This window comes from Nitrospira sp., from assembly GCA_016873435.1.
In the GTDB taxonomy this organism is placed as follows: domain Bacteria; phylum Nitrospirota; class Nitrospiria; order Nitrospirales; family Nitrospiraceae; genus VGXF01.
On record VGXF01000007.1, the window covers coordinates 1 to 57671 of the forward strand.

The following is a 57671-nucleotide window of genomic DNA, read 5'->3' on the forward strand; positions in this document are numbered from 1 at the left end:
GGTGTGATGTTCGTGTCGGACGTGTCCGTTACCCGGCGCGAACGGTTTTAATCCGCCGCCACGTCCTCTTCATTGCAATTGTGCTCAGGCCTCACTTAGGATGGGGTCTGCGGGGACGATCTGTGCATATCGAATCACAACGGTGCCAGCAGGGGTGAAGTGGAAACGGCCATCCGCAACGCGGTCATCAAGTTCGAGCAGGAATTCATGGGGCGCGGGCCGGAGGACGTCCGCGCCTTCATCTTAAAAGACATCGTGCTCGTGCGGCTCAAGGGCGTGCTGACGCCAGCCGAACGGCAGTTGGCCAAGACTGCGGAAGGGGTTGAGATGGTCCGCCGGCTCCGCCAGACGCTAATTGCCCAGGGGCGGGAGCGGCTATGCCAGCAGATGGAAGAGATTACGGGCGCCAAGCCGACAGGGTTATTCACGGACATTGATACGCAATTGGGCGAGCGCATTATCGTGCTGACTCTCGACCGCGATCTGGAAGGCCTGCAGGCAAAGCGCGAGACATCCGGGGAGTTGAACGGAATTCGCAAGAGCGCATCATAAGGTTCACGCCTGTATGCAACTGGGACATCATTATAGAAGGTCCACGTGTGTCTTGGTGGTCGTTTTCCTGGCAGGTCTCTGCTGGGATGGGCTGGCGGCGGCCGCGCCGGCCGATCCGAATGGACGGCTGGCTGTGCAATATGCCGAGGCGATGGCGAGCAGCCGCATCCAGCCATGGGCTGAACGGGATTTAGGCTGTCTCACGAAACGGCGGGCGACGAAAGCCACCACGGCTGAGGCTTGCTGGAAAGAGACGCTGGCAGCTCACACGCGTGAATTGGCGGACGACCCCGAAACGGGCATCTTCAACGCGCAAGGCCGCGGCGTGGGATTCGGCCTCTTACACGAATCGCACCGCAAGGCTGACCTCTGGCGCGACTACGCGCCGGCCGCGTTTGTCTCGCCAGCCGTCTGGCAGCAGGGTGGCGGAAAATCTCCGCAGATCAAATTGCTCAAAACGCTTCCGGTCCGCCTGACGGGCCTGCAGGCAGCGGGATCCTCCGCGTCCGTGCGGGTGCACGTGACACTGGTCGAACTGGTCGTGACCTATCCCGATCCATTGACAGCCCCCATGGCGCTCCGGCCGGGTGAAGCCTGGTGGGCGAGCGGCGTCGTCCGGAATTATGGTCCGGTGCGCGAGCTCATCGTGCGCGTGCCGGTGCTGTCGGGCCTTAAGGCGGCGGGGTATCCCGTCGATCAGGCTGTACTTAGCGCGGGGCTTGCTGAAGCGCCGATGCTGCTCGGCACCGCCAGCGGTGGTATTGACGACATCGGTCGGGCAACCGAATCGGGCAGTAAGGATCTAGCTGGCGGTCTGCTGTTGGGCTCCGCCCGCTGGTGGGATCGGACGTCGGCAGGAAAAATTTTTGACGCTGAGATGAAGGACATTCGAAAACTGGCGCCATCGCCGGAACGGCTGACGCGCCTGTTTCGCCTGATGCGGCTGGATAAGACCGATCCCGGATTGAACCGAATCTTGGGCGACGACCTCTACGCCAATTTGTTGAAATCCGGACTGACGCTCAGTGGGATTTCGGCCGGCGATGACGAGCTGCGCCGCCGCCTGGCTGAACTCTATTGGACGATCCAGGCGCCGACGTGGCGGCAGGAACTGACAGAAGTGGCTATGGGTCATTCAGAAGTGGCGGAGGCGCTCTATCGCGCGGCAGACGCCTATGACATCGTCGCCAGGAGCGGCCAGGCCGACGCCGATCTGTTGCGCCGCATCGGCACGTTACAGCGGTGGAACAACGATTCGGAAGCCGCGCTTGACATCCACGAAAGTCTGCTGCGGAAGCTTGACCCGAAGGCGTCGCGCGCGCGTGGCGAACTGCTCTCGGAAATCGCCTGGGACCGCCTCCAATGGCTCTTCTGGACGCGCCGCTATGAGCATCCGTGGCTTGCGCAGGCTAAGCAGGAGGCCGAGCAGGCAAAGTCACTGGCGGACCTACCGGTGCACAAGGTGGTCGCTGAGGAAGCGTTGCTGGTTGCAGAGGCGCTGACCGTCCCCAGACAATCCGACCGCGTGCAGACGTCGGTCGAATCGTTGCGCCAGCACCATGCGCAACTGGCGAACGTTAGCGGCCTGTGGAGCTATCTGGTCGGCAACGACATGGTGAAGGCGCTGGTGGCCGAGGGCAAATCGGTCGGCCCACCCAAGATCATTAAATCACCGGAAGTACTCGACGTGCGCGTGCATGCCACACCGCCACCGCAAGACCTCTGGCGGACCTGGGATTTCGACAAGGATCAGGTGGGCGTCGTGCCGCAGGGATTTTCGGCGGTCCCTGATGGAGCCTCGCCCTGGTCCGTCAAGGCGGACACCGATGCGCCGACCGCACCGCACGTGCTGGCCCATGCCGCCGGCTGCAAGGCTGCCGCCGGCGAATGTTTTGAGCTGTTGCTGGCCGAGGCAACGGGCTATGCCTATCCGGACGTGACCGTGCACGTGCGTACGGACGCGGCATCGTCAGGGAGTGGAGCAGGCATCGTCATGACGACCTCGGAGAGGCGCCTCTCCTACGTGGTCACGCTGGATCAGACTTCTTCGACTGTGGCCATCCATCGGATCGCGGACGGACAAACGGAATTGCTGGACCGGCAGCCTGTGCAACTGATCAAGCGTCCCTGGCACGTGGTCCGCGTACAGCGCATCAACTTTGCCCACGTGAGCCGGCCCCGCCTGTCCATCTTCGTGGACGGTCGCGAGATTGCCGCCGTGACCGACGATGCGATTCCAAAACTGGACCGCATCGGCCTCGCCACGCGGGGAACTGTGACTGCTTCGTTCGACGCATTGCACGTGTTGGATTTGGTTACGAACCAGCCGCTCTCAGCTCCCGCCGCTTACTAAAATTATTCATAAGACCGTGAGAACATTGGCTCACGGAAGCCATTTGCTTGACGTTCCGAGAGGGCAAGATTTATAGTGAAGGTTCCGTTTTCGTTTAAGTGTGATGCGAGAGAAGTAATGGCGGAAGCACGGCTGCTTGAAAAATCGACCGGCGATCCCTGGGACCTCGAGGCCTATGCCTGCACGGGGGGCTACGAGGCCTGGAAGCAGTGCGTTAAGGGCGGCAACCGTGAAGAAATCGTCAATGTGCTCAAGAAGTCCGGCCTGCGTGGGCGCGGCGGCGCCGGCTTTCCGACCGGCATTAAGTGGGACAAGGTGCTCCACCACCGTATTTCAGAACATTACTTCGTCTGCAACGCGGGCGAACACGAACCGGGGACATTCAAAGACCGGTTTCTCCTCAAGAACCATCCGCATCAGTTGCTCGAAGGCTGCCTGATCGCTGCCTTCACGGCACAGGCGAAGGCTTCCTTCATCTACATCAACCACGATTACACCGATGAGCGAACGCATCTCGAGAAGGCGCTCGCGCAAGCCAAGGCCAAGGGGCTAATGGGCAAGAACATCCTCGGCACCGGCGTTGATTTAGAGATCGAGCTCTTCACTGGCATGGGCAGCTACGTGGCCGGCGAGGAGACGGCAATGTTGGAATCCATGCAGGGCCGGCCGGCGATGCCGCGGCAGAAGCCGCCCTTCTATCCGACGGACTTCGGTCTCTACGGCAAGCCGACGCTCGTGAACAATGTCGAGACGCTTTGCAACATTCCGCGCATTCTGCTTAAGGGCGCCGAGTGGTTCGTGCAGGTGGGGACGGAAAAATGCCCTGGCACGATGCTGTTCTCGCTGAGCGGCTCAGTGAACAAACCGGGCGTCTACGAACTGCCGATGGGGACGTCGCTGCGCACGCTGATCGAGCAGTGCGGAGGGGGCGTGCCGGGTGGCCGCAAGGTCAAGGCGGTGTTTCCGGGCGGCCCATCGTTCTCGATGGTGACGGCGGAGCAACTGGACCTGCCGATGGATTTCGACGCGCTCAAGAAGGCTGGCACGGGGCTGGGCTCGGCCGGCGTGATCGTCGTGGACGATGCGACCTGCATGGTGGCCCAGACACTGAAATTCTCCAATTTTTTTAAGAGTGAGAGCTGCGGCCAGTGCCCGCCCTGTCGGATGGGCACGAACAATCTGGCGACGCTCATGACGAAGATCGAGAACGGCGAGGGGACGCAGAAGGATCTCGACAGCCTGCTGCAGCTCTGCGGCTTCGTGAAAGGCACCGGCTACTGCACGCTGGTGACCGGCGCGGCCGTGCTCGTGCAGAGCAGCCTGAAATTGTTTCGCCACGAGTTCGACGAGCATATTGCGCAGCAGCGCTGTCCCTTCGGCAACCGGCCGGCCGCTGCCGCCACCGCCGCGCATTGACCAGCAACCCGTTCAGGAAGTCTGTCCCATGCCCAAGGTCACGTTCCTGCATCCCGACGGCAAAAGCGGAGAGGTACCGGAGCAGTGCTCGCTGCTAGAGGCGGCGGAGCGGCTGGGCTTTCCGCTCAATCACGACTGCGGTGGAAACGCGTCCTGCACGACCTGCCGCGTGGAGGTGCAGAGCGGCCCTGAGCATTTGTCCGAGATTGAGTTCGACGAACAGGACCTGCTGGACCGCGAGGCGCTGACCGAGTCCTGGCACCGGCTGGGCTGCCAAGCGAAGATTCATGGCGACGTGGTTGTGCGGGTACCCGAAAAGAAGTGGGAGGCGCCGATGCCCGCCAAGGAGGCGCAGGACGCAAAGCGATGACGACCGCGACCACCGACCTCACGCGCCGCTATACGTTCGCCGCCATGCACCGGCTGCACACGGACCATCTGTCCGAGGCTGACAACCGGAAGGTGTTCGGCAAGTGCAACAATCCGAACGGCCATGGGCACAACTACGCGGTGCTGGTGACAGTGCGGGAAGCCATCGACGAGCGGACGGGACTGGCGGCTGACGTGGCCGCGCTCGACCGGGTAGTGCAGGAGACGGTCGTGAGCCGGTTTGACCATCGGGATCTGAACGGGGATCCCGCCTTTGCCGACAAGACGACGACGGGCGAAAATCTGGCCATTTTCATTTGGGACCTGCTCGTGGATAAGCTGGAGACAGGACAACTAGTCAAGGTTGTGCTGGTGGAGACGCGCGACAACTGGTTCGAATACGCCGGGCCGGCGGTGGCAGGAACGAGGTAATCATGCCGACGAATAAACCGACTTTGTCAAAAGCGCGCGTGCAGGGCAATGGCCGGCCGCCCGACATCACCGATATGGAATCCCTGGTGACGCAGATGCTGGTCACGCTGGGCGAAGACCCCACACGCGACGGTCTCCGCAACACACCGTCGCGCGTGGCTAAGGCATGGCAGTTCATGACAAGGGGCTACCGGCAGGACGTGGACCATCTGCTCAACGGCGCGCTGTTCCCGATTGATTACGACGAGATGGTGATCGTCAAGGACATCGACTTTTTTTCTCTCTGCGAACATCACCTCCTGCCGTTCTTCGGTAAGTGCCACGTCGGCTACATCCCCAACAAGAAGGTCGTGGGCCTCAGCAAAATCCCTCGCATCGTGGATACCTTCAGTCGCCGCTTGCAGGTGCAGGAGCATCTGACCGTGCAGATTGCCGAAACGCTCATGAAGAAGCTTAACGCGCAGGGCGTTGGTGTCGTCATCGAGGCGCAACACCTTTGCATGATGATGCGCGGGGTCGAAAAACAGAACACGGTGGCGGTTACCAGCCATATGATGGGCGATTTCCGAACCCAGCAGCAGACCCGCTCAGAATTTTTAAAATTGATCAACCGCGGACGGATTCGAGAGTAACAACCGCGGTCTCGCCTCACTTCAGTTTTTGGAGAAAATTCAGCAGTGCGGTGTTGAACGCTTCCGGCTGTTCGAGGTTGGAGAGGTGGCCGGCCTGCGGAATGATCGTCAGTCGCGCGCCGGGGATCGCCTCGACCATCAGCTTCCCTTCTGACGGGGGGGTCGGTCCGTCCAGTTCACCCATAAGAATGAGCGTCGGGCAGGTAATCTGCGGCAGTAGCGGCACCGAGTCGGGCCGTGCGGCCATGGCCATCTGAGCGCCGGCGATGCCGTTCGGGTGTGTCTGCTCGATGCGCGCCCGTACGGAGCGGATCAGTTCCGGTTTGGTTTCTCGCGCGACGGAGGACAGTAGCTTTGGCAGCATGATCTCGGCGACCCGCCCTGCGCCTGTTTTCTGAGCCGTCGCCGCGATCGCCAGCCGTCCCGCTTTTCCTTCTTCAGTGTCAGCTCCCGCCCGTGTATCTGCCAGCACCAGTGCCTTCACGTGTGAGGCATACTTTCGATAAAACACAAAAAGCGTGTAGCCGCCCATCGACAGGCCGACAAAGACGGCTGGCTTGATCAAGAGATGGTCCAGCAGGCCCTTGACGTCGTCAGCATATTGTTCCAGCGTATAGGCCCCAGCCGGTGCATCCGATTCGCCGAAGCCACGGCAGTCCGGCGCGATCACGCGATAGGTTTTCGACAGGGCCGCCACTTGCGACGCCCACATCATCCGGTCCTGCGGAAATGCATGGAGCATCACGACGGGCATACCCTGTCCCTGATCCGTGTAGGCGAGGGTGATACCGTTGATCTTTGCGGTGCCCATGCGGCTGCGGTTTTTTTCTCGCCTGCGGCCTAGCATCTGGCCGCGTCCCTGCGCGGAATTCTCCTGACGGTCGATCGAGCTAGCCCTCTTTCAGCTTCTGCTTCACCAACTCCAGCTCCTGCGACAGATCGCTCCACCGGGCCGTCAACCGGTCCAGATCTTTCTTCCACGCCTCCTGTTCCTTATGCAAACCGTTCCAGCGGGAAAAATCCTGGTAGAGCGCCGGGTCAGCCAGTTCCTGGTCGCGTGATTTGATCCTGGCTTCGAAGGCGGCGATCTCGGATTCCGACCGCGCGATCTGTTTCTCCAGCCGGTCCTTTGATTTCACCATTTCGCGCCGCTGGGCCTGATTCTGCGCAGGCTGCGCCGGAGCCTGCTTGGCGGAGTTCTCGTTTCGCTGCTGCACCGCTGTCGGCTTCAATTCCTCGCTGGTTTCCTTGATAGACTCTAGCTCCTGCGCCCGCTTCCAGAGATAGTATTCGTAGTCGCCGTGGAAATCACGGGCCTTGCCTTCCTCGATTTCCACCACGCGCGTGGAGACACGCATAAGGAAGGTCGGGTCGTGCGAGATGAACACGATTGTCCCGGGAAAATCAGTCAGCGCATCAGTCAGCACGTCCACCGACGCTGGATCGAGATGGTTCGTCGGCTCGTCAAGCAACAACGTGTTCGCCGGCTCCACCAGCATGCGGGCCAGCGCCACGCGGTTGCGCTCGCCTCCGCTGAGGGCCTTGATCGGTTTCTTCTGATCGGCGCCAGAGAACAAAAACGCGCCGGCCAGCCCACGCAGGAAATTCCGCTCGGCCGTGGTCGAGATCTCTTCCAGCGATTCGAGCACCGTATGTTCAGGATTGAGCGACTCGGCCTGGTGCTGGGCGAAGTATTGCACGGTCACAGCGTGCCCCAGCCTTCGCGTGCCCTTGTCGGGTTCCAGCACACCGGCTAGCATTTTGAGCAGCGTGCTCTTGCCCGCGCCGTTCTCGCCAACCAGCGCGACCCGCTGGCCGCGCTCAAGCGAAAAATTCAAATCCGCATAGACTACGTTTGCGCCGTAGCTTTTGGCGATGTGCCCCATCTCGATCACCTGTCGGCCGCTGGGCGAGGGCAGGGGGAATTTGAACCGCACGCGCTTTGTGTCGCGCCGGACCTCGAGCAGCTTGACCTTCTCCATCTGCTTAATCCGGGACTGGACTTGGCTGGCCTTATTGGCTTGGTAGCGGAACCGGTCGATGAATTTCTGGACGCGGGCGACCTCCTTCTGCTGCCGGGTGGCGGCCGCTTGTTCGTGACTGTCCCGCTCGGCTCGCTGCTCCGTGAACTTTGTATAATTACCCCGGTACTCCTGAATCTGATGATGGCGCAGGTCCCAAACGTGGGTGGCGATCTTGTCGAGGAATTTCGTGTCATGGCTGATCATGAGGATCGTCATTTGCGACTTGAGCAGGAAATCCTCGAACCAGGTTTGCGTTGGCTTGTCGAGGTGGTTTGTCGGCTCGTCGAGCATCAGCACGTCGGGATTCGATAGGAGCAAATGCGCTAGCGCCACCCGCATCCGGTAGCCGCCGGAAAGCGTCTCGATCGGCCGATCGAAATCCTGCTGCGCGAAGCCCAAGCCAGCCAGAATGCGCTTGGCCTCGTGCTCCGCATACTGATTGCGATGGGCCGCGTCCAGCACCGTCTTCCCGCCGAGCGTTTCCAACTCTTGTGGAAGGTAGCCGATCCGGAGTCGCGGGTGCTTGCGGATCGTGCCTTTGTCCGGCGATTCCTCGCTGAGGATCATGCGCAGGAGCGTCGTCTTGCCGGCGCCGTTGGGGCCAACCAGCGCGGTGCGCGTGTGCGGACGCAGGTGGGCGGACGCGTCCGTCAGGAGGATGCGGGAGGCAAACTGTTTCGAGACGTGCTCAATTTGGAGCATGGCACACTACCCCGTTCTCTAATGTGTGATCGTCAGACGACTGGAAACAAACGGAACGGTCCGCTCAGAGGAGGAGGACGAAGTAGAGAGATGAACGCATCGTCAAGCTAACCGAAACAGAAGGTCCGTCGCGTAGCAACACCTGCGTCAGCAATCCCATGCCATGGCCCATTAGCGCTGCCTGCAGGGATTCAGCCAGGGTGCTTCAGTCGCGCACCAGCGCGGGCAGAGGGTAACAAGAGCCGTCTGACCACAGACCGCGCTGGTTTGGTGGAGCTGGCCGGGATTGAACCGGCGACCTCCTGCATGCCATGCAGGCGCGCTCCCAACTGCGCCACAGCCCCACTTCAACCACGCATCATACCGAAAAACAAGGCGATGCTAGCACGGGGTCGCCTTGCTTGACAAGCTTGGCGGTGCATCCTACTATTGAGCGCACCAGGCTCTGATTGGTGCTCGCAAGCTCCGGTCAGGGCTCTTCTTTTGTGAGGAGAAGCGAACAGATGGCACCTAATGGATGGTAGCCAAAGGACAAGATTTCGGTTCTTCGCTATTCGCTAAGCAACGACATGGCTAATGTAGTGATCGTCGGCGTGCAGTGGGGCGACGAGGGCAAGGGAAAGATCGTGGACATCCTTGCCCGCGATGCGGATCTCATCGTCCGCTATCAAGGCGGCTCCAACGCCGGCCATACGGTCATCAATCATCACGGCACCTTTGTGTTTCATCTCGTGCCCTCCGGCGTGCTCTATCCCGGGAAGGTTTGCATCATTGGCAACGGCGTCGTGATCGATCCGGCCGCACTGATCGAGGAAATGGATGGTCTGCAAACCAAGGGCGTGAAGTTCGGGCGCAACTTTGTGATCAGCGAGCGGGCCCACGTGATTCTGCCCTATCACAAGGCGATCGAGAAGGCGTCCGAGCAGTCCAAGGGGTCGCGCAAGATCGGCACAACCGGCCGCGGCATCGGTCCCTGCTATTCCGACAAGATGGCTCGGATCGGCATCCGCATGGGCGATCTGCTCAATCCGCATCTCTTCCGGCGCAAGCTGGAGGAGAATCTGGCCGAGATGAACACCTTCCTCGACCGTCTGTACAAGGCGGAAGGGTTCCAAGTGGAGAAAATTTTTCAGCAGTACATGGGCTATGCCGACCGGCTGAAGAATTCCATCGTGGATACAACCGTATTGCTCAATCAGGCGGTGGACCGCGGCAAGTGCGTGCTGTTTGAAGGTGCGCAGGGCACACACCTGGACGTAGACGGAGGGACCTATCCCTTTGTCACGTCCTCCAGCTCGGCGGCCGGTGGTGCCTGCACCGGCACGGGCGTGGGGCCGACGAAGATCGATGGCGTCCTGGGTATCGCCAAGGCCTACGCGACGCGCGTGGGCGGGGGGCCGTTCCCGACAGAATTGAAGGACGACATTGGGGGCGGACTACAAGAAAGGGGAAAGGAGTTTGGTGCGACCACCGGGCGGCCCCGGCGCTGCGGATGGTTTGACGGCGTTGTCGCGCGCTACGCCACGCGCGTCAACGGGCTGACCGCGCTCGCTGTCACCAAGCTCGACGTGCTCGACGGCTGTAAGGAGATCAAGCTCTGTAAGGGCTATCGGTACGGCGGCAAGGTCTACAGGGACATGCCGGCGGACCTGCACGTACTCGAGAACTGCGCGCCGGTCTACGAAACGTTCAAGGGCTGGGCCGCGCCGACCACTGGTATCACGTCCTATGCCAAGCTGCCACGTGAGGCCAAGCGGTATCTAGCGCGTGTTGAAGAAGTCTCAGCCTGCCCGATTGATATCATCTCCACCGGATCGAAGCGTGGGGAAACCATCGTTCTGCGCAACCCAATGACCAAGTCCCGCCGGAAACGCTGACGAGCGGTTCCCGGCAGCCGTCACTCGGCATTCGTTCTTGAACAAGTACCCATCGAAAATGGTAAGCTGGCTTGCCTTCAACGAATGACGATTCACAAATAACGTCTTCGGAGAGCCGGTAGCTCAGTTGGTAGAGCATCGCCCTTTTAAGGCGAGGGTCCTGGGTTCGAGTCCCAGCCGGCTCACCATATTATTCAAGAGTTTGTGTGTCTCTCCGTCAGCGGCCAGCTGACGGCCGGTGCTATTTTAGGCTCCTCAGCCGGTGCAACTTAGAAAACCGCGCGAAGTGAGATACGACCTACAACTATTCAACGAGTGGGATCTGACGGCAAAACACGAGTGACGCATGCTGAAACTCACGCGCTCAGCCATTGAACGGCTTAAGGTGCTCGTCCTCGAGCATCCGGAGGATCCCGTTGTCCGCGTGCAGGTGACGGACGTGGATGAGCAGCAGCTGGTCTTCGGCATCACGTTGGAGGATAAAGTCCAGCCGGATGATGAGGAGCAGTCTGTCGACGGTTTGACGGTCGCAATCCCTGCCACCAGCGCGGCGCGGTTAGGCGGCATCACGATGGACTACCAGGAACCGGGCGGGTTCAAATTTCATCATGCAGAACCGGAGAAAGATTTCCGACTCGATCTCCTCAATCTCAACTGAGTAACTTATTAACCAAGGAGCAGACATGGCTGACGTGACCACTGCCTCGGGACTGAAATACGACGATTTGAAAGTCGGCACCGGCGCTGAAGCGAAAGCCGGGCAGACCGTCAGCGTGCACTACACTGGCTGGCTGACGGATGGAAAGAAGTTTGACTCTAGCGTGGACCGGGGCCAGCCCTTTCAGTTTGCGCTCGGGCTCGGCCAGGTCATCAAGGGCTGGGATGAGGGCGTGCAAGGTATGAAAGTCGGCGGCAAGCGCAAGCTGACAATCCCGCCCGGGCTGGGGTACGGCGCGCGCGGAGCCGGCGGCGTCATTCCGCCGAACGCCACGCTGGTCTTTGACGTGGAACTGCTCGGCGTGAAATAACCGCCGGTAGCATGGGCGGTTCGCTCCAGCAGTTTTTTGCGCCGTGCCCGCGCGGATTGGAGTCCGTGCTGGCCGGTGAACTGACCGCGCTCGGCGCGCAGGATCTCATCCCGACGCCGGGGGGGGTGGGTTTCGCTGGTCCGTTTGATCTTTGCTACCGTGTCAACCTCGAAAGCCGGATCGCCAGCCGCGTCCTCTGGCGGCTCTGGCACGGGCCCTACCGTTCCGAGCAGGATCTCTACGATGCCGCGCGGAGGCTTCGCTGGACAGACTGGTTCTCCGTCGGCCGTTCGATCAAGGTGAAGGTCAGCGCGCAGAAGTGCCCGCTCAAGAGTCTCGACTTCGCTACGCTCCGTATCAAGGACGCTGTCTGCGACGCCTTTCGTTCCGCGGGGCAGGCACGCCCCAACGTGGACACGGCTACGCCCGACCTGCGGATCGACACCTTTCTGGATGCGACGTACGCCACCATGTATCTTGACACTTCCGGTGAGCCACTCTTCAAGCGCGGCCTGCGCCAGGTGCGTACCGAAGCGCCGCTGCGAGAGAATCTGGCTGCGGGCATTCTCAAGCTGGCTGGTTGGACGCCGGAGCAGATATTGCTCGATCCCATGTGTGGCAGCGGAACGTTCTTGCTCGAAGCGGCGCAGATCGTACGGGGTATTGCGCCGGGATCCGGCCGCCGCTTTGCGTTCGAGAAACTGGCTGGGTTCGACGAGCGTATGTGGCGGGGCATCTGTGACGAGAGTCGTGCGCGCCAGCGCCCAGGCATGCTCCGTACACTCTATGGCAGTGACGTGAACGGTGCCACACTGGCGACGACAAAGGTTAATCTGGAAGCGGCCGGTCTGGCGGAGGCTGTCTCGCTGAAGCAGGTGAGCGTGCTCGACGTGAAACCGCCGGAGGCGTCCGGTCTGCTCGTCATGAATCCGCCTTATGGCTTAAGGACGGGGGAGGAAGCTGAGCTGGCCTCGTTTTATCCGAAGCTCGGCGATGTGCTCAAACAGCGGTTTGCCGGCTGGCGCGCCTGTATTTTTACCGCCGATTTGCGTCTGCCAAAACTGATCCGCCTGACGCCGTCCCGCCGCACACCGCTCTCTAACGGTGCCTTGGTATGCCGACTCTATGAGTTTGCGCTCGTGCAGGGTTCGATGCGGCGGACGCCGTCGAAGCAGGAGGTCTGACGTGCGCGTACTAGAGTTCCGCCCTGCGTTGGGGGGGGCGGGCGGGCTGGCTGTCGACCGCTGAACCAATGTGAGATCGGTAAACACGAACCCGTCGCGCGTGGCGACTGGGCCGGGCGGGATGGGAATCGGTCGATTGAACATGGGCCCGGCGTAGGTAAAGGTGTGAAATTCGCTCCGCTCGCCGCAGGGGTCCACCGTCGTTGGCAAGTCTCTCAGCAGCCACTCGTCGAAGGCCGTCCGGCAAAGACCGGATCGAACTGGTTCGGATCCACGCAGGTCAGATGGGCGTGCAATCCGGAGGCGACCATGCAGGTCGCCAGTTGTCCGGTGGACTGCCCCCACAGCGGGAAGATTGGCTCGATGCCGGTACCGGCCAGCCGCCGCTCGGGGTATTGCCGCACATCCTCCAGAAACAGATTGCCGAACGCCATCTGGGTGATACCCTCCGCTCTGGCCCGGGCGGTCGTGCCGTGCATCGTGTTTTCGTAACGGTCAGTTGAGCAGGGAAGGGGAAGTGGCACTTTGATCAGCGGCAGACCCGTTGCTGCGGCCTGGGGTCCAGTAGGTCCTCGCGCACGGCGTGCATGGCCACACGGGCGACCGTTTGATTGACGGCCGTCAGGAGTCCCACCACGTCCACGTCATGCTGGGTCCGCAGCACGTAGAGCGTCCAGGCGCTGTCCTTGCCGCTGCTTCAGGACAGCCATGTCTTTGGTCGCCGAGAGGATGCATTCGCCACGGCGGGGAGGTATCATAGGGTACCGAGCCGTTCAATGATTTCTCGCGGAGTGGGTACGGTCCTCGGTTTCAAACGACCAAGGGAATAGGAAGAAAGGAGGCCGCCCCATGAGCGATAAAAAGGCAAATCCCGTGTCCATTCCTGATCCGATCGAGAAAGTGGTCAAAACCGAATCCGAGTGGAGAGCCCTTCTGACAGCAGAGCAGTTCAACGTTCTGCGGCACGAGGGTACCGAGCGGGCCTTCACCGGCAAGTACCACGACAACCATGCCGCCGGCCTCTACCAGTGTGCCGGCTGCGCATTGCCGCTGTTTTCCTCCGAGCACAAATTCGACAGTGGCACCGGCTGGCCGAGCTTTTGGCAGCCGATCGATTCGCGTGTAGTGGGGACCACGACCGACACGAAATTCTTCATGCGGCGGACCGAAGTCCACTGTGCGCGGTGCAACGGTCACCTGGGACATGTGTTCAACGACGGGCCCCGCCCAACGGGCTTGCGGTACTGCATCAATTCGGCGGCGCTGCAGTTTCGCTCCGCGTAAGACGATGCCAGGAGCCGCTCGGCAGGGTTCCTGATCTCCTGCCCGGTGCTTTCCTCACGCAGGCCTGAGCACGGCGTTGATGCCGCCGAGACGGAGGGCGGCGTAGGAGCAGTCCATCTCGGGCAATTGCGTCACATGAACGGCCGGGTGCCCACCCGTGCCGACCGGGCCTTCCACGTTCTGCCCAGACCGCACCCGTATGCCTGCCCGCGGCGCGAGCGTTGTGATAATCCAGATCAGATCGTGGGCTTTGCTGCTGGGCTCGTCGGTTTGTGGAACTGGCACAGTGAATAGCAAATCGGCAACCAGCCCGGCAGGTAGAACCATCTGACGAGACAGAGGCGTGCACAGGAGTTGCGTGAGGCCTCCTTAGTTACAGAATTGGAATTCTGGCTAAGGTCGCCAGGTGCTTATGCAGAGCGTGGCACGGCTGTGATGCTCAAGTCCCCACTTTTTTTTCAACAGCAAACAGTAGCTTTTTGAACATCATCAGTATATATTTACGCATATGCAAGTATATTGACGCCTTTTTTCTAACTCGTCTGCAATGAAATAATAGCTCTGAAGAATACGGCAGTAAATGTTTTGGTGTACGTAGAGGAGGTCGAGGCATGAAGACCATCGCGGTCCGCGAACTTCAGAAATGCATCAAGGAATGCGTGGATCATTCGCAAAAATCCTGTGTCGTTGTGACGCGACATGGCAGACCCTCGGCTATTCTAATCGGTGTGGAGGGGCGGGATTGGGAGGAATTGATCACGCGCACCGCTCCCGAATTAGCCAAGCACATTCCGACCTCGTTCCAGGCGACCCAGCACAAGGCAGAATCAACTGACCACGGGGACCACGAACCGGCGTCCAGGCAGCCACCGACAGAATTCATGTCCAAGCTCCGGCGATTTCTACCGGGACTCTAGCCCGGAGTAATCATCAGTGCTGCTGTAATCACGCAAGTGCTGCTGCGTCAAGCCAGGCTGCGCGTTCCGTGGCCCGGTGAGCTCACCGCGTTCCTTCCTCGTGCCGGGGGCCTAGCACTCCGACAGTGTACAGCGGGCGGACCAGACCTAGCGCAAGGTGCGCAAGCAGCGCGCGCCGGGTAGAGCGTCGTCTGTGTCTGGCGCAGGGAGGGCGCGGTGTGATAGTTCTAGACGGCCATGACGCCGTCCGTTCTGCTCGTCATTCCTCCACTAACCCAGCTTAATACACCCTATCCCTCGACCGCCTATCTCATGGGCTTTCTACGCGCGCGGGGCTGGCGCGTGCGGCAGGCCGATCTCGGCATCGAGATGGCGCTGGCCCTGTTTTCGCGCGGAGGATTGTCGCGCGTGTTCGAGGGGGTTCGTGCCATAGGTGGCGCAGCCCCCGGCGAGGCCCGGCAGATGCTCGCGCTTGAGGTGGCCTATCTGGATACAATAGATCCGGTCGTGGCGTTTCTCCAGGGACGGGACTTGAGTCTGGCGCCGCGCATCTGTCAGGGGCAATTCCTGCCGCAGGGGCCCCGGTTTGCAGCCCGTTCCCGTGTGCCGGCAGCGTCGACAACTGATCAGGCCAAGCATCTGGCCACGCTCTATCTGGAAGACCTTGCTGATCTGGTGCAGGCCACCGTGGCGCCGCAATTCGCGCTCAGCCGTTACGCGGAGCATGTGGGTGTGTCGGCCACGCGTTTCGATACCGTACTGGAAGCTCTCGCGCCGCCACCAAGCCTGACCGACAACTGGATGCTGGAGGCCTTCTGGCGGCATGTGGACTCAACGGCGCCGACTGTGGTCGGCCTGTCCGTGCCGTTTCCGGGCAATCTTTATGGAGCGTTTCGCGTCGCGCAGGCGCTCAAAACAAAGCGGCCTGACGTAAAGATCGTGCTCGGTGGTGGCTATGTCAACACGGAATTACGGCGACTGTCCGATCCGCGCGTGTTCGACTATTGCGACTACATCATGCTTGACGACGGAGAGTGGCCCTGGCAGTGCCTACTCGAACATATGTCAGGGACGCGCGAGGAGGGAGATTTGAAGCGGACCTTCGTACGTACGAGCGGGGCAGTGGTCGTTCGCAACGGGACGCGCGACCCAGACGTCACAATGGCCCAGGCGGGCACACCGACGTATGACGGTCTACCGCTGGACCGCTACCTCTCCATTCTGGACACACTCAATCCGATGCACCGGCTCTGGTCGGACGGCCACTGGAACAGGCTGACGGTTGCGCATGGCTGTTACTGGAAGCAATGCACCTTTTGCGATGTCGGGCTGGACTACATCGGCCGGTATGAGGCCGCGCCGAGCGCGATTCTCGTCGATCGCATCGAGGCCCTGATCGCCGAAACGGGCCGGCGCGGATTTCACTTCGTGGACGAGGCGGCACCGCCGCACGGACTCAAAGATTTGGCTCTGGCCCTGCTGGAGCGGCATGTGACCATCAGTTGGTGGGGCAACATTCGCTTTGAGGAGGCCTTCACGCCGGATCTCTGCCGCCTGCTGGCGGCCTCCGGCTGCGTGGCGGTGAGTGCGGGGCTGGAGGCGGCGTCCGACCGGCTGCTGGCTGAGATGAAAAAAGGCATTACCGTGGACCAGACGGCGCGTGTGGCGCAGGGATTTCGTCAGGCGGGCATTCTCGTGCATGCCTATTTGATGTACGGTCTGCCGGGCGAGACGATTGCCGAAACCGTCGATGCGCTGGAGCGGGTCCGCCAATTGTTCGCCGCCGGGCTGATTCAATCTGCCTTCTGGCATAAGTTCGTGGCGACGGCGCACAGTCCGGTCGGATTGAATCCGGCAGCGCACGGTATCCGCATTACCGGCCCGTCGTTCAGCGGATTTGCCGAAAACGATCTTATGCACGAGGATCCCAAGGGGCAGGCGCCGGCTTGGCTCGGCGAAGGACTGCGCCGGGCCACGATGAATTATCTGGAAGGGGAAGGGCTGGCGCTGCCGGTGCGGCACTGGTTTTCGCATCGGGTGTCGTCGCCACGCTTGCCGAAACGATGGGTTGCCGGTGTCTTGGCGCAGCCGCTGGACCGCGAGGATCACGCCGTGGAGCGACGGCTGGTCTGGACCGGTGGCGAATCGGTCGTCGAATCCGCCGGGCGTGGCCGGTCCCGCGTGATTCTGCCGACGAGAGCCGACGATGTGACACTGGAGCTGCCGTCTCAGCAGGCCGTGTGGCTGGGGGATCTGCTGCGTGCGTGCACACCGAAATCCGGGACTCGCTATCCGGTCTGGAAAGACGTGATGGCTGCGAAGCACGGCACGGCATTTGCCAAATCGGGCGGGTGGAAAAAAGTCAGGACGGCGGGGCTGCTGCTCGTCTAGCGCACACAAATAGAAAGGCCGCCTGGCGGCGGCCTTTCGCGGGAAGACGTTCCAGTTCCCTGGTGCTACGCGTCAGGTCCTCACTTGTTCGGTTGCGGCGTGTAGCGCAGGTACGGCTTCACGGCCTTGAACCCCTTGGGGAAAAGCTTCTTTGCCTCCTCGTCGTTGACCGCTGGCGTGATGATGCAGTCCTGCCCGTCCTTCCAATTGACCGGCGTAGCCACTTTGAACTTCGCCGTGAGCTGCAGCGAATCGATCACGCGGAGCAGTTCGTCAAAGTTCCTTCCGCAGGAAGCAGGGTACGTAAGCTGGAGCTTGATCTTCTTGTCCGGCCCGATCACGAACACTGAGCGGACGGTCATGTTGTCCAGCGCGTTCGGATGGATCATGTCGTAGAGTTGCGCGACCTTTTTTTCAGGGTCGGCGATGAGGGGATAGGCCACCGTGCACGACTGCGTTTCGTTGATGTCCTTGATCCAGCCCTTGTGTGAGTCCAGCGGGTCCACGCTGATAGCCAATACTTTGACTCCTCGCTTTTCAAATTCGCCCTTAATCTTCGCCATGTAGCCCAGCTCGGTCGTGCAGACCGGCGTAAAGTCCTTGGGGTGCGAGAAGAGAATGCACCAGCCGCCGCCAATCCATTGATGGAAGTCAATCTTGCCCTCGGTCGTGTCCGCCGTAAAATTCGGCGCTTCGTCTCCCAATCGCAGTGCCATGGCCGGCCTCCTTTCACTGACTGGCTCGGATGAAGTGATGCGTCACGAATGATTGACGCGTAGCATACTCTTCGGCTTTGAACGAGTGCAAGGGCATTGTCTTAAGTTACGGAACGACCAAACAGTCTTATCCAATCTCTCGTGAGACCGCGTATTCACTAGCCTCAGATTTGATCAGTTTTATCGACATATGAAACCTGACCCGGCCAGCGCATCTCGCAGGGTGGCGACGGAAGAAGAATCACAAATAGTCCTTTTAGTGTATACTTACCCCTGCTCGCTCTCCCGTAGTCTCTTCTCGGAGGTTCATCTATGAATCTTCGTTATCTCCTTCTCGTCAGCACTCTCGTCACTGCGTGTGTCTTTTCAAGTTGCTCAAGCGCAGGCGAGTCCCAGGAAGTCAAAGACTACAAAGTACAATGCGACCGAGGCGATGCGATAGGGTGTTTCAATCTGGGTACGATGTATGAGAACGGCGACGGCGTGAAACAAAGCGACACCGATGCCCTCAACTATTACGGAAAAGCGTGCGATTTGAAGGACGAGGATGGGTGCGAGAACTACGCACGAATGAAGAAGAGGTGACTTACTGAAAGCTTTCCCCCTTTAGAAGGTCGTAACAATGGAATGTCCAGCATGTGGAAAATCTGGTCAGCGAATTTCCGTTCGCTGTAATACATGCGGGTGTTCCTTTTGTCTCGATGGGAACTGCAGTGGTACTTTTGGTGGGAAGTTAGTGATCGCAGGTTCTGGAAGAGCTCCAGGGTCTAAATGTAAGGCTTGTGGCAAGGGAGCGCTTGAACGCATTTAAATGATCTATCCTTATCGCGTTGACCTCTTTAGGAATTTATTCACTTGTTAGGTGTATTAACTCCCTCCTTTGAAGATCACGACGTGGGTAAAGTGGATGAGCTCGAAGAGGGCCGGCTCTAAGGTTTGACTCCCCTCAGCTCATCTGTTAGATTTCACGGCCGTGCCCCGGGGCTCTCCGGTGCATCGCTTCAAAGCAGCAATCGAACGTCCCCATCGTCTAGCCAGGCCTAGGACATTGCCCTTTCAAGGCAGTAACACGGGTTCGAATCCCGTTGGGGACACCACGCCACGCTTGTGGGGGGCGCACGCTTTTTATCGGGACATCGGATTCGATGCGTGCAGAGAAACACCCTAAGTGTATCCAGTCTTGAAACCGGATCGTGTCCTGTATCCGTCGATTAGTCCGAGGTTGCACATGACGTCGTCTCAAGTCTCCGTTCAGGTGCTCGGCCTGTTTTTCGCAGGGCTGCTTCTCCTCGGCGCCGCCGATGACAACAAGGCGCCGGTGATTCCACCCGGCGAGCCGAAGGGGGCGGACGCCGCGCCGATGAAATTGATCCCTGAGGGTGAATTCACGATGGGAACGGAGGATGTCGGGTTGAACTGGCATCAGGGCAATCCCAACGAGCATCCGCCACATGCCGTGAAACTGCGCGCCTATTGGATCGATCAGTTTGAGGTGACCGTTGAGCGGTACGCGAAGTTTCTCGAGGCCACTAAGCACGATCCACCGCTGTGGGAAGAGGATGCAACCGGTTCGGCGCCAGACCGTCCCGTGGTCGGTGTGACCTGGAAGGACGCCATCGACTATTGCAAGTGGGCGGGTAAGCGCCTGCCGACTGAGGCCGAATGGGAAAAAGCGGCTCGCGGAACGGATCTGCGCCGGTTTCCGTGGGGGGAGATGCAGCCTTTCGTGGACATTGTTAATTACAACCGCGGTCCCTGGGTGAGCTACCCGGTGACGTTGATCGCGGTTACGGCCGGGCTCGAGGGCATGAGTATCCGGCACGGCTTGAAGACGGGCGGCACCAGTCCCTATGGGCTCTATCACATGTCCGGCAACGCCAGCGAATGGGTGGCAGACTGGTATGACGCCGAGTATTACGCAAAAAGCTCGAAGGAGAATCCGCCCGGACCCGAGAAGGGCGAGAAAAAAGTGATTCGCGGCGGGAGCTGGAGCGATCCGCCGCGCAATCTGCGCGTGACCGTCCGGTTGAAGGCCACGCCGGATTATCAGGACTCAACCATCGGTTTCCGGTGCGCCATGGACACGGCCAAATAACAAGGGAGCAGGTTAGTTCCGGATGATGGCCCAGCAGAATGAAGGCCGTTCCCGCCGTACGATCCCCATTCACCATCAACCATTGACCGTCAGCTATGTCCCTTCAGATCGGTGACCTCGCCCCTATTTTTTCGTTGCCCGGCACTGACGGACGCACGCATGCTCTCGATGATTGGCTGGACGCGACAGCGCTCGTCGTCGTCTTTTCCTGCAACCACTGTCCCTACGTGCAAGCCTATGAGAGCCGCCTCATCGACATCCAACGCGACTACGCCGGACGCGGTGTGCAGGTGGTCGCGATCAATTCCAACGACGATGTGCGTTATCCGGAGGATGGCTTCGAGCCGATGGGGGAGCGCGTGAAGGCCAGGGGATTCAACTTCCCTTATCTGCGGGATGCCACGCAAGTGGTTGCGCGGGCGTATGGCGCCACCCATACGCCGCAGCTCTTCGTCTTCGATCGTGCGCGGCGGCTGCGCTATACGGGGAAAATCGACGATAACTGGCAGTGCCCGAACGCGGTGACGCGCCATTTTCTGCGCGAGGCGATCGAAGCAATACTGGCCGGCCGCGCGCCAGCTGAGCCGCAAACGCACGCGATCGGCTGCACTATCAAGTGGGCCTGACTGTGGCCGAACGTGAGTCGACTGGACAGGCGTGGACCTTTCTGATCGCCGGCATCATCCTAGCCGGAGCCACCTATGCCCTGCTCAAGCCCGTTCCCGAGCCGGTTCCAATTTCCGAGCAGTCGTCTGTTCCGAAACTCGATCCGGCGATGATTCCGTTGGTGACCGGCGAAGAGCCGATCGAGCTGCTCTTCATCAAGGCCGGCTGCCCAGTCTGCCATACCATTCCCGGCATCGCGGGTGCGGATGGGCGCGTGGGGCCGAAACTGGTGCTAGGTACCTCGGGGCCGCAGCGGCTGGCAGACCCTCAGTACAAGGGACGGGCCAGCACGGTCCGGGCCTATATCGTGGAATCGGTGCTGGAGCCGGGGGCCTATGTGGTGCCGGGTTTTCCGGATCAGGCAATGCCGCGCTGGTACGGGCAGAAATTGAGCGCCGGCGCGGTAGAGAAAATCGCGGAGTATCTGGAAGGAGTGCAGGAGGCACCCTGACCGGTCCTCCAAAAGAGGAGTCTGGGCGTCCTCACATCTCCTTGATGCTGAACCCGCCGGACGAGGCCGGTGCCGCGCCGGGCCTGAGAGGAACAACCGCGGGGGCCGCAGGCTGGGCTGCAGCGGGAGCGTCTAGTCCAGCGGCCGTCGGTGCCTCGTCCGCCTGCATGTCGGCGAGCGGGATCTTCAGCAGAGCCTGCTAAATTGTGATTGAAACCGTTGTGCAGTGCAAATCCATGGTGGGAAGGCAGCATACCATTTCGAATTAGATTAACCGCAGTGCCTCGCCCGCCGTCCGAAAGGCGCCCAGAACCCGGTCCATCTGCGTGTGGCTGTGCGCCGAGGTGACAGTGACCCGAATGCGGCTGGTGCCCTTCGGGACGGTTGGCGGGCGGATGGCGGGTGCGTAGACGTCCAATGCAAGCAGCCGCTCAGCCATGGCCACAGTTTTTTCAGTATCGCCAATCACGATCGGCAGGATGGGGCTGGCGCTGTCGGCTATCCGAAAGCCCAGCGTCGTCAGACCTCCATGCAGATACCGGCGGTTTTCCCACAGTCGTGCCCGGCGCTCCGGTTCCTGCTGCACGAGGCGGAGCGCGGCGACCGTCGCCGCCGCTGTCGCAGGCGGCAGCGCGGTCGCGAAGAGAAAAGTCCGGGCCGTGTTGAGCAGATACTGAATCGTGGCGGATGACCCGACAATGTAGGCGCCGCCGGTACCAAGCGCCTTGCCGAGCGTCCCCATGTGAAACGGCACTCGCGATTCCAGATTGAAATGTTCCGGCGTGCCTCTTCCGTGTGCTCCCATCACGCCCGTGCCGTGGGCGTCATCGATGTAGAGCTGCGCACCGTAGTGGCCGGCCAGTTCGACTAATTGAGGTAGCGGGGCGAGATCGCCGTCCATGCTGAACACGCCGTCCGTGACGATCAACGTTCTACGTTGGGCTGTTCGTCTGGCAAGCAGGGATTTCAAGTGGGCCATGTCGTTGTGACGGTAGACGCGGAAGTCCGCGCTGCTTAGCCGGCAGCCGTCCACCAGGCTGGCGTGGCAGAGCCGGTCGGCCAGAATGAGCCCGCCGGTTTCGATCAGGGCGGGAATCACGCCGAGATTGGCCAGGTAGCCGGAACCAAACGTGAGTGCCGCCTCGGTACCTTTGAATTTGGCTAGCGCGGCCTCGAGCTCTGTGTGCGGCGGCAGCGTGCCAGAGATCAAACGCGCTGCGCCGGCCCCCACACCGAACCTCTCGGTGGCGTCGATTGCGGCCTGCTTGAGAGCCGGATGGGCGGCCAGACCTAGATAATCGTTTGAGGCCATGAGGATCACTGGCCGGCCGGCGAGCGTCACTTCGGGGCCTGAGGCCGATGCAATCGTGCGCAGCTGGCGTAGGAGCGACTGTTGAGCGAGGTCATTCAACCGCTGCTGGAACATGTTCCGGTTCCTTCAATGTATTCTGGGCCTGTGCCGGACAGGCCCCGCTTCCAAGACGACGGAGAGTAGCACGCCGGCCCCCGAAGTGCCGAGACCGGCGGTTAGAAACGGTGTCTGATACATAAAGGTAGCCACGTGCATACCGGCCGGGACGACGACGGCCCCAGCAGCAGGAGATTGCCCCACATAATTAGACCGCTCCCCGCCGTTCTCCAACGTGGCCAGCAGGAGTATGCCCAGCGCGATGGCAGCCGAGCCCCGCCAATTTGCAGCTGGGTAGGGCGGTGCGCCTGATCCGGAATCAGCGGTGCTGGAAGGCGACAGCGGCAACATCACCGTATGGGGGAAGGAGGTTTACGCCGCGCAAGAATGAAACGTGGCCGTACGTTATACTGGGCTCTTCGACACTGTCAATGTGAGCATGCCCGCGGGCGCATTGACAAAGGTGGAATAACATTAGTATAAGCGCGGCGCGCGGTCAGGGACGGCCGCACGGAAGACGGACGGGTGTTCGATGACGTATCGGATCAGACGCGACGCACCTGAGATTCACGCGGACGAAGCCCATCTCATGAGTGGGATGGAGCGCCTGCTGGGCACGCTCGAGCAGAACCGGGCGAGCGTGCTGATCGGCCTGCTGGTAGCCGTGCTGGCCATTGCGGCGGTGGCTGGTGCGCTCTGGTACGAGAGTCGGCAGGACGCGGCTGCCGAGGATTTGTACCGGGAGGCCACGCGTTTGTACCTGGACCGTCCGGTGGACAGTCTGGCTAAGGCGAACGAGCATCTTCAACAGGCCATTGAGAAGTTCCGCCAGGTCATCAATCAGTATCCGCGCAGTCACGGCGCCCCGCTCGCCCTTTTCCAGCTCGGCAACGCGCTCGTGCAGCACAAGGAACTCAAGGACGGGATCGAGGCCTACAATAAATACGTGACGACCTACGGCACGAACAAGATGATGCTGGGGCTGGTCTATCAGCGGATGGCCTACGCGCATTTACTAAATAACGACCAGGATGCGGCCGTCAAGGCCTTTACCATGGTGGTGACGCTGCCCGGGACGTTAAACAAAGACCAGGTGCTGTTTGAACTCGGTAAGTTAGAGGAGGCGGTTTCGCGTCCGGAAGGCGCGCTGGCCCACTATCAGGATCTGGTCAAGATTTTCCCAAACTCGCCGTTTGCCGGAGAGGCAACGGTGCGCATGAAGGCGCTGGAAGCAAAGAAGGCGCCTGGAAGCTCCGCGCCCACGGTTACACCGCCACCCGTGCCCTCAAGCAAACCAGCCACACGCTGATCGAGGAACACTCTTAGCGACCGATGAGGAGCATCTGGCCGACTTTGATGGAGCGGCCGGAGAGCTTGTTGCGCTCCTTCAATTTGTCTACCGTCAGATGAAACCGTTTGGCGATCGTGCTGAGACTGTCGCCCATCTGCACCCGATACCACCGCGGGGTCGTCTCCGCAGCTTTCGGGGGGCGGGTTACAACGACCGGCCCCGTCCAGGTTTTGATGGCGGCCACGGCCTGCTCGGTCGTTCCGTGGCTGCCCACGGGCACTTTTAAATGGTAGGCACGGTCGTCGGGCGGCGTCACGTCGCGGCGCAGCTCCGGATTCAACCGGCGCAGTTCGTCATAGGAGAGATCCGCGGCCGCGGCGATGGCCTTGAGGTGCAGCGGCCGTGAGATGATGATTTCCTCGAACTGGTGCATCTCCGTCGCAGCGGTCTCGAATCCGTACTGATCCGGATTTTTGGCAATGATCGCCGCTGCCATGAAACGGGGAACATATTCCCGAGTTTCCGGCTTGATGAATTTCGTCTGCGCGATCTCCCAGAAACTTTCCGCGCGCGCTTGCTTGAGCGCGCGCTGAATCTTTCGCTCGCCAGCGTTGTAGGCGGCCATGGCCAGCGGCCAGGTACCAAAGAGATCGTAGAGGTCGCGCAGGTAGCGCGCGGCAGCGACCGTAGATTTGATCGGATCGCGGCGCTCGTCGACGTAATCGTCCACGCGCAGGCCGTAGCTCTTGCCGGTCGCCTGCATGAACTGCCAGGGGCCTGCCGCCCGGGCCCGTGAATAGGCTTTCGGGTTGAACCCGCTTTCGACCAGCGACAAAAACACCAGATCAGCCGGCAATTGGAACTGCGCGAAGATTTTTTCGACGAGCGGCTTGTAATGGTTCAGCCGGGTGAGCCACTGGTCGAAGTGATCGTGCTTGGACGTTTGGAAATAGCGAATGTGGCGCTCCACGCGGGCGGTCCGGACCAACGGAATGTGCGAGAGATGTTCTGCAAGCTCTTGGATCGAATCCGGCATGTCACCCATGCCGCCGAAGAGCGTTTTGAACCGCCAGAGCAGTTGCGGCGGTTGCGGTTCGGGCAGTTCGCCGTAGGCGACGGTCTCGCCGTGGTCAGGCAGATCCGTCGCGATTAATGTATCGCCCTCCTGCGCGTCGGTTTCAGCCACCAGGTCTGTGTCCGGCTCGTCCGCAGCATTGCTGTCGTTGGCATCGGGCGGCTCCGTCGGCAGTTCCTCAGCGACAACGGGTGGCAGCTTCAGAGTTACAGCCGCGGCGTCGCTGTCGGGCGAAGCGGGCGCTACGGCGTTTTCGGATTCGGCGACTGCGAAATCGTCGAGCGTGTTGTCAAAAACGGAGGCTTGAAAGGATGGCACGCCTGTGTCGAGCCGATCCGCAAGAGCGGGCGTACCACCGTACAGCAGCAGGCCTGCGCACAGGAGACCCGCAGCGATGAAAGTCAGAATAATCCGGTGTCGGGGGAGGTGTGATTTGATGTTTAAACGCATGCAGTTTGAGAATAAATTCAGCGGGAAAACTTGTCAAGACAATCTGGGAGTCCAAACCGCGCGGTACCGGTGATTGCACGCGAAAATCGGCCTCCGGTTGCCTTGACCCTTCCCGGACGCCTGTGGTAGCGTGACCTTCTTCCTGCCGGTCGAACACGATCTGGAATTTACTGAGGGGACCATTCATGCTGAAACGGTATTTGCTGGCTCCAGGGCCAACACCCGTGCCTCCAGAGGTACTGCTGGCCATGGCGCGGCCCATCATTCACCACCGCGCTCCCGAGTTCGACCCGATTTTCGCCGAGGTGCGGGAGGGGCTCAAGTGGCTCTTCCAGACCCGGAACGACGTGCTGATGCTGGCCTCCTCCGGCACCGGCGGGATGGAAGGCTCAGTGTCCAACTTTTTGTCGTGCGGCGACAAGGCGCTGTGTGTCAACGGCGGCAAGTTCGGCGAGCGCTGGGGCAAGCTGTGCAAGACGTTTGGCGTACAGGCTACGGAGATCAAAGTCGAGTGGGGCCACGCGGTCGATCCGCAACAGGTCGCTGACGCGCTCAAGAAGGATCCGTCCATTAAAGCGGTCTACGTGCAGGCGAGTGAAACGTCCACTGGCGTGTCGCACGATGTGAAGGCGCTGGGCGAGATCGTCAAGGGCTGCGCTGACACGATTCTGGTGGTGGACGCAATCACGGCGCTTGGCGTGTTCGACATTAAGACGGACGTTTGGGGGCTGGATGTGGTGATTACCGGTTCGCAGAAGGCGCTAATGCTGCCGCCCGGCATGGCCTTCGTGAGCGTGAGCGAGAAGGCGTGGCGGCTGGCCGAGAAGGCGAAGAACGCAGCGTTCTATTTTAATTTCAAGAAGGAACGTGAAAACCAGGCTAAGAACCAGACAGCCTTTACCCCCGCGGTGTCGCTGATCATCGGTCTGCAGGAAGTCTTCAGGATCATGAAGGCCGAAGGATTGGACAAGATGTTCGCGCGGCAAGGGACGCTGGCCCAGGCGACGCGCGAGGGCCTCCAGGCGGCCGGACTGAAGTTGTTTCCGAAGCAATCGCCGAGTGACGCGCTCACGGCAGTCTGTGCGCCGGAGGGCGTTGACGGGCAGGCGATCTACAAGAATCTGCGTGTGCAGTACGGGATGACGGCAGCCGGCGGACAGGATCATCTCAAGGGAAAGATCTTCCGCCTCTCTCATATGGGCTACGCGGACCGGTTCGATGTGATTGCGGCGCTGGCGGCAACCGAAATGGTGCTCAAGGGACTCGGCCATCCGGTCAAGCTGGGTAGCGGCGTCGGCCGGGCGCAGGAAATTTTGATGGCGCAGAAGTAACGGGGCAGGAAAGATGAACAGCGCTAAGAATATGAAGATTCTTGTCAGCGACAGTCTCTCCAAACAGGGCGTGGCTATTTTGGAGAAAGCCGGTTTCACGGTGGACGTGAAGACCAAGATGCCGAAGGAGGAACTGCTGAAGGAGATCAAGCAGTACGATGGGTTGATCGTGCGCTCGGGCACGAAGGTCACGGCAGAGGTGATCGCAGCGGCCGACAAGCTGAAAGTGGTCGGACGGGCCGGATCAGGTCTCGACAACGTGGACTCCCAGGCGGCAACCAAGCGCGGCATCGTCGTGATGAACACGCCGGGTGGCAACACGGTGACGACGGCCGAACACACGATGGCGATGATTTTCTCCGCCTGCCGGAAGATTCCGCAGGCGACGGCATCCGTGAAGCAGGCCAAGTGGGAGAAGGACAAGTTCATGGGCATCGAGCTCTACAACAAGACGCTCGGCATCGTAGGAATCGGCCAGATCGGCGGGTATCTCTCAAAGCTCGCGCAGGGGGCCTCGATGAACGTGATCGCCTACGATCCCTATCTGGCGCCGGAGCGGGCCGAGAAGATGGGCGTCTCATTGGTGGATCTGCCAGAACTGTTCCGGAGGGCCGACATCGTCTCCGTGCACACGCCGCTGACGGCCGAGACAAAATCATTGATCAATGCCAAGGTCATCGAGACGATGAAACAGGGCGTGGTGATCGTCAACTGCGCGCGCGGTGGCATCGTCAACGAAGCGGATCTTGCTGAGGGGCTGAAGTCGAAAAAAGTCGCGGCCGCGGCCTTCGACGTCTTCGAGGAAGAGCCGGTTAAGGCGGACAATCCGTTGCTGGCGCTGGACAATTTTATTTGCACGCCACACATTGGCGCCCAGACGAGCGAGGCGCAGGAGAATGTGGCGGTCGGTATCGCTGAGCAGGTTGTGGACTATTTCACGCGCGGTATCGCGCGCGGTGCGGTGAATATCCCCTCTGTGCCGCCGGACCTGCTGCCGAAGCTGCAGCCGTACCTGACGCTGGCCGAAAAGATCGGCATGCTCCAGTCGCAGCTCTACGAGGGCGGGCTCGAACGGGTGACGATCGAATATTGCGGCGAGGTGGCGAGTCTCTCATCCGCTCCGCTGACCATCGCCGTGCTGAAGGGACTGCTGACGCCAATTCTGGAGGACGCGGTCAATTTCGTGAACGCACCCGTGATCGCAAAGGAGCGCGGCATCGAAGTCAAGGAAGTCAAAAGCGGCGATGCGGGGGATTTCACTAGCGTCATTCGCGTGCGCGTCGAGGCCGGGAAGAAGATCCACCGGCTGGCCGGTACGCTGCATAACCGGAAGGAGTCCCGGATCATCGAACTCGACGATTTCCAGGTCGAGGTGGTGCCGGAAGGGCACATGATGCTGATCCTCAACGAGGACAAGCCCGGCGTGATCGGTGCGGTGGGTCAGGCGCTCGGTGACCATAACGTCAACATCGCCCGGATGCAGTGCGCCCGCGCGGAGCGTGGCGGCAACGCGCTGTTGATTCTTGGATTGGACGCGCCGCTGCCGCTCAAGGTGCTGGAAGAGATCAAGCGGGCGAAGCACATTCTCTCCGTCACACTGGTGAGTCTGTCGCGCTGACGCGCATCCACGCCGTCCGGCATCCCGGGCGTTCCAGAGATTAACGGGGACTCCATGAAGAAACACGAGCGGTCGCTTGTACCGTCGGGCATGGCGACCATTTTGCCTCATGCCGCGCAGCGCGTCCGTCAACTCGAGACCGCGCTGCTGGGGACGCTGACGCGGTGGGGCTATCAGGAAATCATTCCGCCCACGTTCGAGTACCTCGACGTGCTGTCGCCAGGGCTCGAGCCAGATGTTATCGAACAATGCTACAAGTTTGCGGATCGTGCGACGGGCCGGATGCTCTTGCTGCGCCCAGATGTCACCGCGCAGATTGCCCGTATGGTCGCGATGGGTATGGCCGGATCCGCCGCGCGGCACCGGCTCTGCTACCGGACGACCGTCTTCCGCCACGCGCCGGAACATGCCGGCCGCGAGCGCGAGATTTTTCAGGTCGGCGCTGAATTGATCGGTGTGGACGGTGTCAGCGCGGATGCTGAGATCATTGCGTTGATGGGTAGCTGCCTGGCGCAGATCGGACTGACCTCGTTCACCGTCTCGCTGGGCCACGTCGGCTTTTTCAAAACCCTGCTGGCCAAGTCCGGCCTGTCTGCTGAGGGGCAAAAGCGCGCGGAGCAGGCGGCCGCGCGCAAGGACCTGCCCCGTCTTGAGGAGATTTGTGCGGAGGAGGCCGTCTCGCGCACGCTGATGCGCGCGATTCTCGAGACGCCGGGGCTCTACGGTGGGATTGATGTGCTGGAACGGGGCCGCAAACTGGCCGGACGTGACCGCGCGCTCCGTGCGCCGCTCGACCGACTGGCCGAGGTCTATCGGTTATTCACGGCTTCCGGACTAAAGGACCAATTGCTGATCGACCTCGGCGAGTTCCGCGGGTTTGACTATTACGACGGCGTGGTATTCGAGGTTTTTGCCAAGGGGCTCGGCTGCGAGCTGGGCGGGGGTGGGCGGTATAACCATCTCGTCGGCCGTTTCGGCCGCGATCTGCCGTCCACCGGGTTCGCATTCGATATGGACCGGCTGTTCCAGGCTATGGAGGCGGGCGGCAACAGTTTCACAAAACCGGCAACAGATTTTTTCCTGTCCGCCCCCGAGCAGGCCGGCAACCGGCTCTTCCGCGCCGCGCAGACGCTGCGCGGCGCTGGCTACGGCGTCGTCCAGGGCACGCTGGAGAAGGCCGGCGAAGAAGGGCTTCGCCGCGCCGCGCAGGAGGGCTGCACGCTCCGCGCGTCGGTCACGGCAGTGGTCGGGCTCTCCTCGCTCGGTGCCGACCAGGCGCTGGTGCTCACTGCACCGTCCAGCACAGGCCGCAAGAAGATATTGATCAAGGACCTGTCTGCTCTGTTGTGATGCGTTGACAAGGACCGTGCATTCATGACGCCTCCGCCCGATCTCTCCGATCCACGCCTGCCGCCGCAGAGCCTCGAGGCCGAGCAATCGGTCCTCGGCGCCATTTTGCTCGAAAACGGCGCGATGAGCAAGGCGATGGAACTCCTCACCGAGGAGGATTTCTACAAGACCGCTCATCGAAAGATTTACCTGGCCATGCTCGATCTCTCCGAGCACGGCGAGGCGATCGATCAGATCACGATGACCGAGCATCTCAAGCGGAAGGGCGCGCTGGAATCGGTCGGCGGGTCGGCCTATCTCGCTGAATTGGTGCAGGTCGTGCCGACGGCGGCCAACGTCAAATACCATTGCAAGATCGTCCGGGACAAGGCGCTGTTGCGCGGTCTGATCGGCACGGCGACGGAGGTGATCACGCGAGGCTACGATAACGCAGGCTCGGTGGACGAGCTGGTGGACTACGCCGAGCGTTCCGTCTTCAGCCTGGCGCAGGGCAAGCTGGGTCGATCGTTCACGGAACTCAAGCATGCGATCATGGAGAGCCTCGAGTTCGTCAACACGCTCTTCCAGCGCAGCGAGCGCATCACGGGCGTGCCTACCGGATTCGAGGAGTTGGACGACCTAACAGCTGGCCTGCAGCCCTCCGATCTAGTCGTGATTGCGGGCCGACCCAGCATGGGCAAGACGAGCCTTGCGTTGGGCATGGCGCAGTACGCGGCGTTGAAAAGCAGAAAAACCGTCGGCGTGTTCAGTCTCGAAATGTCTAAGGCGCAGCTTGTGCTGCGTATGCTGAGCTCGGAGGCGCACGTCGACTCGCACCTTCTGCGTATCGGCAAGCTCACCCAAAAAGACTGGGGGGATCTTTCGGAGGCTGCGAGCCGGCTCGAAAGCGCGAAGATTTTTATCGATGACACGGGCGCCATGACGGTCCAGCAGATGCGGGGGAAGGCGCGCCGGCTGAAGGCCGAGCACGGGCTGGATTTATTGATCGTGGACTATCTGCAGCTGGTGCAGGGGAAAAGCGATGCCGAGTCCCGGCAGCAGGAAATCTCAGACATCTCGCGCTCGCTCAAGGCTCTGGCTAAGGAGCTCAACGTGCCGGTGCTGGCGCTCTCGCAGTTGAGCCGGGCGGTCGAAGCGCGGACGGACAAGCGCCCCATGTTGGCCGATCTGCGCGAGTCGGGTGCCATCGAGCAGGACGCCGACGTGGTCATGTTCATTTACCGGGACGAGGTCTACCATCCTGACACCGAGGATAAGGGCATTGCCGAAATTCTCGTCAGCAAGCACCGCAACGGGCCAACGGGTATCCGTAAACTGGTCTTCCTAGAAAAATTCGCCTGTTTTGGCGACCTCTCCAAGCACGAATCGGTGTGAGCGAGCCCCCGCCGCAGCTTGCGGGCCTTGTGGCGGTCCTGCTTATCCCTAAAGACCAGAGCAGCATCGCCGCCGCGTACCACGGGGGCAATTCATGTATCGCCCACCAGGGCGTGCACTCAGTGCCCCGGGTTCCCTCACCGGACCGTTGGTCTGCGCAGGTCTCTGGGGGGCACGCTGCGCGGGGCGATCGTGCGGAGCGGTCGTATGCCACTACCCGTCTCACACGTACGCACGAGCCCTTCGTGCGGTTTGACACCTTTTCAGCGTCCTCCGTATAATGTTGTATCTACACAACCTCCTTCGACGTCACCACCAATTACCAGTAGTCAAGGGAGTTCCGATCGTGAGCCGGCCATGCGACGTCAGTGGTGTCATGTCCCCGGTGCCCCGATCACTCCGGACCGGATGGCCGAGATTCGCTGCGGCGATGCTGGCGCTGGGAGCCCTGCCAATCGGGTGTACCGGGCTGCTGCCGTCTAGATCGGCCGAGGTTTCCGCGCCGGTCATTTCCACACACGCTGCGGCGCAGCCAGTGGTCGAGGCCCGTGCCGCAGACCCCCGTGCCTATTACCATTTTATCCTGGGCTATCAGGCCGAACTCACACAGGATACGGAACGGGCGATCCGGGAATATCTGCTGGCTTTGCGGGCCGACTCGTCGTCGATCCAGCTCAAGACTCGGCTGGCACTCCTGTATTTTTCAGCCGGCGAGCCGGCCAGCGCGGTCCGTTTCGCCGACCGCGTGGTCGAGGCCGACCCCCCGGAGGCCGCCGTCCTGTCGCAGATGGCGGGCATCTATGCCTCGGCCGGGCAGACGGACAAGGCGCTGGCCCTCTACGGACAGGTGATCGAGCGCACTCCGGCCGACAGCGAACCCTATTTTTTGAAGGGGCTTCTGCTCGTCAACGCGCAGCGCCTCGACGAGGCCGAGCAGGTTCTGCAGCAGGGCGTCGAGCGGAACAAGCAGTCGCCGGTCGGCCATTACTCTCTGGGTCGGGTCTACGCTGAGTCGAAGCGATGGGAGCAGGCAGTTGCCAGTTACGAGCGAGCGATCGAAATCAATCCGTCGTTCGAGCCCGCCTATCTAGCGCTGGCGTCCGTTCACGAAACGCAGCAGATGCAGGGCAAGGCCATCGAGGTGTACCAGCGCTATCTGCAAAAGATCAATCCGCACAGCCGGGACATGCGCCGCAATCTGATTCGGGTGTATATCACCGGCAAGGCCTACCAGGAGGCGCTGAGCGAACTGAACCGCATGTTGCAGGACGATCCGGAGGATTTGGAAGCGCAACTGCGCATCGGTCTGGTCTACCGCGAGATGCAGGAGTACCCGAAAGCCGTTCAGCAGTTGACGGCGCTGTTGGCAGCGCGGCCGGCCGAGCTCAAAATCCGTGATTACCTCGGCCTGATGTACGAGGAGATGAAGGAATATGATAAGGCGCTGCAGGCCTATCAACAAAATCTTACGCTCCAGCCCAATTACACGGACGGGCACATGCATATGGGGTATCTGTTCTACCGACAGAAACGGTATGCCGAAGCAGTCCCGCATTTCGTCTCGGTGACGGGGCTCAATCCACAGGGGGCCGACGGGCACATTCTCCTGGGGCTGACCCACTTGCAGATGGAGCAGCATGCCAGGGCGGTGGAGGTATTCGAGACGGGCATCCTGCACAATCCGGGTAGCGCCGATCTCTATTTCAATCTTGGAACGGCCTACGACAAGCTGAACCAGTTCGACGACGTCGTGCGGGCCATGGAACGGGCTCTGCAATTGGACGCTGCGCATGCAGACGCGTTGAACTATCTTGGGTACAGCTATGCTGAGCGGGACGTGAGGATTGAGGAGGCGCTCTCGCTGACCAAGCGCGCCGTAGCCTTGAAGCCCACCAACGGCTACTATGTCGACAGCCTCGGCTGGGCCTTGTTTAAGAACGGTCTGTTGAAAGAGGCCTTGGCTGAAATCCGCCGCGCGATCGAGCTGGTTGGAGATGACCCGGTACTCTTCGAGCATCTGGGCGAGATCTATCACCGGCAAAATCAGGTGAGTCAAGCGCGGGAAGCCTGGTTGCGCTCGCTGGAGCTGGACCCGTCCAATTCAAAACTGATCGAGCGCTTCCGTGAGCGGGGGCTGGGCGATCCGACGCAGGAAGATCGAGTGCGGCAGGCTAAGCAGCGAGTGCCTCAGAAACCGACTGCCCCCTCGCTTTCCCATTAGCGGCGATTCGTGGGATGCGATGATGCTCTGTCCAGTTTTCTAGCCACGAAGGCGGTCCAGGACACAACGAACCATGTGGTGGTGCTCTAGGGATTCCACGAAGATCCCGAGGCTTGTTTCCTCAAGACCGCAATGACCATGGGATCCGACGCGACACGTCCATAGGACGCGGTCCGCCAGCGGGGCAAACTGGCCGCGCTATTTGTGTTTGCGATGGGTGCTGCGGCGATGGCGTTGGCCGCGGGGATATCGGCACGCTCGTCGTCAAACTTAGGTTTCAGCATTGCGCAGTATGAGCGGATGCGCGCTGATGTCGGTGTCTGAACCCAGCTCATTCAGAAGCGGTGGGGCTTCTGGGTTCAGCGGTATCGAATGAAACCGCGTATTTCTTGAGCACGGCCCGAGGCTGTGATACATCAACCCAGCGGTTGTCGGAGCGCAGGCATGCACGTTCCCTTACTCGACCTCAAGGCGCAATATCGGACAACCAAGTCCGAGATCATGACGGCCATCGAGGCCGTCTGCGATGAGCAGGGGTTCATCCTCGGCCCGCGCGTCTTGGAGCTCGAGCGGGCCATCGCGCACTATGTCGGCAGCGCACACGCCGTCGGCTGCGCCTCCGGCACGGACGCGATTCTCCTGGCCCTGATGGCGGTCGGCGTCGGCCATGGCGACGAGGTCATTACAGTCCCGTTCACGTTTTTTGCCACCACCGGCTCGATCTCACGCCTGGGTGCAAAGCCCGTGCTGGTGGATATCAAGGCGGACTCTTTCAACATCGATCCCGCGCAGATCGAAAAAAAGATCACAGCCAAAACCAAGGCCATCATTCCGGTCCATTTGTTCGGCCAGTGTGCCGAGATGGAAGCGATCACTGCCATCGCCAGGAAGAAAACCATTCCGGTCATCGAGGATGCGGCCCAGGCCATCGGCGCCGCGCGGCATGGCACAAAGGCCGGCGTGCTGGGGGCGATGGGGTGCTTCAGTTTCTTTCCATCAAAAAACCTGGGCGGGTTCGGCGACGGCGGTATGGTCACGACCGACGATAAGGCGCTGGCCGACTCGCTGGCTAGCTTGCGCGTACACGGGAGCAAGGCGAAATATGTACACGACCAGATCGGCTTCAACAGCCGGCTGGATGCGCTCCAGGCGGCAATTTTGCTAGTCAAGCTCAACCATCTCGACGCGTGGGCGGAGGGTCGACGGGCCAACGCGGTGCGCTATGAGTGGTTATTCAAGGAGGCAAAGCTGGCCGACCATGTCACGCTACCGGCGACAACGCCGGGCAACCATCATGTCTTCAATCAGTTCACAATCCGTGCCCGGAAGCGAGACGCACTCAGAGATTATTTGAAGGAGCAGGGGATCGGCAGCGAGGTCTATTACCCCATCCCGATGCACCTCCAGAATTGCTACAAGAACCTCGGACACATGAAGGGCGATTTCCCCGTCTCCGAGCGCGCCTCCGAAGAGGTACTCTCGCTGCCTATCTACGCCGAGCTGACCGCCGAACAGCAGACCTACGTTGTCCAGACGATCGCGGCCTTTTACCGGCACCACTGAGGATCGGCCGGCCTCCGGCCGGACCGCCTGATGAACACGTCCGAGTACGACCGACGTCTGTAATCCCTGCCCCCGACTCTGCGCCTGCTCTATCAAGACAGCAGGAGCGATGTCTTTGCCGTGCCGAAGGGGATCGTATGATGGCGGTTGGTTGTCAAGGGAGACGATGAACGGGGCAGGCCTGTGCAGGCCAGCCCCGTTTCTCTTTAGCTAGTCACCGCGCCTTCGGAGGCGGAGGACACATGCCGGGCATACTTGGCCATCACGCCAGATTTATAACGCGCTACCGGCTGCTTGACCTTCTTGAGTCGTGCCTTGATCTCGGCCGTGGAGAGTTTCACGTCCAGCCGCCGCCTAGCGATGTCGAAGGTGATCGTGTCGCCGTTTTTCACGGCTGCGATGGGGCCGCCACGGACCGCTTCGGGCGTGACGTGGCCGGCCATCAGGCCGTGCGTGGCGCCCGAGAAACGCCCGTCCGTCAATAACGCCACCGAATCGCCAAGCCCCTCGCCCACGATTGCCGCCGTCACGCCAAGCATTTCGCGCATCCCCGGGCCGCCTGACGGGCCTTCGTAGCGGATCACGACCACGTCACCCGCCTTGATCTGCCGGGCCTTGACAGCCGCGAAGGCATCTTCCTCACGGTCGAAGACCTTCGCCGGTCCGGTGAACCTCATCATGGAGTGGCCTGCCACCTTCACGACGCAGCCCTCGGGAGCCAGATTGCCTTTCAGAATAACCAGGCCGCCGGTAGGCTTGATCGGATTGGACAGCAGCCGCAAGACCTGCTGGTCGGGTTTCTCAGCCGCCCGATCCGCTTCCTCACCGATTGTTCGTCCGGTCACGGTCGGCTGGCCGGCATGCAGAATCCCAGCGTCCTTCAGCCGCTTGGCTACAAGTGTCGTACCGCCGGCAGCGTAGAGATCCGCTGCCATGAAGCGGCCTCCTGGCTTGAGATCGGCCAGGAGCGGGACTTTCCGGTTGATCTTGTCGAAGTCGTCGATCGTCAGCCGTACGCCGGTTTCCTTGGCGATGGCTAGTAGATGGAGCACCGCGTTCGTAGAGCCACCTGTCGTGGCCACAGCGGCGATGGCATTTTCAAGCGCCTTGCGCGTGATGATCTGGCGCGGGCGGAGGTCTTTTTTCACAAGCTCCATCACCATTTGCCCACACCGGAACGCGACATCGTCCTTGTGCGAGTCCATGGCCGGGACGCCATTCATGCCCATCGGCGAGATGCCGAGGAATTCGAAGGCGATGGCCATTGTGTTGGCCGTGAACTGGCCGCCGCAGGCGCCGGGGCCTGGACAGGCATGGTCTTCTAGATCTTTCAATTCCACGTCGGTCATCTTTCCCGACGCGTGCTTGCCGACCGCTTCGAAGACGTCTTGGATCGTGACGTCATGGCCCTGAAATTTTCCAGGCATGATGGAGCCGCCGTAGAGCATGAGCGACGGCAGGTTGAGCCGTGCCAGGGCCATGACGGTGCCGGGGATTGTCTTGTCGCAGCCGGAGAGGGCTATGACGGCGTCGAACAAATGGCCACGTGCGACCAATTCGATCGAATCGGCGATCACCTCGCGGCTAATGAGCGACGCTTTCATGCCCTCCGTACCCATGGAGATACCGTCCGACACCGCGATCGTGTTGTATTCGATCGGCGTGCCGCCTGCCGCGCGGATGCCGGCCTTGACCCGTTCTGAGAGGCGGCGCAGGTGATAGTTGCAGGGCATGACCTCAATCCAGGTGTTGGCAACACCGACCAGCGGCTTGGAAAGGTCGGCGTCGGTAAATCCGACGGCTTTCAGCATAGCGCGGGCGGGAGCCCGACCGGGGCCGTCCAGCAACTCGTGACTCTTGCAGCGTGGATCGTTCGTCATGAGGGCTCCTTACTCCTGGAACTTTGAGGGGTGCACTTTCTCATAGACGGAGCAAAACGGTCAACGGGACTCGGCAGGCGGCACCAGCGCATCATCATAATACTTTTCTTGGTAGATCGGGCAGAGGCCCTTCGCATTGATCAGTGCTGCCACCTCAGTAATCATGCCGCTGTTCCCGCACAGGTACACGGCCAGAGTTGCAACGGTAGTCACCTTTTCCGCAACCAGCTTCGTTACGCGGCCGGTGGCTCCGGTCCAACCAGGCTCGGGCTGTGAGAGGGTGGTGACAAACGAAAAGTTCTGGTGCTGGGCAGCCAGACCGGCCAGCGCATCCTGATAATAGAGATCCCGCTGGCTTCGCAGGCCCCACAGCAGCGTGATCGTTCGCTCAAAACCCCGTTCGAGACAGTCGTGCAGCATGGACCAGACTGGCGCGATGCCGGTGCCGGTGGCGACGAATAGGAGATCCTTTGACGGATCATCCCGCAGATAGAAATTTCCAGCCGGGCCCTTAAACTGTGTCTCGTCGCCGTCCGTGAGGCTGAATAAATAGGTTGTGCCGGGTCCGCTCGTAACTTGATTGAGCACCAGGGTCATGGTGTCGCGTCTAGAAGGCGGGGAGGCAATGGAGTAGGGGCGCGTCACCGCCCGGCCGGTCACGGGATTCGGCACGTTGAAGGAGACGAACTGCCCCGCCTTGAACGGCATCTCCTTCGGCTCCAGGAGGCGCAGACTGATTTCGCGAACGTCGTGCGTCAGGTTCCTGATGGCGACGGTCCTGGCGGTGAATAGCTGGATGGCCATAGAAATAACGACGCTCTCCGACAGAACCGCCGGAGAGCGTCGTGGTGTCCTCGCGGCGTTACTTCTTGCCTTTGCTCTTCTTCTCGTCCTTCTTGGCTTCGACGTCGATTACGGCTCCGGTAGCGGCATCGATATGGACTTCCGAGATTTTGCCGTCCGCGCCGACAACCTCCACCTCCCAGATTGTCTTGTCGTGCTTCTTTTCCAATTCGACTTCGACGACCGTGCCCGGCACCTTTTCCGTCGCGGTTCTGATAGCCTGATCCGCCGTGACCGTGGCACCCTTGACCATGTCGGCGACGTTGCCTTCCTCTTCGCTCTTGCCCTTCTTGTCGCTCCAAGCCGGTCCGGCGAGGAGGAGACTGGAACCGATTAGCACGGTAAACATGGTCACGTACAGTCTGGATGTATGCATGGCGGTTTCCTTCCGTAATGAGGCGATCATTTAGTGCACGGGCATCTGTTCTTGGCCATGACCGGCTCCCCCCGGTATCATGCCCCCGCGGTGGCCCCCGTCCTTGCGACGCTCACTGCGCATCTTCATCATTTTTTCGTGCTCAGCTTTTTCCTTGTCCCGCTGCTCTGGCGTGAGCAGCGCCATGGCCTCCCGGCGCGCCTTGATGGCTGAGAGGTGGAGGCTGACTTCAAGATCGGCCCCCTTCCGGAGCTTCGCCTCGATCGCGGCCAGGTCTGCTTTCTCATCATGAGCCAGTTCGTGCATCTCGCGTTGCGCGATCTCCATTTCAGCCTCAGTGCGGATGCGCGTCTTGTCCATCTCGAGCTGGAGAGTCTTGATCTTGTTGACCTGGTCCTCCGACAGGCCGATCTCCTTTTGGTGCATCAGCAGATGGCGGAGAAAATGGCCCGGCCCTCCGTGCCGACCCGTCATTCCTTCGCCGTGCCCGCCGCCGTAGCCCTTGCCGTGCTCTTTCAGTCCCCCCGGCTCGTTCGCCCACGCCGGCGCGGCCGTCAGGGCCAGGGCCAGCATCGCACAACCGATCCATCGTGTCATAAGCCCGCTCCTTTCTCTTACCTCCCCAGTAATCCGCCTTCTGATTTCAGGGCATTAAAAATAAACTGAATTGCCAGCGCCGCCAGCAACAGTCCCATCAACCGCGTGACGATCCGCTCCGCGATCGGGTTCAGCCAGGAGGACGCGCCCTTCGCGGCAACAGCAAAGGTTGCGTAGCTGAGCAGCCCGACGGCGAACACGCAGGCCAGCAGCACGCCGCGATAGGTCCAGTCGGGTGCCTGCGATTCCAGCAGTATCACCGCTGAAATCGCGCCGGGGCCAGCCATCATGGGAATGGCTAGCGGCGTGATGGCGATGTCGTCCTTGCACGCGCCGGCCGCGGTCTCCTCCGCCGTTTCCTGCACGGCGGAGCGCTGCGCGCGCAGCATATCTAGCGCAACCAGGAGCAGGACCAATCCACCGGCTGCCTGAAGGGCGGGAAGCGAGACGCCCAGCGCGCGGAAGAGCCCCTGTCCGATCAAGGCGAACAGGGTGAGAATGCCGATGGTGGCCGCGCAAGCAACCTGCGCCATGCGCAGCCGCTGGGTTACGGTGTCCTGCGCCGTCATGGAGAGAAATGCCGGCACGGCAGCGATCGAGTCGACAATCAAAAACAGCGATCCGAACGAGAACAGGGCATATTCCGTGTGCGACATCGTCATGATTGCACCTGTCCGGCGGTGCGCAGCAGGGCGTGGCGCGGATCGGGACGCGCCACCTTCCTCAACCGCTCGTAGAGTCCGCGTTCCTCATCGGAGAGATCAGCCGGCATCACGATCTGCACGGTGAAGAACAGATCGCCTTTGCCCCCGGAGGCCGTCGGCAGGCCCTTGCCCTTGAGCCGCAGCTTGCTGTCGGCGCGGCTGCCGGGTGGGACTTTCACGCGCACCGGATCGGCCAGCGTCGGCGCCAGCACTTCTGCGCCCAGCGCCGCTTCCCAGGGCCAGACGGGGAGGGTGACGTAGAGATCGGCGCCCTCGCGTTTGAACACCGGGTCCGGCACAATCTGCACGCGCAGGTAGAGATCGCCGTCCTTGCCGCCGCCGCGTCCGGCCGCGCCCTTGCCCGGTACGCGCACGCGCATGGCGTCCTGCACACCGGCCGGGATTTTGACATCGATAATCTTTGATTCCATGCGGCCGTTTGGGCCGCTGGGGTCCGTGACCTCCACGCGGTGGGTCACGCCCGTGAGCACCTCGCGCAGCGTCAGCTTTGCCTCGGTTTCCAGGTCCTGGCCCGCCGTGGCGGTCTGGCGGAATCCCGCGCCGCCACGCCCGCCGAATAGATTTGCAAAGACGTCGCCGAATTCAAAACCCTGGTCGGCCGTGAAGCCCCCCCGTTGCTGCCAGCCACCGCCATATCCCGCTCCGGCGCCGGTCTGCTGGTGGGCCTTTTCGTAGGCCCCGACGTCCTGCCAGCGATGTCCGTAGCGGTCGTACTTTTTCCTGGTTTTGGGATCGCCGATGACCTCGTGCGCCTCATTCAGTTCCTTAAACTTCTTTTCCATCTCGACCTTGCGGTTGCCGGTATGGAGGTCGGGATGGTACTGGCGGGCCAGCTTGCGATAGGCCTTTTTAATGTCGTCGGGCGTGGCAGTGCGCGGCACGCCTAGGATGTGGTAGTAGTCACGTTGCGTCGTTGGCATCGGTTCTCCACCTAATCGTACTTGAAGCTTACGGCGTCAGGAAGGGCTTTGCAAGAAGGGGCTAGCGGGCAGCTACAAGTAAGTCGTACATAGCCGGCCTAGGGTGGGCAGGCCTCGCCGGGCTATCAACTATTGACTCACTTTCGCGCGAACCATCATTTTGCAATAGGAGCAGATGAGACCGGTGGTCGGCTGGCCGCACGTGGTGCAGGGATGAAGCGACGCACGATCCTTGTCAGCTATGAAATCGGCGGAGGGCGCGGCCGTAGTCTGCCCTTCGACACGGCTTAGGGCAGATCGGTCGAGGAAACCGAGAAAGAACCGGTGTTTAGTGCCAGGGGATTCGGTTTCGAGGCGGTTGAGTGCCTCCTTATAAAGCAGCATCGAGGACCCTTTGGCCATGGGACATTCCTCGACGATGTAATCAATCCGGTTGAGTACGGCGTAGGCGGCCGCTTCACGTTCGGCGATCCGGTAGAGCGGCTTCACTTTTTTCGCGAAGCCTTCGAGCGAGGCCGGCAGGCTGGGCGACTGCTTGTCCAGATACTCCGCCTGCCAGTGCAGGACGTTGCCCAGCAGGCGGGCCGCCTCGTCGTCCAGATTGTGGCCGGTCGCCATGACATCGTAGTCCTGCTCCACTGCCGTCTTGTTGAAGTGGTAGCGCTTGATCGTTCCACACGTGGCGCAGGTCGGGCGGTGGACAAGTTGCGAGAGTTCCTTGATGCCTGCGCCCTCTGTTGCCTGCACCGTATGGACCAGCAGTTTCGATCCGTGTGGGGCGGCCACGGTCTCGGCAAAGCGCTCCACCTTTTGTTTTGATATCGTCGAATAGCCGGGAATGCCAAGGTCGACGTAGAGCGCGTCAGCCGTGTAGCCGAGTTTCAGCAAAATGTCCCAGAGGGCCAGGCTATCCTTGCCACCTGACACAGCGACGAGAATGCGGTCGCCCTTGCCGAACATGCGGTCATGCTTGATCGCGTAGCGTACTTGATCGTGGACGTAGGCGTTAAAACAGGGCGGGCAGAAGGCGGCATTGTGCCGGGGAAGATCGAGAACCGCCTTGGTTTTACATTTGGTGCAATTCATACTACTCAACGCAGAATGATGATGGCGGACCACTGAACGGCCGGTTCGGATGTTCGGTCAGCGTTCATGCGTCGTCGTTTCGCGGTGTCACCCGCCTGAGATCACCGGTCGAATCTCCACCCGGTCCTCATCAGCCAGGATATCATCTTCGGTCACCAAATCGTCGCCACGGATGACGAGATGGGCTTCCTGCACAAGGTTGAGCTCGTGCAGCATATCCTTGACCCGCTTGGGCCCCTTGATTGTCACCGATCGTTCGGGATGACTGAGCTTGACTTGCATGGGACGATGATACGCCCGCATGCGGAACGGGGCAAGGGGGCTAGAGGTCTATTTCACGCAGGAATTTTGCAGCTTCCTCCGGCGTGACCGGATTGATGTAGAAATCGGTGCCCGACTGGAAGCCGGCCACCGGTGTGAGTTTGGGAATGAGTTCGATGTGCCAGTGATAGTAGTCGCCAGTCTTTTCGTGCAGCGGGGAGGTGTGTAGGACGAAATTGTAGGCCGGCCGCCGGACTGCCCGGTCCATGCGTCGCAGCGTCTCGGAGAGGATCAGCGCCAGCATCTCAAGCTGGCTTTCCTGGCTTTCTTCGAAGTAGGCAGCGTGGCGTTTCGGGAGAATCCACATCTCGAAGGGATAGCGCGACGCAAAGGGCGTCACGCAGACAAACTCCGGATTCTCCGCCACGATGCGCTCGCGGTCGGACAGTTCCTGCCGAATGATGTCACAGTAAATGCAGCGCTCCTTGTGCTGGTAGTGCGCTCGACAGCTGTCGAGTTCCGTCAGCACGCTGGTCGGGATGACGGGAAGTGCGATCAGCTGAGAGTGCGTGTGTTCCAGCGTCGCACCCGCGGCGGCCCCGTGATTTTTAAAGACGAGGATGTAGCGGAAGCGCAGGTCGCGCTTGAGATCCGCCATCCGGTCGCGGTAGGCCCGGAGCACGCCTGTGATGTGCTTGGCCGGTAGGTCAGCCAGCATGTCCTTGTGATCCGGTGTTTCAATGATGACTTCGTGCGCACCGACGCCGTTCATTCGGTCGTACAGCCCGATCCCCTCGCGGCCCATTTCGCCCTCCACTTGCAGCGCCGGATATTTGTTCGGGACAACGCGGACCGTCCAGCCGGGCGAGTTCGCCGTGCCGCCCTGCGGCCGGTAGGCCAGTACTTCGTTGGGCGTCAGCGATTCCTGCCCAGGGCAAAAGGGGCAGCGCGCCGTGGACGGCTGGCGCGCCGGCTCGGCCGGATAAAAGTCGCGCGGACGTCCGGCCCGCTCGGTCGAGATGATGACCCACCGCCCGACGATGGGGTCCCGGCGCAGGTCAGGCATGGCCTTCCGAAAATGTTGAAGGATAAATTTTCAATGTTGAATTAAACGGGGACTGTTTCAATGCACAACTCAACTTTGCGCGTTACACGCGCCAAACCGTCGCCTCGAAATCGGCGTCTGGCACGGTCAGCGGTACCGATTGCTGATGCGGGTAGCGCTCCACCTCGATGCCGTCTTGTAAGACGGCCACACTCAATTTGAAGGCCTGGCCCGACGAAAGGCGCAGGTCCTTGAACGCCACGGCCAGCTCCAGAATCGCGCGCAGGCAGATCGTGCCATAACAACCGACGTCGGTCCAGGCCTGCCCATTGGCTGCACTAGAGAGCGTGAAGGTGTCTGGCGCGGACGTACAGGGAAACGAGAGTTTGTACTGGCCCGAGTCAGAGACGACATGCAGTTCCACGGCGACTCGCGTGGCTGCATTGGCACAGGCGGCGCCAGGGTCCAGGCGCAGGAACAGCGCGTCCACACTGAAGCCGAACATAATGGTTGAGAAAAATTGTTGCGGCTTCCACATGGCGTCGAGTGGGGGCGCCGGATCGATCGTCCCCGCGCCGTGCCACTCGAAAAAGTCCGACACACGGCCGTCCAGCGACGGGGTCAGCAGCGTGACTGGCAGTTGGAACGGACGAACCTCGTGGACGCCGATCAGCGGATCGTTGAGGAGCGTGGGCGCGGGCAGGCCGGCGCGCGTATAGACGTTGCGCAGGTGCATGCGGAAGAGGCGGTCAAACTCGGGCTTGTAGTCCGTGTCGAAATCGTCACCGTACCACCAGCACCAGTCGCTGCCTTCAGCCGCGTAGAGCTCCTCCCAAGCGCCGCGGGCCTGTTCCGGGGATAGCGCGCCGGAGACCTCCTCTAGGCGCGTGCGTGTGAGCTTCACCAAATCCCAGGCCCGGTTGTCCTCTGCGTGGCCGATCCAGACTTTGAAGTCTTGATTGATCCAGGAGCCGCTGTGGAGATGTTCGAGGCGTGTCCGGTGGGGATGCGCAGCAATCGCTTCGCTCATCGTAGCGGTGACTGGTGTCATGGTGTCGGCTGGTGAGGAGAGCGCGGCGTAGAGGCCGGAGAGAAATTTCTCGCCGCCGTCGTGATAATGTTCCCAGGGATTTTCGCCGTCGAGAATGATGGGGATCAGCACCTGCTCCCCCGGCGCATGCACGACGATGTCGCGTATGCGTCGGAGGACATCCTCTATCGCCGCCGCCGGGGCAAGTTTTGCGTACACGAACCCGAACGCGTCGGAAATCTCCCGGTCACGGAAGACGATCGTCGTTTCTGAACCCGGCTGTCCGGCATCGTAGGGCCGATAAAGCGAGGCCGTGCGGTCCCAGTGGCCGAGCGAGCGGGCCAGTACGCCCTCGTCGGTCGCGGCCCAGTGAATGCCGGCTTGATGCAGGAGCGGCAGCAGTTCGGGACTGACGGAACCTTCCGACGGCCAGAGGCCCTTTGGTGCAGCGCCGAACAGGTCTCGATGTAATGCGACGGCCTTCCGGATCTGCGCCTCCGCATCGGCCGGCGCCTGAAACCGCGGTGGCAGGTGCGCCTCCGGGCGCGCGCGCCGCGCGATATCGGTATCGATGAGCAGGGGCAGAATGGGATGGTAGAAGGGGCTCGTCGTGAGTTCGATGCGGCCGGCTTTTGCAAGATGGCGGTAAGAGGGAATAATGGATGACACGACCTCACGCTGGATCGCCAGCATTTCCTGCTTCTCGTCTTCCGTGAAGCCGCGGTCCTTCGCGCACAGTTCGCTCAGGCGGGGGTGATGTGCCGCCGCGCCAAAGCCGAACCAGGCTAGGTTGTGCCACATTTGCAGATCGAGTAGTTCCTGCGTCGAAAATTGTGCGGCCATCTGGTCGAGCGGCTGATGCCGCACGTCCAATCCGCGTTTGACCAACAGTTCGTGGTAGCGGGGATACGGACGGACCATCGTGCTCCAGTTGGCAGAGAAAAAATGCCGGATGATGAAGGCGCGTTCAGCAGCCGTCAACTCGGCGGCCGTCTTGGCGGTATGCTCCAGAAACAGATCGCGAACGGATCCTGAGGACAGTTCCTGCAGCTGGATCAGCAGCGAGGGCGTGAAATTAAAAGTGGCCTTGATGGACGGGAACCGCTCTATCTGCCAGGCCATGTCGTAGTAGGCCTTGGTGGCGTGCAGCCGGACCCACGGCATGCTGGCAGTCCCACACACCGGATCGGTGTAATAGGGCTGGTGCATGTGCCACAGAAAACAAAGGTGCGCGGTTTTCATGGCATCCCCGTCAATCTGACGCAAGTATTGCACAGGGTTTTCAGGCGTGCAACTTGGCGCCCTGTCAGGCATCAACGCGCGCTTCGGCAACGCCGTGACAAGGTGGATAGCCCTGCGTATAATGCGCCCGCGATGGCGACCCTCGATCCCGCTCAACCCAAAATAGCGCTCGCTCCGCCCGATCGTGCGCGCGTGGCTCGCACGGTCGAAACCCACCTGCACGTTCGCGCGGCGCTGATCGATCTAGTGGCACTCCCGGGCGATGCCTCCAACCGTTGCTACTTCCGTCTGATGCTATCTGGAAATCGTTCAGTCATTTTGATGCAACTGGCTGAGCCGGAGACCTTCAAACAGTCGGAGGAGGCGGTCAGCGGGGCTGTCGCCGTCACGGAGCTGCCTTTTCTGAATGTGCACCGCCGTCTGGTGAAGGCCGGGGTGACGGTGCCCACGCTCCATTATTATGACCAGGAGGCGGGCCTGCTTTATCTGGAGGATTTCGGCGACGCGCTGCTGGTGCAGGCCTGCGACGAGGGGCGGAGCGCGGACACGGCGCGGTACTACCGCCGCGCGATCGACATGCTCGTGCGGATCCATTCAAAAGCCACATCGCCGGCTGATGATCAGTGCATCGCTTTCCATCGTGCGTTCGATGTGCCGTTGCTCATGTGGGAGTTCGACCATTTTCTCGAGTACGGCGTGGGGGCGCGTCATGGCAAGCCCATGTGCGCGGATGACTTCCAGCCGGTCCGGGATGTGTTTCAACAGATTGCCGAATTGATCGCTGGCCAGCCTCGTCTGTTTACTCATCGTGATTATCATTCCCGAAACTTGATCGTGGAGGGGGACCGTCTGGGCGTCATTGATTTTCAGGATGCACTGATGGGGCCGGCGGCCTACGATCTAGCTTCGCTCCTGCGCGACGCGTACATCGTGCTGGAGGAATCGCTCGTGGATGCATTGATCGCGGCCTATCTGGACGGGATGGCGAAGGCGGGCATGGATCTGGGGGACCGGATGGCCTTCCGGCGGGTGTTCGATCTCACCAGCTTGCAGCGCAACCTCAAGGCTGCGGGCCGGTTTGTTTACATCGATCGCGTGAAGAAGAATTCTAAATTCCTGGCCGACATTCCGCGCGTGCTCGGCTATGTGCGCCGCAATCTGGCAAAGTATCCGGAATTATTCCCGCTGCGAAAACATCTGGCGCCGTATGTACTCGAACTTCGATAGGGGCCGGAGGCTGGAGGCTAGGGGTAAAAAGGGATGCCCTCTCGCCACTTGTCGCTCGTCTCTTGCCTGCATGAGCATGCCGTGCGAGCGATGATCCTCGCGGCGGGTCTTGGTGTCCGTCTCCGGCCGCTGACGGAGACCTTGCCCAAACCGTTGTTGCCAGTCGCGGGCCGGCCGCTGATCGTCTGGAATCTTCTGCTGCTTCGGCGTTACGGTCTCACCGAGGCGATCATCAATCTCCATCATCTGGGGCATCTGATCGAGCAGGAGCTGGGAAACGGATCGTCGCTCGGTATGCGGCTGACCTATTCACGCGAGCCGGTGCTGTTGGGCACAGGCGGCGGACTGAAGCAGGCCGAGCCGTTCTTGGGCGGGGAGCCGTTTCTGGTTCTCAACAGCGACACGCTGCTGGAGATCGATCTCAGCGCCATGATGGCCGCGCATCGCGCCGGCCACGCGTTGGCCACGATGGCGCTGCGGGCGGATGCCGACGCCGACCGTTGGGGCGTGCTGGAGGTGGATGGTTCGAATCGCATCGTCCGCATCAACGGACGGGGTCGGCAGCCGGAGGGGGCAGTTCGCAAGCGGATGTTTGCGGGTGTGCACATCGTGCATCCGCGGCTGCTCGCGGCCGTGCCTGCGGGCCGCCAGTCGTCGATCATCGAGGCTTATGTCGGTGCGATTCAGGGCGGAGAGACAATTCAGGCATATGAATTTTCCGGCTACTGGTCTGACATCGGCACGCCGGAACGCTACGCGCAGGCGCAGCGGGATGCTGAGAATGGCGCGATCGATCTGACGACGAGGTGAACGCAAAACCGGAAAGGATGGCAACGAATCTGCGGAAAGGCATCGGGCCAGCTGGCCTTTTCCGGAAGCGGGCTAAATTGTTGGCTCTGTGCGTCGAACACTTAGGCGGAAAAACGGCGCAGGCGAAGGGCGTTTCCCACCACGCTGACCGAGGAGAGGGCCATGGCTCCGGCCGCCCACATAGGGCTGAGCAGGCCCAGGGCAGCCGCCGGGATCAGCACCACATTGTAGACGAAGGCGGCGGCCAGGTTCTGTTTGATGTTGCGCGTAGTCGCCCGCGAGAGGGCGATGGCGGTCACGATGCCGCGCGGATCACCCGTAATAAGCGTCAGATCCGCAGCTTCCATGGCAACGTCGGTGCCAGTGCCAATGGCGATGCCGATATCCGCCTGGGCTAGGGCCGGCGCATCGTTGATGCCGTCACCGACCATTGCCACAACATGTCCCTCTGATTGCAGTTGCTGAATCGTCCTGGCCTTCTGGTCCGGCAACACCTCCGCCAGCACGCGCGTGATGCCTAACTGCCCGGCGATGGCCTGGGCGGTGAGCTTGTGGTCGCCGGTCAGCAGTATGGTCTCCAATCCCATCGCGCGCAAGGCTCCCACCGTCTCGCGGGCGTGGTCTTTCAACGTGTCGGCCACCTCGATGAGACCGATGATGCGGGTGGCGGTTGCCGGATCTGACACCTTCCGGACCGCGACGTACATCGGCGTCACACCGGTAGCCGCCAGATGCTGCGCCGCCTGCCGGGCTTGATCGGGCACCGGCACCTGCTCGTGTTCCATCAGGCGGAGATTGCCGAGCAACACGGCCTGCGATTCCGTCGTGTTGCCCACCGTCGCGCGGATGCCGTGGCCTGGAATAGCCGCGAAGCCGCGTACTGGCTGCAGCGGCAGGCCCTGCGCCTGCGCGTGGCGGACGATGGCGGCGCCCACCGGGTGTTCGGACTGTTGCTCGGCCGAAGCTGCGAGCGCCACAATCTGCTCGGCGGTCCATTTGTCGGCACAGGGCAGAATGGCGCCCACAGACGGTTCACCCCGCGTCAGGGTGCCAGTTTTGTCGAGCACGACGGCCGTGAGGGCCTGTGCCCGCTCCAACGCGTCGCCGCCTCGAATGAGAATCCCGTGCTCGGCTCCCCGGCCGATGCCGACCATGACGGAGGTGGGTGTTGCCAATCCGAGCGCGCAGGGGCAGGCGATGATGAGGACGGCCACGGCATTGAGCAGCGCGTGTGTGACGGCCGGCGTGGGGCCGAGCAGGAGCCAGAGGATAAAAGTAAGCGCTGCAATTCCCAACACCGCCGGCACGAAGACGGCGGCGATGCGATCGGCCAGTTTCGCCAGCGGCGGTTTGGCAGCCTGGGCCTGGTCCACGATCCGGATGATCTGCGCCAGCATCGTGTCGCGGCCCACCTGCCTGGCCTCGATGCGGAGACCGCCTTCGCGGTTGAGCGTCGCGCCGATAACGCGGTCGCCCGGCTGCTTGTCCACCGGCAGGCTTTCGCCCGTAACCATCGATTCGTCCACAGCGGAGGCGCCCTCGCGGACGATGCCGTCCACGGGAATTTTTTCGCCCGGCCGGACGAGGAGGAGATCGCCGACCCGTAGCTCTTCCACCAGGAGATTCTGCTCATGTCCGTTTCGGACCACGCGCGCGTGTTTCGGTTGCAGGCTAGCCAATGTGCGGATGGCTTCCGATGCCCGGCCCTTCGCTCGCGCCTCTAGCAGGCGGCCAAATAGAATGAGCGTCACAATGGTGGCCGAGGTGTCGAAGTAGACTGCTGGCTCTCTTCCGGTCGCCGCGAAGAACGACGGAGCCAGCACCGCGCCCACGCTGTATAGATAGGCGGCCGAGGTGCCGAAGGCGATCAGCGTGTTCATGTCTGTTGCGCCGTGCCGGGCGACGACGAGCGCACCGCGATAAAACCGCCAGCCGACCCAGAATTGCACGGGCGTCGCGAGCGCCAGTTGAATCCAGCCGCGTGTGGCCGCGGACACCGGAATGATCAGATGCTCGGCCATCCCCAGTATCATGATAGGCACGGTGAGTGCAGCGGCGATCAGACACTCGAGAACAAGTCGTCCCGAGGTGTCGTCTTTTTTGATGGCTGGTGCCGCGGCGCCGGCTGTGGGGGGGGCCGGCAGGTGCGGCGTATAGCCCAGTGCGCGAATGGCATCGGCAATGGCGTCGGGTGTGACCGTGCTGGGCTGATAGTCCACCACCGCCTGCTCGGTCGCCAGATTGACGGAGGCTTGCGTGACCCCGTGAAGTGATTGCAAACCCTGCTCGATCCGGGCGACACAGGACGCGCAGGACATACCGTCGATGAGAATGGTCAGCGTTTGGTCAGGCGAGGGGCGAGAGACGAGGGGCAAGGGAGCATCTAAAGGCAGCGGGTTCGGACGAAATGCCTCGAGTCCCTTGCCGCTGTCCTCTCGCCTGCATGTCAGGCCCAACGTCACCATCTGAACGGCGGGAGGGGCGGGCATGCCCTGCGGCCCGGCCTTCAGAATTGTTTCCGGTTCAGCCTCGAAGCGCCGTTTGCAGCCGGGCGCACAGAAATAATAGGTCGTGCCTTTATGAACCGCTGTTGCGACAGCCGTCGTTTCATCCACAAACATTCCGCAAACAGGGTCAATGGCCATATCGTATTCTACAACAAGAGGTACGAGCACGAGCACGAGGGCAGAGGAAGAGAGCGCCGTTCCTTGCCGCGGACCTACGCGACGCTATGGTAGCAGATAACCCGAGTGGCGTGGAAAACAACTTCGATGGGAATTGGTGACGCAGAGGCCCTGTTGTTTGATAAGCCGGGCGAGGTAAGTTCGCTGAAGCCCCAGTCGCTCGCCGCCTGCATCAGGTGGCCGACGGATTAGGCTGGGGAGGGGTGTTGGGTAAAGTAGATTAGAGTTGTGGGGCAGCCCTGCTCCACGGGCTCAGCGACTCACTCCATTACGTTCATCACGAGGCCGGTGAGGGGCTTGGGAAAGAAGTACGTGGATTTGTGCGGCATGCGTTCGCCAGCTGCGGCCACGGCGCGGACTTCGGTCACTTTGGTCGGATTTAGCAGCAACGACGCGGTTGCTCGGCCCTGGACGGAAAGATCGATCGCTTCGCGGTCGTCTTTCGTATAGATCAGCGCGTGCTGCTCCTTTTCGCTCGGGCAGAGCTTGTTGATCACAAGCGTTTGGAGAAGCGACACGTCGAGTTTGTCGCGCTCTGAGGAACCTGTCGGTCTGTAAGCGGGCGTCACCGTCAATAACAGCGGGGAGGCTGTGCCCTTGAGCACCAGACCGAAGACGGGTGCGTTCAGCCCGCGCTGCCGCAACGTCTTGAGAAAATCTTTTGAAGAGACTTCTTCGATGGCGCACGTGTCGCCAAGCAGCCGCATGATCTCAGGGAGCGCCGGCACTGGCGTCGTGAGCACGCGGTGTGTCGGCAGGACGGTCAGGCCCGGATCCTCGAGGCTGGCAAAGAGCATCAGCACGCTGTCGTAGGGCTTCGGGCCCTTCGCGGAGCCGGCGCGCCCGCGCTGGCTATTGCGGTAATTAAGCGCGGTTTCATAGCGGTGATGGCCGTCGGCGATGAAGAGCGGCGTAGCCTTCACAAAGGCGACGATCTCGTTCAGCACGGCCTTGTCCGTGATGGCCCAGAGCCGCTGGCGGAAGCCCTCGTCGTCCGTGAAGTTGACGCGCGGCTTGTCCGCATTGACGGATTTGTCGATGAGTGAGACAACCGCTCCGTTCGGGTCTGAGAACAATGAGAAAATCGCGCTGAAATTGGCACTGCAGGCTTCGATCAAATGCAATCGGTCCGTCTTAGCGGCGGCGCGCGTGTTTTCGTGCGGATAGATTTTCCCGGTGCCGAATTCCTCTAATTCGACAGTCGAGAAAAATCCCTTCAGGATCTTCGTCGAAGAGCCGGGCTCATCGAACGGCGAGCGGTAGTCGATCATGTAGGGATAGATGGCCGGTTCACGGTCGCGTTGGAGCACGTCGTGCGCCATCCACTCTTTCAGCGCTGCGGCCGCACGGGTGTAGCGGTTGTTTGCGGGGCTATCACCGGCATGATCCTGCCCCAGCTCGAGCCGGATGACGTTGTTCGCGTGACGGTCGTGCAGCGCCTGCTGGAAGACGGCGTCGATGATGTCGTAGGGAGGCGCGACCACCCGGCTGATGTCCGGCACCTTCGCCGGATTGTAGAGGACACCGCGGAATGGAATCAGGTTGGCCATGCGCGCTCCTTCTTAATGATGGCGTGTGACAGTGAAACGAAAAACCTCGATCGACTCGTGCGAGCCGATGCCGGCCTTCACCCAGACGGCCGCGAGTTGCTGTGCGCTGGAGTCCGCGTGCGTACGGTTCAGTAGCAGCGCCCCCCGGCGGTGGTGATCACGTCGCCAACCCGCGCCACGAGGGGAGGGAAAGAGTGGTGAGTGACGAGTGAGGTGCGATGAGTGATGCGTGAGAGGTGCAGCAGTCATAAAGCAGACTCGTACGCGGACGTTACTTGTAACGCATCACTGCCTAAGAGCTATCGGTCGCGGTGGACCATGTAATCGGCCACGATCACCAGCGCGCGTCTGGCCGGCGACTCTTCGAACAGGTCCAGGCTCCGTGTGGCCGCGGCAACATAGGCCCGCGCCCGGTCCATCGCGTAGGCGATGGAGCCGTAGTCCTGCATCAGCGCGATGATCTGTTTCAGGTCGGTGTCGGATAGCGTCCGGGTTTCCAGCCGATCTTTGATCATCTTCCGGTCGGGCTCGGCGCAGTGCTGCAGCAGATGAAGCAGCGGGAGCGTGATCTTGCCCTCGAACAGGTCTTTTCCGAGCGTTTTGCCGAGCGAGGCGCCGTCGGCCATGTAGTCGAGCGTGTCGTCCGCCATTTGAAACGCGATCCCGATGTATTCGCCGAACCGGAACAGCGCGGTGCGCTGTTCCTCAGAGGCCCGACCAGAGATTGCGCCGATACGGCAAGCGGCGGCGATCAGGCTCGCAGTCTTGTGCTCGACGATCCGGATATAGTGCTCCTCGGTCATGGCGATGCTGCGATGATGGTAGAGCTGCAGCACCTCGCCCTCCGCCATGCTGCGGCAAGCCTCTGCCAGCGTCTCGTTGATTGCCTGGTTCTTGAACGTGACGATCTGACGCATCGCGTGCGAGTACAGATAATCACCCACAAGGATGCTGATCTGGTTGCCCCACACCTTCCGGGCGGTCTGCCGGCCGCGGCGCAGGTCGGCGTCGTCCACGACGTCGTCGTGCAGCAGTGTGGCGGTGTGAATGAACTCGACGAGGCTGCCGAGGCGGTGCGGATCGGAGGATGTATCGCCGCACAGCCGGGCTGAGAGTAACAGGAGAAGCGGCCGGATGCGCTTGCCGCCGCTGCTCAAAATGTGTGCGGCGACAGTGTTGACGAGTGTGACAGAGGAATCGAGGTTCAGGCGGATGTGATCATCGACGCTGTGGAGCTCCGTGCGGTATGTCGCCCACACGTCGGTCATCGTGCGCAGCGTCGAAGTCGTGGGACCCTGTGACATGGGGGCGAGTCTGAGGGAGCGGCGCGGGTGTTGTCAAGCACCGAAACGGCGAATTTCACGTTCGGAATTGCGGAGTTGAGCGCGATTCATGGCTTGACAGATTTGAAGGGCGTCCGGTAAGTTTGGGAAACAATACACGGACGTTTCACGCTAAAAATGAACATTCCGGGACTGCCTCCCAAACAGGGTCTCTACGATCCGCAATTTGAGAAGGATGCCTGTGGCATCGGCTTTGTCGCAAGCATCAAGGGCGACAAGTCGCACAGCATTGTCGAGCAAGGTCTCCAGGTATTGGTGAACCTTTCGCACCGCGGTGCGCAGGGCTGCGATCCCTGCACGGGCGACGGCGCCGGCATTCTTCTTCAAGTGCCGCACGAGTTTCTCTCCCGCGCCGCGGCTGATGCGGGCGTAAAGCTGCCTGGCACGGGCGAGTATGGCGTTGGCATGGTGTTTCTGCCGCCGAACGCGGCGGCCCGGAAACAGTGCGAGTCGCTGGTCGAGAAAATCGTGGGGCAGGAGGGCGCGCGGTTCCTCGGCTGGCGCGACGTGCCGGTCAAGAGCGACGCCATCGGTGAGCAGGCACGGCGTACGGAGCCGGCAATCCGGCAGCTCTTCATCGCGCGCGACGTACTCGACGCCGCCGCGTTCGAACGGAAGCTCTACATCATCCGTAAGCGCGCTGAGCGGGCTGTGCGTGAGTCTGCCATCGAGGGCCGCGAGTATTGGTACATCCCCAGCCTCTCAGCCAACACCATCGTTTACAAGGGCCTGCTGCTGCCGGAGCAGATGGCGGCCTACTATCAGGACCTTGCGGACAGCAGTCTGAAAAGCGCGCTGGCGTTGGTGCACTCACGTTTCAGCACGAACACGTTTCCGACCTGGCCGCTGGCGCATCCGTACCGCTACATCTGCCACAACGGCGAGATCAATACGCTCAAGGGCAACGTCAACTGGATGAAGGCCCGGCAGGGGCGGCTGCAGTCCGACCTGTTTAATAAGGACGCGGAAAAACTCTTCCCGATCGTCTACGAGCAGCAGAGCGATTCGGCCTGCCTCGACAACGCGCTCGAATTCCTCGTGCTGGGTGGCCGGTCGTTGCCGCACGCGATGATGATGTTGATTCCGGAGCCGTGGGTCGCCAATCCGCAAATGGATCTCGACCGCCGTGGCTTCTATCAGTATCACGCGGCGGTGATGGAGCCGTGGGACGGTCCCGCGGCGGTCTGCTTCACTGACGGAAAACTGATCGGTGCCACGCTGGATCGCAACGGCCTGCGGCCCTGCCGCTATCAGGTGACAACCGACGGGCTCGTGGTCCTTGCGTCCGAGGCGGGCGTGCTGCCGGTCGATCCGCGGAACATTCGTCTCAAGGGCCGTCTTCAGCCGGGCCGCATGTTCCTCGTGGACACGGCGCAGGGCCGCATCGTGGACGACGAGGAGATCAAGGCCGATATCGTCGGGCGCAAGCCATACCGCTCGTGGGTTGGCCAGTACGGCATCTCGCTCGACGAGCTCCCCGCTCCGCTCAACGTGCCGCAGCCGGACCATCCAACCACGCGCCAGCGCCAGCAGGCCTTCGGCTACACGGTCGAGGAACTCAAGATGGTCATTACACCGATGGTCGTCACTGGCGAAGAGCCCGTGTCCTCCATGGGGACAGATACGCCTTTGGCGGTGCTGTCCGAACGACCGCAGCTGCTGTTCAAGTACTTCAAGCAGCTTTTCGCGCAGGTCACGAACCCACCGATCGATCCGATCCGCGAGCAGCTGGTCATGTCGCTGGTCACCAATATCGGCCCCAAGCCGAATCTGATGGACGAGCGGCCGGAATCCTGCCGCCGGATCAAGGTCCAGCAGCCGATTCTGACCAACGCGGACCTGGCAAAGATCCGCACACTGGCCGATCCACATTTTAAGAGCAAGACGCTCCGCATGCTTTTCCGCGTGGCAGAGGGGCCGGATGGCCTCGGGTCAGCGGTGGACACGCTCTGCAAGGAGGCCTCGCAGGCGATCAAGGACGGTTACAAGTTCCTCATTCTGAGCGATCGGGACGTGGACGAACACTGGGCGCCGATTCCGAGCCTGCTCGGGATTGCGGCGGTGCACCATCATCTGGTGCGCGAATGCACGCGGACAGAAGTCGGATTGATTCTCGAAACTGGCGAGCCGCGTGACGCCCATCACTTCGCCTGCCTCATCGGCTACGGCGCGGGCACGATCAATCCCTATCTCGTGTTCGAGTCCCTCGTGGACATGGAGCGCGACAACTATCTGCCAGAGGGCATCGACGCCGCGACGGCCGAGGGCAAGTTCATTAAGGCCATCGGCAAGGGTCTGCTGAAAGTTTTCTCCAAGATGGGGATCTCGACGGTGCAATCCTACTGCGGCGCGCAGATCTTCGAGGCGATCGGTTTGAACCGGGACGTGATCGGCCGGTACTTCACCGGGACACCGTCGCGGGTCGAGGGCATCGGCATCCGCGAGATCGGCGAAGAAACGCTGCGCCGACACCGCCTGGCCTACGAGCCGGCAGCGATCCGACAGCTCGACTTCGGCGGTGAGATCCACTACCGCATCCAGGGCGAGCACCACAACTGGAATCCGGAGACGATCGCCAAGCTACAGCACGCGACCCGCGCCAACGACGTGAAGACTTTCGCCGAGTTTTCGCAGGCGGTGGATGACGAGAGCACGCACCGGTCGAATCTTCGCGGACTGCTCGAGTTCAAGTTTGCGCCAACGCCGATTCCCATTGAGGAGGTCGAGTCGGCCAAGGACATCGTGAAGCGCTTCAACACGGGCGCCATGTCCTTCGGCTCGATCAGCAAGGAGGCGCACGAGACGCTGGCCATCGCCATGAACCGCCTTGGCGGCAAGAGTAACACGGGCGAGGGGGGGGAGGACTCGGAGCGCTTCGGAGCGCTGGGCAACGGCGATTCGAAGAATAGCTACATTAAGCAGGTGGCGTCCGCGCGGTTCGGCGTGACAACGCACTATCTCGTCAATGCACGTGAGCTGCAGATCAAGATGGCGCAGGGCGCTAAACCCGGCGAGGGCGGGCAGTTGCCCGGCCACAAGGTAGACGAGAACATCGCGCGGCTGCGCTATTCCACGCCAGGCGTCCAGCTCATTTCGCCGCCGCCGCACCACGATATCTATTCCATCGAGGATCTCGCGCAGTTGATCTTTGATCTCAAAAACGCGAATCCCGACGCGGACGTATCGGTGAAGCTCGTCTCCGAAGTCGGCGTCGGCACCGTGGCGGCGGGTGTTGCCAAGGCTCATGCGGACAAGGTGCTGATCAGCGGCGACTCGGGCGGGACCGGTGCCTCGCCGCTTTCTTCCATTAAATATGCGGGCGTGCCGTGGGAGTTGGGGTTGGCCGAGACGCACCAGACGCTCGTGCTCAACGATCTGCGCGGCCGCATCCGGGTCGAGACGGACGGACAGATGAAGACGGGCCGCGATGTGGCGATCGCGACCTTGTTGGGCGCGGAGGAGTACGGCTTCGCGACGGCGCCGCTGATCGTTGAAGGCTGCATCATGATGCGTAAGTGCCACCTCAACACCTGCCCGGTGGGCATCGCGACGCAGGACCCGGAGCTGCGCAAGAAGTTCGCCGGCAGCCCGGACCATATCGTCAATTACTTCTTCTTCGTCGCTGAGGAGTTGCGGCAGCTCATGGCGAAGCTGGGCTTCCGGACAATCCATGACATGGTCGGACGCGTGGACAAACTGAAAATCCACAAGGCGGTGGATCACTGGAAGGCCAAGGGGCTCGACCTCACGCCGCTGCTCACCCGGCCGGACGTCGAAGACGGCATCGCGCGCTACTGCCAGCAGAAGCAGGACCACGGCATCGCTGACGTGCTCGACCGTACGTTGATCGACAAGTGCACGCTGGCGATTGAGAAGAAGCAGAAAGTCACGCTCGCGCTGCCGATCAAGAACGTCAATCGTACGGTCGGTACGATGCTCTCGAGCGCGATCGCGAAGAAGCACGGATTGGCCGGCCTTCCTGAAGGCACGATCTCGATCGCGTTCACTGGGTCGGCCGGGCAATCATTCGGGGCCTTCCTCGCGCACGGCGTCACGCTTACCCTGGAAGGGGAGTCCAACGATTATCTTGGCAAGGGGCTCTCCGGAGGGACGATCGTCGTCTATCCGCCGAAGCACGTCATTTTCAATCCGGAGGACACGATCCTGATCGGCAATGCGTCGCTCTACGGCGCGACGCAGGGCGAGGCCTACTTCTACGGGATGGCCGGCGAGCGGTTTGCCGTGCGGAACAGCGGCGCCTCCGCCGTTGTCGAGGGCACGGGTGACCATGGCTGCGAATACATGACGGGGGGCGCGGTGGTCGTGCTTGGTAAGACCGGCCGCAACTTCGCGGCGGGCATGTCCGGCGGCGTGGCCTTCGTGCTCAACGAGCACGGCAAGTTTGAGGGCCAGTGCAACCTCGGCATGGTCGAATTGGAACCGGTATCTGCGAAGGATGACCAGCAACTGCTCCATGGCCTCATCACCAGGCACTTCATGCAAACCGGTAGCCGCAAGGCGAAGGCAGTGCTTGATGCCTGGGAGGCGATGCTGCCGAAGTTCGTGAAGGTCATGCCGGTGGATTACAAGCGTGTTCTCGAAGAGCGGAAGCGGAAAGCGGCAGCCCATCCGGCGTAATGCGTCATTGGTGGGGCGCAAGACGGATACGAGATACGAGGAACGAAGCGAATGGGTGATCCAAAGGGTTTCATGAAATATGCCCGTGAGGGCCCGCAGCGGAAGCCGGTCGAGTTGCGCGTACTTGACTGGAAGGAGATGTACGAGCCGATCTCTGAAGACAAACTCAAGATCCAGGGCGCGCGCTGCATGGATTGCGGCGTGCCTTTCTGCCAGGGGAACACTGGCTGTCCGGTCGTCAATCTGATTCCTGAGTGGAATGACCTTGTCTATCGCGGGCGCTGGAAGGACGCGCTCAAGGCGTTGCATACCACGAACAATTTCCCTGAGTTTACCGGCCGGCTCTGTCCCGCACCCTGCGAAGGCGCCTGCGTACTCGGCATCAACAGCGATCCGGTGTCCATCCGCATCATTGAATGGAACATGATTGACCGCGGCTTTAACGAGGGCTGGGTGGAACCGATTCTGCCGGTGGCGAACACTGGTAAAACGGTGGCGGTCGTGGGGTCAGGTCCGGCCGGTTTGGCTGCGGCGCAGCAGCTTGCGCGGGCAGGCCATGCGGTCACGGTTTTCGAAAAGGCCGACCGGATCGGCGGCCTGCTCCGCTACGGCATCCCAGATTTCAAGATGGAAAAACACGTGAT

At 61.3% G+C, this 57671-nt stretch carries 46 protein-coding genes, 3 tRNA genes and 1 pseudogene (1 of these 50 running past the window's edge); 29 read left to right on the plus strand and 21 right to left on the minus strand.

Translation table 11 applies throughout. The features are described 5' to 3' along the window. Nucleotides 1-126 precede the first annotated feature (126 nt). The 6 genes from FJ248_05610 to folE all read left to right on the plus strand — a co-directional run bounded on the left by FJ248_05610 (nt 127) and on the right by folE (nt 5754). The gene (locus tag FJ248_05610) at nt 127-552 is read left to right on the plus strand and encodes a DUF2294 domain-containing protein (GenBank protein MBM4120363.1); all 426 of its coding nucleotides are present in this window, start codon (nt 127-129) and stop codon (nt 550-552) included. A gap of 52 nt (nt 553-604) precedes the next feature. Next, nucleotides 605-2905 (plus strand): hypothetical protein, encoded by a 2301-nt coding sequence (locus FJ248_05615; protein MBM4120364.1) that lies wholly within the window; start codon nt 605-607, stop codon nt 2903-2905. Between the two features lie 117 nt (nt 2906-3022). Then, nucleotides 3023-4321: an NADH-quinone oxidoreductase subunit NuoF gene (gene nuoF, locus FJ248_05620; protein MBM4120365.1), complete on the plus strand. Its 1299-nt coding sequence runs from the start codon at nt 3023-3025 to the stop codon at nt 4319-4321. 28 nt (nt 4322-4349) lie between these two features. Then, nucleotides 4350-4691, plus strand: a complete 342-nt coding sequence (locus FJ248_05625) for a (2Fe-2S)-binding protein (protein ID MBM4120366.1) — start codon at nt 4350-4352, stop codon at nt 4689-4691. Next, nucleotides 4688-5122 carry a hypothetical protein gene (locus FJ248_05630; protein ID MBM4120367.1) on the plus strand — a complete coding sequence of 145 codons (435 nt, stop codon included), beginning with the start codon at nt 4688-4690 and terminating at the stop codon, nt 5120-5122. The genes FJ248_05625 and FJ248_05630 overlap by 4 nt, the downstream gene beginning before the upstream one ends. 2 nt (nt 5123-5124) lie before the next feature. Further along, nucleotides 5125-5754 (plus strand): GTP cyclohydrolase I FolE, encoded by a 630-nt coding sequence (gene folE, locus FJ248_05635; GenBank protein MBM4120368.1) that lies wholly within the window; start codon nt 5125-5127, stop codon nt 5752-5754. Nucleotides 5755-5770: 16 nt separating this feature from the next. On the opposite strand, the gene FJ248_05640 is transcribed toward folE, so the two are convergent. The 3 genes from FJ248_05640 to FJ248_05650 form a co-directional block, all read right to left on the minus strand. Next, nucleotides 5771-6601: an alpha/beta fold hydrolase gene (locus FJ248_05640; GenBank protein MBM4120369.1), complete on the minus strand. Its 831-nt coding sequence runs from the start codon at nt 6599-6601 to the stop codon at nt 5771-5773. 43 nt (nt 6602-6644) lie between these two features. Beyond that, nucleotides 6645-8480 (minus strand): ABC-F family ATP-binding cassette domain-containing protein, encoded by a 1836-nt coding sequence (locus tag FJ248_05645; protein ID MBM4120370.1) that lies wholly within the window; start codon nt 8478-8480, stop codon nt 6645-6647. A 268-nt stretch (nt 8481-8748) separates the two neighbouring features. Continuing rightward, a tRNA-Ala gene (locus tag FJ248_05650) sits at nt 8749-8824 on the minus strand. 225 nt (nt 8825-9049) lie between these two features. Between FJ248_05650 and FJ248_05655 the strand changes: the two genes are divergently transcribed. From FJ248_05655 to FJ248_05675, 5 genes are all read left to right on the plus strand, one after another. Beyond that, nucleotides 9050-10357: an adenylosuccinate synthase gene (locus FJ248_05655; GenBank protein ID MBM4120371.1), complete on the plus strand. Its 1308-nt coding sequence runs from the start codon at nt 9050-9052 to the stop codon at nt 10355-10357. 112 nt (nt 10358-10469) lie between these two features. Then, a tRNA-Lys gene (locus FJ248_05660) sits at nt 10470-10545 on the plus strand. A gap of 158 nt (nt 10546-10703) precedes the next feature. Then, nucleotides 10704-11015: a hypothetical protein gene (locus FJ248_05665; GenBank protein ID MBM4120372.1), complete on the plus strand. Its 312-nt coding sequence runs from the start codon at nt 10704-10706 to the stop codon at nt 11013-11015. 25 nt (nt 11016-11040) lie between these two features. Then, nucleotides 11041-11385, plus strand: a complete 345-nt coding sequence (locus FJ248_05670; protein MBM4120373.1) for an FKBP-type peptidyl-prolyl cis-trans isomerase — start codon at nt 11041-11043, stop codon at nt 11383-11385. Nucleotides 11386-11396: 11 nt separating this feature from the next. Next, nucleotides 11397-12569, plus strand: a complete 1173-nt coding sequence (locus FJ248_05675) for a class I SAM-dependent RNA methyltransferase (GenBank protein ID MBM4120374.1) — start codon at nt 11397-11399, stop codon at nt 12567-12569. Nucleotides 12570-12641: 72 nt separating this feature from the next. On the opposite strand, the pseudogene FJ248_05680 reads toward FJ248_05675, so the two are convergent. Continuing rightward, nucleotides 12642-13233 (minus strand): annotated as a pseudogene (locus FJ248_05680) (ATP-binding protein). Nucleotides 13234-13418: 185 nt separating this feature from the next. On the opposite strand from FJ248_05680, the gene msrB reads away from it, so the two are divergent. Next, complete coding sequence (msrB, locus tag FJ248_05685) at nt 13419-13853, plus strand: peptide-methionine (R)-S-oxide reductase MsrB (GenBank protein MBM4120375.1); 435 nt, start codon at nt 13419-13421, stop codon at nt 13851-13853. Between the two features lie 54 nt (nt 13854-13907). Here the strand turns inward: msrB and FJ248_05690 are convergent, their stop codons facing one another. Further along, a complete protein-coding gene (locus tag FJ248_05690) occupies nt 13908-14138 on the minus strand; it encodes a hypothetical protein (GenBank protein MBM4120376.1) in 231 nt (76 codons plus the stop codon). A gap of 326 nt (nt 14139-14464) precedes the next feature. Here FJ248_05690 and FJ248_05695 point away from each other — a divergent pair, with 326 nt between their 5' ends. Together FJ248_05695 and FJ248_05700 are read left to right on the plus strand one after the other, a co-directional pair. After that, entirely contained in the window at nt 14465-14770 is a 306-nt protein-coding gene (locus FJ248_05695; GenBank protein ID MBM4120377.1) for a type II toxin-antitoxin system Phd/YefM family antitoxin, read from the plus strand. 237 nt (nt 14771-15007) lie between these two features. After that, a complete protein-coding gene (locus tag FJ248_05700) occupies nt 15008-17161 on the plus strand; it encodes a B12-binding domain-containing radical SAM protein (protein ID MBM4120378.1) in 2154 nt (717 codons plus the stop codon). Between the two features lie 80 nt (nt 17162-17241). Here the strand turns inward: FJ248_05700 and FJ248_05705 are convergent, their stop codons facing one another. Further along, nucleotides 17242-17877, minus strand: a complete 636-nt coding sequence (locus FJ248_05705) for a peroxiredoxin (protein MBM4120379.1) — start codon at nt 17875-17877, stop codon at nt 17242-17244. A gap of 1019 nt (nt 17878-18896) precedes the next feature. On the opposite strand from FJ248_05705, the gene FJ248_05710 reads away from it, so the two are divergent. The 4 genes from FJ248_05710 (at nt 18897) to FJ248_05725 (ending at nt 21089) form a co-directional block, all read left to right on the plus strand. Then, a tRNA-Glu gene (locus tag FJ248_05710) sits at nt 18897-18974 on the plus strand. A 263-nt stretch (nt 18975-19237) separates the two neighbouring features. Next, nucleotides 19238-19972, plus strand: a complete 735-nt coding sequence (locus tag FJ248_05715; protein MBM4120380.1) for a formylglycine-generating enzyme family protein — start codon at nt 19238-19240, stop codon at nt 19970-19972. A 95-nt stretch (nt 19973-20067) separates the two neighbouring features. After that, nucleotides 20068-20598 (plus strand): thioredoxin family protein, encoded by a 531-nt coding sequence (locus FJ248_05720; GenBank protein MBM4120381.1) that lies wholly within the window; start codon nt 20068-20070, stop codon nt 20596-20598. Nucleotides 20599-20600: 2 nt separating this feature from the next. Continuing rightward, nucleotides 20601-21089 (plus strand): hypothetical protein, encoded by a 489-nt coding sequence (locus FJ248_05725; GenBank protein MBM4120382.1) that lies wholly within the window; start codon nt 20601-20603, stop codon nt 21087-21089. Nucleotides 21090-21354: 265 nt separating this feature from the next. On the opposite strand, the gene bioF is transcribed toward FJ248_05725, so the two are convergent. Further along, entirely contained in the window at nt 21355-22515 is a 1161-nt protein-coding gene (gene bioF, locus FJ248_05730; protein MBM4120383.1) for an 8-amino-7-oxononanoate synthase, read from the minus strand. A gap of 514 nt (nt 22516-23029) precedes the next feature. On the opposite strand from bioF, the gene FJ248_05735 reads away from it, so the two are divergent. Then, nucleotides 23030-23806, plus strand: a complete 777-nt coding sequence (locus FJ248_05735; GenBank protein ID MBM4120384.1) for a tetratricopeptide repeat protein — start codon at nt 23030-23032, stop codon at nt 23804-23806. A 13-nt stretch (nt 23807-23819) separates the two neighbouring features. Here FJ248_05735 and FJ248_05740 read toward each other — a convergent pair whose 3' ends face one another. Then, complete coding sequence (locus tag FJ248_05740) at nt 23820-25313, minus strand: LysM peptidoglycan-binding domain-containing protein (protein MBM4120385.1); 1494 nt, start codon at nt 25311-25313, stop codon at nt 23820-23822. 185 nt (nt 25314-25498) lie between these two features. Here FJ248_05740 and FJ248_05745 point away from each other — a divergent pair, with 185 nt between their 5' ends. The 6 genes from FJ248_05745 (at nt 25499) to FJ248_05770 (ending at nt 34770) form a co-directional block, all read left to right on the plus strand. Next, nucleotides 25499-26644, plus strand: coding sequence for an alanine--glyoxylate aminotransferase family protein (locus FJ248_05745; protein ID MBM4120386.1), 1146 nt, complete (start codon nt 25499-25501; stop codon nt 26642-26644). Nucleotides 26645-26675: 31 nt separating this feature from the next. Next, nucleotides 26676-28262: a phosphoglycerate dehydrogenase gene (locus tag FJ248_05750; protein ID MBM4120387.1), complete on the plus strand. Its 1587-nt coding sequence runs from the start codon at nt 26676-26678 to the stop codon at nt 28260-28262. A gap of 54 nt (nt 28263-28316) precedes the next feature. Then, nucleotides 28317-29612 (plus strand): ATP phosphoribosyltransferase regulatory subunit, encoded by a 1296-nt coding sequence (hisZ, locus tag FJ248_05755; protein MBM4120388.1) that lies wholly within the window; start codon nt 28317-28319, stop codon nt 29610-29612. A 24-nt stretch (nt 29613-29636) separates the two neighbouring features. Beyond that, complete coding sequence (gene dnaB / locus FJ248_05760; protein ID MBM4120389.1) at nt 29637-30986, plus strand: replicative DNA helicase; 1350 nt, start codon at nt 29637-29639, stop codon at nt 30984-30986. Between the two features lie 280 nt (nt 30987-31266). Next, complete coding sequence (locus FJ248_05765) at nt 31267-33207, plus strand: tetratricopeptide repeat protein (GenBank protein MBM4120390.1); 1941 nt, start codon at nt 31267-31269, stop codon at nt 33205-33207. Nucleotides 33208-33651: 444 nt separating this feature from the next. After that, nucleotides 33652-34770: a DegT/DnrJ/EryC1/StrS family aminotransferase gene (locus FJ248_05770; protein ID MBM4120391.1), complete on the plus strand. Its 1119-nt coding sequence runs from the start codon at nt 33652-33654 to the stop codon at nt 34768-34770. Nucleotides 34771-34976: 206 nt separating this feature from the next. On the opposite strand, the gene ilvD is transcribed toward FJ248_05770, so the two are convergent. From ilvD to FJ248_05820, 10 genes are all read right to left on the minus strand, one after another. Beyond that, entirely contained in the window at nt 34977-36650 is a 1674-nt protein-coding gene (gene ilvD / locus FJ248_05775) for a dihydroxy-acid dehydratase (protein ID MBM4120392.1), read from the minus strand. A gap of 60 nt (nt 36651-36710) precedes the next feature. Beyond that, nucleotides 36711-37454 carry a hypothetical protein gene (locus FJ248_05780; protein ID MBM4120393.1) on the minus strand — a complete coding sequence of 248 codons (744 nt, stop codon included), beginning with the start codon at nt 37452-37454 and terminating at the stop codon, nt 36711-36713. A gap of 58 nt (nt 37455-37512) precedes the next feature. Further along, nucleotides 37513-37899 carry a PepSY domain-containing protein gene (locus tag FJ248_05785; protein MBM4120394.1) on the minus strand — a complete coding sequence of 129 codons (387 nt, stop codon included), beginning with the start codon at nt 37897-37899 and terminating at the stop codon, nt 37513-37515. After that, nucleotides 37900-38466 (minus strand): periplasmic heavy metal sensor, encoded by a 567-nt coding sequence (locus tag FJ248_05790; GenBank protein MBM4120395.1) that lies wholly within the window; start codon nt 38464-38466, stop codon nt 37900-37902. Nucleotides 38467-38483: 17 nt separating this feature from the next. Continuing rightward, on the minus strand, nt 38484-39122 hold the full coding sequence (locus tag FJ248_05795) for a MarC family protein (GenBank protein MBM4120396.1): 639 nt from the start codon (nt 39120-39122) through the stop codon (nt 38484-38486). A 2-nt stretch (nt 39123-39124) separates the two neighbouring features. Continuing rightward, complete coding sequence (locus FJ248_05800; protein ID MBM4120397.1) at nt 39125-40111, minus strand: J domain-containing protein; 987 nt, start codon at nt 40109-40111, stop codon at nt 39125-39127. 129 nt (nt 40112-40240) lie between these two features. Continuing rightward, nucleotides 40241-41197: an adenine nucleotide alpha hydrolase family protein gene (locus FJ248_05805; protein ID MBM4120398.1), complete on the minus strand. Its 957-nt coding sequence runs from the start codon at nt 41195-41197 to the stop codon at nt 40241-40243. A gap of 87 nt (nt 41198-41284) precedes the next feature. Beyond that, on the minus strand, nt 41285-41479 hold the full coding sequence (locus FJ248_05810; GenBank protein MBM4120399.1) for a MoaD/ThiS family protein: 195 nt from the start codon (nt 41477-41479) through the stop codon (nt 41285-41287). Between the two features lie 40 nt (nt 41480-41519). Continuing rightward, nucleotides 41520-42524 carry a galactose-1-phosphate uridylyltransferase gene (gene galT / locus FJ248_05815; protein ID MBM4120400.1) on the minus strand — a complete coding sequence of 335 codons (1005 nt, stop codon included), beginning with the start codon at nt 42522-42524 and terminating at the stop codon, nt 41520-41522. Between the two features lie 82 nt (nt 42525-42606). After that, nucleotides 42607-44847 carry a glycoside hydrolase gene (locus tag FJ248_05820; protein ID MBM4120401.1) on the minus strand — a complete coding sequence of 747 codons (2241 nt, stop codon included), beginning with the start codon at nt 44845-44847 and terminating at the stop codon, nt 42607-42609. Nucleotides 44848-44907: 60 nt separating this feature from the next. Here FJ248_05820 and FJ248_05825 point away from each other — a divergent pair, with 60 nt between their 5' ends. Both FJ248_05825 and FJ248_05830 read left to right on the plus strand, forming a co-directional pair. Then, nucleotides 44908-46002 carry an aminoglycoside phosphotransferase gene (locus FJ248_05825; protein ID MBM4120402.1) on the plus strand — a complete coding sequence of 365 codons (1095 nt, stop codon included), beginning with the start codon at nt 44908-44910 and terminating at the stop codon, nt 46000-46002. A 33-nt stretch (nt 46003-46035) separates the two neighbouring features. Next, nucleotides 46036-46812 (plus strand): NDP-sugar synthase, encoded by a 777-nt coding sequence (locus tag FJ248_05830; GenBank protein MBM4120403.1) that lies wholly within the window; start codon nt 46036-46038, stop codon nt 46810-46812. A gap of 101 nt (nt 46813-46913) precedes the next feature. Here the strand turns inward: FJ248_05830 and FJ248_05835 are convergent, their stop codons facing one another. The 3 genes from FJ248_05835 to FJ248_05845 all read right to left on the minus strand — a co-directional run bounded on the left by FJ248_05835 (nt 46914) and on the right by FJ248_05845 (nt 52350). Beyond that, the gene (locus tag FJ248_05835; GenBank protein ID MBM4120404.1) at nt 46914-49457 is read right to left on the minus strand and encodes a heavy metal translocating P-type ATPase; all 2544 of its coding nucleotides are present in this window, start codon (nt 49455-49457) and stop codon (nt 46914-46916) included. A gap of 299 nt (nt 49458-49756) precedes the next feature. Further along, nucleotides 49757-51046: a DUF1015 domain-containing protein gene (locus FJ248_05840; GenBank protein ID MBM4120405.1), complete on the minus strand. Its 1290-nt coding sequence runs from the start codon at nt 51044-51046 to the stop codon at nt 49757-49759. A 299-nt stretch (nt 51047-51345) separates the two neighbouring features. Further along, nucleotides 51346-52350: a polyprenyl synthetase family protein gene (locus tag FJ248_05845; protein MBM4120406.1), complete on the minus strand. Its 1005-nt coding sequence runs from the start codon at nt 52348-52350 to the stop codon at nt 51346-51348. 156 nt (nt 52351-52506) lie between these two features. Between FJ248_05845 and gltB the strand changes: the two genes are divergently transcribed. Both gltB and FJ248_05855 read left to right on the plus strand, forming a co-directional pair. Continuing rightward, on the plus strand, nt 52507-57027 hold the full coding sequence (gltB, locus tag FJ248_05850) for a glutamate synthase large subunit (GenBank protein MBM4120407.1): 4521 nt from the start codon (nt 52507-52509) through the stop codon (nt 57025-57027). A 51-nt stretch (nt 57028-57078) separates the two neighbouring features. Continuing rightward, on the plus strand, nt 57079-57671 hold the beginning of the coding sequence (locus tag FJ248_05855; GenBank protein ID MBM4120408.1) for a glutamate synthase subunit beta. It continues 844 nt past the right edge of the window; the window shows 593 of its 1437 coding nt (coding positions 1-593); the start codon lies at nt 57079-57081; its stop codon lies off the right edge, out of view.

Bases quoted from the DNA above. Each gene is read 5' to 3' on its own strand.
- nuoF (MBM4120365.1), top strand. From the start codon at position 3,023: ATGGCGGAAGCACGGCTGCTTGAAAAATCGACCGGCGATCCCTGGGAC.
- FJ248_05625 (MBM4120366.1), top strand. From the start codon at position 4,350: ATGCCCAAGGTCACGTTCCTGCATCCCGACGGCAAAAGCGGAGAGGTA.
- FJ248_05630 (MBM4120367.1), top strand. From the start codon at position 4,688: ATGACGACCGCGACCACCGACCTCACGCGCCGCTATACGTTCGCCGCC.
- folE (MBM4120368.1), top strand. From the start codon at position 5,125: ATGCCGACGAATAAACCGACTTTGTCAAAAGCGCGCGTGCAGGGCAAT.
- FJ248_05640 (MBM4120369.1), bottom strand. From the start codon at position 6,601: ATGCTAGGCCGCAGGCGAGAAAAAAACCGCAGCCGCATGGGCACCGCA.
- FJ248_05645 (MBM4120370.1), bottom strand. From the start codon at position 8,480: ATGCTCCAAATTGAGCACGTCTCGAAACAGTTTGCCTCCCGCATCCTC.
- FJ248_05655 (MBM4120371.1), top strand. From the start codon at position 9,050: ATGGCTAATGTAGTGATCGTCGGCGTGCAGTGGGGCGACGAGGGCAAG.
- FJ248_05665 (MBM4120372.1), top strand. From the start codon at position 10,704: ATGCTGAAACTCACGCGCTCAGCCATTGAACGGCTTAAGGTGCTCGTC.
- FJ248_05670 (MBM4120373.1), top strand. From the start codon at position 11,041: ATGGCTGACGTGACCACTGCCTCGGGACTGAAATACGACGATTTGAAA.
- FJ248_05675 (MBM4120374.1), top strand. From the start codon at position 11,397: ATGGGCGGTTCGCTCCAGCAGTTTTTTGCGCCGTGCCCGCGCGGATTG.
- msrB (MBM4120375.1), top strand. From the start codon at position 13,419: ATGAGCGATAAAAAGGCAAATCCCGTGTCCATTCCTGATCCGATCGAG.
- FJ248_05695 (MBM4120377.1), top strand. From the start codon at position 14,465: ATGAAGACCATCGCGGTCCGCGAACTTCAGAAATGCATCAAGGAATGC.
- FJ248_05700 (MBM4120378.1), top strand. From the start codon at position 15,008: ATGACGCCGTCCGTTCTGCTCGTCATTCCTCCACTAACCCAGCTTAAT.
- FJ248_05705 (MBM4120379.1), bottom strand. From the start codon at position 17,877: ATGGCACTGCGATTGGGAGACGAAGCGCCGAATTTTACGGCGGACACG.
- FJ248_05715 (MBM4120380.1), top strand. From the start codon at position 19,238: ATGAAATTGATCCCTGAGGGTGAATTCACGATGGGAACGGAGGATGTC.
- FJ248_05720 (MBM4120381.1), top strand. From the start codon at position 20,068: ATGTCCCTTCAGATCGGTGACCTCGCCCCTATTTTTTCGTTGCCCGGC.
- bioF (MBM4120383.1), bottom strand. From the start codon at position 22,515: ATGTTCCAGCAGCGGTTGAATGACCTCGCTCAACAGTCGCTCCTACGC.
- FJ248_05735 (MBM4120384.1), top strand. From the start codon at position 23,030: ATGACGTATCGGATCAGACGCGACGCACCTGAGATTCACGCGGACGAA.
- FJ248_05740 (MBM4120385.1), bottom strand. From the start codon at position 25,313: ATGCGTTTAAACATCAAATCACACCTCCCCCGACACCGGATTATTCTG.
- FJ248_05745 (MBM4120386.1), top strand. From the start codon at position 25,499: ATGCTGAAACGGTATTTGCTGGCTCCAGGGCCAACACCCGTGCCTCCA.
- FJ248_05750 (MBM4120387.1), top strand. From the start codon at position 26,676: ATGAAGATTCTTGTCAGCGACAGTCTCTCCAAACAGGGCGTGGCTATT.
- hisZ (MBM4120388.1), top strand. From the start codon at position 28,317: ATGAAGAAACACGAGCGGTCGCTTGTACCGTCGGGCATGGCGACCATT.
- dnaB (MBM4120389.1), top strand. From the start codon at position 29,637: ATGACGCCTCCGCCCGATCTCTCCGATCCACGCCTGCCGCCGCAGAGC.
- FJ248_05765 (MBM4120390.1), top strand. From the start codon at position 31,267: ATGTTGTATCTACACAACCTCCTTCGACGTCACCACCAATTACCAGTA.
- FJ248_05770 (MBM4120391.1), top strand. From the start codon at position 33,652: ATGCACGTTCCCTTACTCGACCTCAAGGCGCAATATCGGACAACCAAG.
- ilvD (MBM4120392.1), bottom strand. From the start codon at position 36,650: ATGACGAACGATCCACGCTGCAAGAGTCACGAGTTGCTGGACGGCCCC.
- FJ248_05780 (MBM4120393.1), bottom strand. From the start codon at position 37,454: ATGGCCATCCAGCTATTCACCGCCAGGACCGTCGCCATCAGGAACCTG.
- FJ248_05785 (MBM4120394.1), bottom strand. From the start codon at position 37,899: ATGATCGCCTCATTACGGAAGGAAACCGCCATGCATACATCCAGACTG.
- FJ248_05790 (MBM4120395.1), bottom strand. From the start codon at position 38,466: ATGACACGATGGATCGGTTGTGCGATGCTGGCCCTGGCCCTGACGGCC.
- FJ248_05795 (MBM4120396.1), bottom strand. From the start codon at position 39,122: ATGTCGCACACGGAATATGCCCTGTTCTCGTTCGGATCGCTGTTTTTG.
- FJ248_05800 (MBM4120397.1), bottom strand. From the start codon at position 40,111: ATGCCAACGACGCAACGTGACTACTACCACATCCTAGGCGTGCCGCGC.
- FJ248_05805 (MBM4120398.1), bottom strand. From the start codon at position 41,197: ATGAATTGCACCAAATGTAAAACCAAGGCGGTTCTCGATCTTCCCCGG.
- FJ248_05810 (MBM4120399.1), bottom strand. From the start codon at position 41,479: ATGCAAGTCAAGCTCAGTCATCCCGAACGATCGGTGACAATCAAGGGG.
- galT (MBM4120400.1), bottom strand. From the start codon at position 42,524: ATGCCTGACCTGCGCCGGGACCCCATCGTCGGGCGGTGGGTCATCATC.
- FJ248_05820 (MBM4120401.1), bottom strand. From the start codon at position 44,847: ATGCCTGACAGGGCGCCAAGTTGCACGCCTGAAAACCCTGTGCAATAC.
- FJ248_05825 (MBM4120402.1), top strand. From the start codon at position 44,908: ATGGCGACCCTCGATCCCGCTCAACCCAAAATAGCGCTCGCTCCGCCC.
- FJ248_05830 (MBM4120403.1), top strand. From the start codon at position 46,036: ATGCCCTCTCGCCACTTGTCGCTCGTCTCTTGCCTGCATGAGCATGCC.
- FJ248_05835 (MBM4120404.1), bottom strand. From the start codon at position 49,457: ATGGCCATTGACCCTGTTTGCGGAATGTTTGTGGATGAAACGACGGCT.
- FJ248_05840 (MBM4120405.1), bottom strand. From the start codon at position 51,046: ATGGCCAACCTGATTCCATTCCGCGGTGTCCTCTACAATCCGGCGAAG.
- FJ248_05845 (MBM4120406.1), bottom strand. From the start codon at position 52,350: ATGTCACAGGGTCCCACGACTTCGACGCTGCGCACGATGACCGACGTG.
- gltB (MBM4120407.1), top strand. From the start codon at position 52,507: ATGAACATTCCGGGACTGCCTCCCAAACAGGGTCTCTACGATCCGCAA.